Origin of the sequence: Kitasatospora sp. NPDC058406, assembly GCF_042722765.1 — a bacterium.
GTDB lineage: Bacteria > Actinomycetota > Actinomycetes > Streptomycetales > Streptomycetaceae > Kitasatospora.
Genome location: NZ_JBHXKE010000057.1, coordinates 1 through 41,315 on the forward strand (window position 1 = coordinate 1; position 41,315 = coordinate 41,315).

Consider the following 41,315-nt stretch of genomic DNA (forward strand, 5'->3'; position numbering starts at 1 on the left):
GCTCGCGGACGCCCGGGAGCCGGGCCCGGCGGGCGGACCCGCCAGGACCCGGCTCCCGGGCACGTGCCCGGGCCCGGCGCGGGGTCAGGAGCCGTCGAGCTGCCCGATGGTGGCGATCGACGGCGTCCGGCCGGCCGCGCGCAGCCGGGCACCGGCGGCCTCGGCGTCGCGCAGGACGCGGACCGCGTTGTGCCAGGTCAGCTTCCCGAGGTCGGTCTCCGACCAGCCGCGGCGCAGGAGCTCGGCGATCAGGTTCGGGTAGCCGGCGACGTCGTCGAGGCCGGACGGGAGGAAGGCGGTGCCGTCGAAGTCGCCGCCGATGCCGATGTGGTCGATGCCGGCGACCTCGCGCATGTGGTCGAGGTGGTCGGCGACGGTGGACGCGGTGGCGATCGGACGCGGGTAGGTCTCCTCGAACGCACGCTGGCAGGCCATGCCCGCGGGCGTCGTGTCGAGGTGGTCGAAGCCGTGGGCGACCATGTTCTCGTCGGCGGCGAGGGTCCAGTCGATGGCGGCGGGCAGGATGAACTTCGGCACGAAGGTGGCCATCGCCACGCCGCCGTTGCCGGGGAGCAGACCGAGCACGTCGTCCGGGATGTTGCGCGGGTGGTCGCAGACCCCGCGGGCGGAGGAGTGCGAGAAGATCACCGGCGCCTCGGCGACCCGCAGGGCGTCGCGCATGGTGTCGGCGGAGACGTGCGAGAGGTCGACCAGCATGCCGAGCCGGTTCATCTCCCGGACGACCTCCTCGCCGAAGGCGGTGAGGCCGCCGGCGACCGCCTTGTCGGTGGCCGAGTCGGCCCACGGGGTGTTGTCGTTGTGGGTGAGCGTCAGGTACCGGACGCCGAGCGCGTACAGCGCGCGCAGGGTGGCGAGCGAGCAGTCGATGGAGTGGCCGCCCTCGGCGCCCATCAGGGAGGCGATCCGGCCCTCGGCGCGCGCGGCTTCGAGGTCGTCGGCGGTGACGGCGAGCCGCAGCCGGTCGGGGAAGCGGTCGACCAGGGCGTGGACGAAGTCGATCTGCTCCAGGGTCGCGCTGACGGCGTGGTCCCCGGCGAGCCGGGAGGGGACGTAGACGGACCAGAACTGCGCGCCGACCCCGCCCGCGGTGAGGCGGGCGAGGTCGGTGTGCAGACGGGCGCTCTGGTCGGCCGCCAGGTCGAGCGCGTCGAGGTCGTAGCCGACCTGCTCGCGCATCGCCCACGGGAGGTCGTTGTGACCGTCGACCACGGGGGTGTCGCGGAGGACGGCTCCGGCGCGCTCCAGCAGGGCCGGGGAGGCGGTGGAGGCGGAGGGATCCAGCAGCTCAGAGGTCATACGAGCTGTTGTATCCGATTTGCCTACTTCCCAAAGCCGAAGGAGGGGGAACCCGCCACCTTGGCCCGAAGCTTCCGGCCCTTCTCGGTCGCCTGGTTGTTCAGCTCGGCCTGGAAGTCCGTCATCTTCTCGGCCAGCTCCGAGTCGAACGCGGCCAGCATCCGCACCGCCAGCAGGCCCGCGTTGCGCGCGCCCGCCACCGAGACGGTGGCCACCGGCACGCCGGCCGGCATCTGCACGATCGACAGCAGGCTGTCCATGCCGTCCAGGTAGCGCAGCGGCACCGGCACGCCGATCACCGGCAGCGGGGTGACGGAGGCGAGCATGCCCGGCAGGTGGGCGGCGCCGCCGGCCCCGGCGATGATCGCCTTCAGCCCGCGCCCGTGGGCGCTCTCGCCGTACGCCACCATCTCGCGGGGCATCCGGTGCGCCGAGACGACGTCGACCTCGTAGGGGATCTCGAACTCGTCGAGGGCCTGGGCGGCGGCCTCCATCACGGGCCAGTCGGAGTCGGAGCCCATGACGATGCCGATCAGGGGCGCGGTGGGGGAGGTCATTCGGTGATCGTTCCTCGCAGGTAGGCGGCCGCGTGACGGGCGCGCTCACGGACGTCGTCGAGGTCGTCCCCGAAGACGTTGACGTGGCCGACCTTGCGGCCGGGCTTCACGTCCTTGCCGTACATGTGGATCCGCAGGCCGGGATCGCGGGCCATGCAGTGCAGGAAGGCGTGGTACATGTCCGGGTAGTCGCCGCCGAGGACGTTGACCATCACGGTCCACCGGGCGCGCGGGCGGGGGTCGCCGAGCGGCAGGTCGAGGACGGCCCGCAGGTGGTTCTCGAACTGCGACGTGACCGCGCCGTCCTGGGTCCAGTGGCCGGAGTTGTGCGGGCGCATGGCCAGCTCGTTGACCAGGATCCTGCCGTCCCGGGTCTGGAACAGCTCGACCGCCAGGTGGCCGGTGATGTCCAGCTCGCCGGCGATCCGCAGGGCCAGCTGCTGGGCCTCGTCGGACAGGGCCGGGTCGAGGTCGGGCGCGGGGGCGGTGACCTCGGCGCAGACGCCGTTCTCCTGGACGCTCTCCACCACCGGGTAGGCGACCGCCTGGCCGCTGGGCGAGCGGACCACGTTGGCGGCCAGCTCGCGGACGAAGTCGACCTTCTCCTCGGCGAGCACCGGGACGCCGGCCCGGAACGGGGCCGCGGCCTCCGTCTCGTCGTCGACGACCCAGACCCCCTTGCCGTCGTAGCCGCCGCGCACGGTCTTCAGGACGACCGGGTAGCCGGCGCCCTCCGCCGCGAACGCGGTCACGTCGGCCGGGTCGGCGACGAGCCGGTGCCGCGGGCAGGGCACGCCGATGGAGTCGAGCGTCGCCCGCATCACGCCCTTGTCCTGGGCGTTGACCAGCGCCTCCGGGCCCGGCCGGACGGCGATGCCGTCGGCCTGCAGGGCCCGCAGGTGCTCGGTCGGCACGTGCTCGTGGTCGAAGGTGATCACGTCGCAGCCGGCCGCGAAGCGGCGCAGGGTGTCGAGGTCGCGGTAGTCACCGAGGACGGTGTCGGAGACGACCTGCGCGGCCGAGTCCTGGGGGGTGTCGGCGAGGAGCTTGAACCGGATCCCGAGCGGGATACCCGCCTGGTGCGCCATGCGGGCCAGCTGCCCGCCTCCGATCATGCCGACCACTGGAAAATTCGCATTGCCCGGAGAAGTCACCCCGCCAGGATATCCGGGCCGGTCGGAGGGTGTGGAACCGCTCCGGCAGTCGGGGCGTCTACGGTTCGGGGCCCTTCGATACCGTACGGAGGGGCTGAGCCGATCGGCGGAACCGGGTAGCCTGGACGGCCAGGTCCTGGTACGCGTGATCCGATCATGTGCGTGCACGCAGGGCTCAAGGGGCCGACCGCGTTCACGCGCCGGGCCCCTTTCGTCCGCAGGCACATGGAGGCAGCCCGGTATGGCGACGACCACGGCGTCGAACCCCTCACTGGCGCAGAAACTGCGCGGCATGTCGGGCGAGGTGGTGAAGTTCGGCCTCGTCGGCCTCAGCGGCGTGGTGGTCAACTTCGTCGTCTTCTGGGTCTGCCTCAACGGCCTGCACCTCGCCTCGCTGCGCTCCAACATCGCCGCCACGCTGGTCGCGATCGCCACCAACTACCTGGGCTACCGCTACTGGCTGTACCGGGACCGCGACGCCGCCTCGCGCAAGCGCGAGATCACGCTCTTCCTGGTGTTCAGCGGCGCCGGCATGCTGATCGAGACCGGGGTGCTCGGCATCACGGTGTACGTGCTCGGGTTCTCCTCGCACTTCGAGCAGCTGGCCGCCAAGGTGGCCGGCCTCGCGCTGGGCACGGTGTTCCGCTTCGTCTCGTACCGGACCTGGGTGTTCAAGGCCGTCCCCGAGTCGACGACCGCGCCGTCGGCCGCGCCCGGGACCGTGCCCGCGCCCCTGGCCGAGGCGCTGGCCGAGACCGTCGCCGGGACGGCTCCGGCGGCCGGTGTGGTCGCCCAGGCCGAGCTGATGCTGGCCGCCCAGGAGATCCGGTACGCCAAGGCCGAGTAGCGGCCACACCCGGCCCGCCCGGGTCCCGCTCGCCCGCCCGCGTCTCGCCCGCCCGGGTCCCGCTCCTCCGCCCGGGTGCCGCTCCTCCGCTTGCCCCGCCCGCTCCGGCAAGAGGAGAGTGGTGACCGAGGGCGAGCACGGCCGGCGAACGATCGAGTCCGAGGGGGAACCCAGGAGGCTCGTCATGGCGTTCGTCCAGATCATCGACTGCAGGACCGACAGGGTGGACGAGCTCAACGGTCTGCTGGACCGCTGGGCCGAGCAGACCGAGGGCCGGCGGACGGTCGACCACGCGGTGCTGGCCACCGACCGGTCGGACCCCCGGCACGTCGTGGAGATCGTCGAGTTCGCGTCGTACGAGGACGCGATGCGCAACTCCCGGCTGCCGGAGACGGACCGGATCTTCCGCGAGATGGTCGCGCTCTGCGACGAGCCGCCCGCGTTCACCGATCTCGACGTGGTCCGGGAGGCCCGGTTCTGACCCGCCCCGTTCCCCGGGTCGCCGCCGCCGCCCGCCAGGCCCCGTCCGGGCCTAGACGTCGCGCCGGCTGCGGCCGAGGAAGAGTGCGAACACCGCGGGCCGCAGCGAGAGCAGCTCCAGCCGGCCGCCGTCGGCCTCCGCGAGGTCACGGGCGACGGCCAGCCCGATCCCGGTCGAGTTGCGGCCGCTGACCGCGCGTTCGAAGACCCGGTTGCCCAGTTCGGCGGGCACCCCGGGGCCCTCGTCCTGCACCTCGACCACCGCCGACGTCCCGGACGGCCGGACCCGCAGGGTGATCGTCCCGGCGCCGTGCATCAGCGAGTTCTCGATGAGGGTGGCCAGCACCTGGGCGACCGTGCCGGGGGTACCGACCACGGTCACCCCGTGCAGGCCCTCGACCTGGAGCACCCGTCCGGTGCCGCGCAGCGACGCGCCCCACTCCTCCACCTGCTGCTTGACGACGTCGTCGAGGTCGAAGGCCACGGCGGTGGGGCTGCGCGGGTCGCGCTGGGTGGTGAGCAGCCGCTGGACGACGTCGGTGAGCCGCTCGACCTGCTGGAGGGCGATGGTGGCCTCCTCCTTGACGGTGTCCGGGTCCTCGGCGAGCGCGGTGATCTCCTCCAGCCGCATGGAGAGTGCGGTCAGCGGGGTGCGCAGCTGGTGGGAGGCGTCGGCGGCGAGGCGGCGTTCGGCGGTGAGCATCCGGGCGATCCGTTCGGCGCTGACGTCGAGGACCTCCGCGACCCGGTCGAGTTCGGGCACGCCGTAGCGGCGATCGCGCGGGCGCGGGTCGCCGGAGCCGAGCCGTTCGGCGGTCTCGGCGAGGTCGGTGAGGGGGCGGGCGAGCCGTTTGGCCTGCCAGACGGCGAGGGCGACGGCGGCCTGGACGGCGAGCAGCGCGACCACGCCGAGCAGCAGCAGCATGTTGGCGATCTCGTGGTCGACGGCGGCCCGGGACTGCTCGACGGTGACGGTCTCGCCGCTGACGCCCCGCTCGACCGCCTTGAGCAGGTGGTTCCCGTCGGGCCGGTGTCCGCTGGAGACGGTCGACTGGCCGGGGATGTCCACCTCGACGTACTGGCCCTCGGAGACCTGGTTGGCGAACTTGTCGCCGGTGACCGGCTCGTTGGCCGCCAGCCGGTTCTCCACCAGGGAGAGCACCCGGACGGCGGCCGCGTCCACCCGGTCCTGGGCGGAGCTGACGATGGTGCGCTTCTCCACCAGGGCGAGCGGGACGCAGAACACCACGACCACCACGAGGACGACGCCGAGCAGCGAGTTGATCATCCGGCGTTTCACGCTGGCGCTCCCCGTGGTGGTGCGAAGTGGTGGTGCCTGCCCGGGTGCCGGGGCATCGCGCCCCCCGGGCCCTAGTTCTTCTCGAAGCGGAAGCCGACGCCGCGCACGGTGGCGATGTAGCGGGGGTTCGCGGCGTCGTCGCCGAGCTTCTTGCGCAGCCAGGAGATGTGCATGTCGAGGGTCTTGGTGGAGGTCCACCAGGTGGTGTCCCAGACCTGGCGCATGATCTCCTCCCGGGTGACCACCCGGCCGGCGTCGCGCACCAGGACCCGCAGCAGCTCGAACTCCTTGGCGGAGAGGGTGAGCTCCTCCTCGCCGAGCCAGGCGCGGTGCGACTCGATGTCGATCTTGACCCCGTGCGCCCCGGTGGTCAGCTGGTCGACGTTGCCGCGCCGGAGCAGGGCGCGGACCCGCGCGAGCAGTTCGGCGAGGCGGAACGGCTTGGTGACGTAGTCGTCGGCGCCGGCATCCAGGCCGACCACCGTGTCGACCTCGTCGGCGCGGGCGGTGAGCACCAGGACGGGGCAGCTGCGGCCGTCGGCACGCAGCCGGCGGCAGACCTCCAGCCCGTCCATCTCGGGCAGGCCGAGGTCGAGGACGACGAGGTCGACCTCCTCGCCGAGTCCGGCGGCGAGCGCGGAGGGGCCGTCCTCCCGGACGAGCACCTCGTAGCCCTCGCGGCGCAGGGCCCGGGCGAGCGGTTCGGAGATCGCCGGGTCGTCCTCGGCGAGCAGCACACAGGTCATGTGGTGATGGTAGTCCGCCCGGGTACGGCCGTTGCGGCCGTGAGGTAGTTCACAGTGCGTGATCGTTATACGGAGTGCGATCAAGCCTCAACCGACACGCCCGGCCCGGTCGTTCGGCGAAGAATCTGCTCTTGGATCTTGCAACTGAAGGAATTAAGGCTGCTCTACCATGGATAGATCCAGCGAATCTGTCGCCGACTTTGCTATCGGCATACCTAATTGCCGTGTTTTGTCAGCTGATGACGCCAAATATCGCCACGTAGAGTGGTTCCGTCCACGTCCGCCGCCACCCCCCTTGGCGGACGCTGTCAGGCAAGGAACCCACTACACATGGCGTCTACGACCCTGGAGTCCGGCGTACAGCCGGCCTCTCCCAGCGGCAAGACCTTCCTCGGGCACCCCCGGGGCCTCGCCACGCTCTTCATGAGCGAGATGTGGGAGCGCTTCAGCTACTACGGCATGCGTGCCCTGCTGGTGCTCTACATGACCGCCTCCGTCACCGACGGCGGCCTCGGCATGAAGCTCGCCGTCGCGAGCGCCGTCTACAGCGTGTACACGGCCATGGTCTACCTGCTGGCTCTCCCGGGCGGCTGGATCGCCGACCGCTTCCTCGGCGCCCGGAAGACCGTCGCCCTCGGTGGCTCGATCATCATGATCGGCCACTTCATGCTGGCCCTTCCGGCGAGCGTGTCGTTCTTCGCCGGCCTCGCGTTCATCGCGGTCGGCTCCGGCCTGCTCAAGGCCAACATCTCGACGATGGTCGGCCACCTCTACGACGGTCCCAACGACCCGCGTCGTGACGGCGGCTTCACCATCTTCTACATGGGCATCAACCTCGGTGCCTTCGCCGCCCCGCTGATCATCGGCACCATCGGCCAGGAGGTCGACTGGCACCTCGGCTTCGCCCTCGCCGGCGTCGGCATGGCCCTGGGCCTCACCCAGTTCCTGCTCGGCACCCGCCACCTGAGCGCCAAGAGCGACGTGGTGACCTCGCCGATCTCGCCCGCCGAGAAGAGCGCCATCTTCAAGAAGGCCGGCCTCTGGCTGGCGGTGGCCGCCGTCTTCTACGCGGTCGTCGCGCTGACCGGCCACTTCACCATCAACTGGGCGATCTGGCCGCTGTCGATCGCGGGCATCGCGCTCCCGGTCTTCGTCTTCGCCAAGGTGAAGCGGGACAAGGACCTCGACGAGACCGAGCAGTCCCGGATGAGCGGCTACATCTGGTTCTTCGTCGCCGCCGCCGTCTTCTGGATGATCTACGACCAGTCCGGCTCGACGCTGAACATCTTCGCCCAGGACAACACCTCGTCGACCCTGTTCGGCTTCGACTTCCCGTCCAGCTGGTTCCAGTCGCTCAACCCGCTGTACATCATGGCGCTGGCCCCGGTCTTCGCCTGGCTCTGGGTCCTGCTGTCCCGCAAGGCCAAGAACCCCAGCACCACCATGAAGTTCGCCTTCGGCCTGCTCATGATCGGCGCCTCGTTCATGGTCATGATGCTGGCGATGGCCGCCGCCTCCGGCGGGGCCAAGGTCACCCCGCTCTGGCTGGCGATGGTCTACCTGATCCAGACCGTCGGCGAGCTCACCCTCTCCCCGGTGGGCCTCTCCGTCACCACCAAGCTGGCCCCGGCCAAGTACGCCAGCCAGATGATGGGCGTCTGGTTCCTCGCGGTCACCGCGGGCGACTGCGTCGCCGCCATCTTCCAGCTCGTCCTCGGCGACGGGGTGGTCGGATCCACCTGGTACTTCGCGGTCCAGGGCGGCATGGCGATCATCGCCGGCGTGGCCCTCGCGATGTACCGCAGGAAGGTCGTCCGGCTGATGGGCGACGTCCACTGACGACGCCCGGCCGCACCGCCTGACCGTCTGCCTCCGGGGCCGGCGCGGAGTCCCGAGCTCCGTGCCGGCCCCGGTCGCCGTTCCCGACGGCCCCGGGTGACCGGACCGGCACCGGCGTGTCAGTGTGCCGACCATGACCCATGGCCCCGTACACGAACGCCCGCCGACCCTCCCCCGCCAGCTCGCGCGCACCCGGCGCTTCACGCTCGGCGCACCCGCCCGGCCGACGATCTCCGCCGACGGCCGGACCGTCCTCTTCCTGCGCAGCCGCTCCGGCGACGACCCGGTCTCCTGCCTCTGGACGCTCGACACCGGCAGCGGCGAGGAACACCTGCTCGCCGACCCCGCCGCGCTCGGCGTCGACGAGAGCGACCTGCCCGACGCCGAACGCGTCCGCCGCGAACGCGCCCGCGTCCTGACCGGCGGCATCACCGCGTACGCCACCGACACCGCCGGCCGGCTCGCCGCCTTCGCCCTCGGCGGCACCCTCTGGCTCGCCGACACCGGGACCCGCGAGGTCCGGCCCGTCCCCACCGGCGGAGGGGTGTACGACCCGCGCCCCGACCCCACCGGCCGCCGGATCGCCTACGTCCGCGCCGGCGCCCTGCGGGTCGTCGAGGCCGACGGCACCGGCGACCGCGCGCTCGCCGAACCCGAGCACCCCGAGGTCGGGTACGGCGTCGCCGAACACGTCGCCGCCGAGTCCATGCACCGCAGCCGGGCCCACTGGTGGTCCCCGGACGGCACCCGACTGCTGGTCGCGCGGGTCGACGAGCGCCCGCTGCGCCGCCTGCACCTCGCCGACCCGTCCGACCCGGCGAGTCCCCCGCGCACGATCCGCTACCCGCTGGCCGGCACCGCCAACGCGGACGTCTCGCTCCTGCTGCTCGGCATCGACGGCTCCCGCACCGACGTCCCCCGGGACGGCGCCGCCTCCGAGTACCTGACCGCCGCGGGCTGGGACGGCCACGGCCCGTTCGCCGCCGTCCAGAGCCGCGACCAGCGGACGGTGCGCACCCTCGCGATCGACCCGGCCGACGGGTCCACCCAGGTCCTCGCCGAGCGGCACGACGAGCACTGGGTCGAACTCGTCCCCGGCCTGCCCGTGCGCACCGCCTCCGGCCGCCTGATCGACGCCGCCGACATCGGCGACACCCGGCACCTCACCGTGGACGGGCGGCCCGTCACCCCGCCCGGCCGGCAGTTGCACGCGGTCCTCGGCGTCGACGGCGACGAGGTGCTCCTCACCGCCTCCGAGGAGCCGGTGGAGTCCCACCTCTGGGTCTGGAGCCCCGCCACGGGCGCCCTCCCGCTCAGCGACGAAGCCGGCGCGCACACCGGCGTACGGCGGGCCGGCACGCTGGTCCACACCGCGCGCACGCCCGGCACCCCTGGCCCGGTCACCACCGTCCGCCGGGACGGGCACCCCGCCCTCACGATCGCCTCCCGCGCACAGACCCCGGTCCTCACCGCGCGGCCCGAACTGCTCCGGCTCGGCCCGCGCGAACTGCGCGCCGCGCTCTTCCTGCCCGCCGGCCACCGCCCCGCGGACGGGCCGCTGCCCGTCCTGCTCGATCCGTACGGCGGACCGGCCGGCACCAAGGTCTCGGCCGGCGGCGGGTGGCCCGACCTGGTCTCCCAGTGGTTCGCCGACCAGGGCTACGCCGTGCTGGTCGTCGACGGCCGCGGCACCCCCGGACGCGGCCCGCGCTGGGAGAAGAGCGTCTTCGCCGACGTCGCCACCCCCGCCCTCGACGACCAGGTCGAGGCGCTCCACGAGGCCGCCGGCGCCCGCCCCGGTCTGCTCGACCTCGACCGGGTCGGCATCCGCGGCTGGTCCTACGGCGGCTTCCTCGCCGCACTCGCCGTCCTGCGCCGCCCCGACGTCTTCCACGCCGCCGTCGCCGGGGCGGCCCCGACCGACCACCGGCTCTACGACACCCACTGGAAGGAACGATTCCTCGGCCACCCGGACGAGCACCCCGACCGGTACGACGCCTGCTCGCTCCTCCCCGACGCCCCCGGACTGCGCCGCCCCCTGCTGCTGATCCACGGCCTCGCCGACGACAACGTGCTCCCCGCCCACACCCTGCGCCTCTCCGCCGCGCTCCTGGCCGCCGGGCGCCCGCACGAAGTCCTCCCGCTCGGCGGCACGGCCCACTCGCCGAGCGACGAGACGGTGTCGGAGAACCTGCTCCACCACCAGTTGGACTTCCTGAAGCGGTCGTTGAAGCGGGCCTGAGCGGCAGGCCCGGGCAGCGGACCCGAACGGCGGCAGGCCCCGGACACGCCGGAGGGGCCGGCGCGTGAGCACCGGCCCCTCCCCCGCCCGGCCGCCCGTCGGGAGGGCTCTCGGGCGGCCCGTCAGACCTCCCGGACGCCCGCCCGCCAGACCGCCGCCGTCAGCGGCACGCCCGGACGGTACGCCAGGTGCACGGGAGAGGGTGCCTCCAGCAGCTGGAGGTCGGCCCGGGCCCCCACCCGCACCGTGCCCACGTCCGACCGCCTCAGCGCCCGCGCACCGCCCGCCGTCGCGGCCCAGACCGCCTCGTCCGGCGTCATGCCCATCTCCCGCACCGCCACCGCGATGCAGAAGGCCATCGAACTGGTGAAGCTGGAACCGGGGTTGCAGTCGGTGGAGAGCGCCACCACCGCCCCCGCGTCCAGCAGCCGGCGCGCGTCCGGGTAGACGGCCCGGGTGGAGAACTCGGCGCCCGGCAGCAGCGTGGCGACCGTCGCCGAGCCGGCCAGCGCGGCCACGTCCTCGTCGGTGAGGTGGGTGCAGTGGTCGGCGGAGGCCGCCCCCAGCTCGACGGCCAGCTGCACGCCCGGCCCGTAGGTGAGCTGGTTGGCGTGCACCCGGGGGGTGAGCCCCCGCTCGATGCCGGCGGTCAGGATCGCCCGGGCCTGGTCGCCGTCGAAGGCGCCCTTCTCGCAGAACACGTCCACCCAGCGGGCGTACGGCGCGCAGGCGTCCAGCATCGGCCCGGTGACCAGGTCGACGTACCCGGCCGGGTCCTCCGCGTACTCGGGGGCGACCACGTGCGCGCCCAGGTAGGTGGTCTCCGGCGTGTACGAGGAGGCGATCCGCAGCGCCCGGGCCTCGTCGGCGACGGTCAGCCCGTACCCGGACTTGCACTCGACCGTCGTGGTGCCCTGCCGCAGGGCCTCCCGCACCAGCCGGGCCAGGTTGGCGTCGAGTTCGGCGTCGGCGGCGGCCCGGGTGGCGGCGACCGTGGTGCGGATGCCACCGGCGGTGTAGGACTGGCCGGACATCCGGGCGTTGAACTCGGCGGTGCGGTCGCCGGCGAAGACCAGGTGGGCGTGCGAGTCGACGTAGCCGGGCAGCAGGGCGCGCCCCGCCGCGTCGAAGCGCTCGTCGGCGGCGGGCGCCTCTGCGGCCGGACCGACCCAGGCGACGGTCGCGCCGTCGATCACCACGGCCGCGTCGGTGAGCAGGCCGAGCGGCCCGGTCCCGTGCGCGGGGTCGTTGGTGACCAGGCTTCCGATGCCGGTGATCAGCGTGCTCGGGATGCTCGGGGTGCTCACGTCGTGCCTTTCGGGAACGGGGCCGGGGAGCGGGCCGAAGCGGCCCGCTCCACCGGCGTCGACAAGGAGGCGACGACCGGGAGAGGACTCCCGGTCGTCGGCTCGGCGGTCCAACGGCTCAGCGGCTCAGCAGTTCAGCGGCTCAGCAGTTCAGCGCGGTGATCGAGGTGTGCAGCGCACCCGGCACGTCCGGCACCAGCTGGTGCACGCCGTCCTTGACCACGTGCCGCCCGCCGACCACCACGTGCCGCACGTCGGCCGCCGAGGCGGCGAAGACGGCGATCTCGGCACCGAGCCGGAACGCCGGCCCCGCGGTCCGCACCGAGTCCAACGCGATCACCGTGAAGTCGGCGAACGCACCGGCCTCGATCCGCCCGGCCTCCGGCCAGCCGAGCGAGGCGTGCCCGTCCTCCGTCCCCGCCCGCAGCAGCGAGTTCGCCGTCCAGTGGCCCCGGGTACGGGTCCGCAGCCGCTCGTTCAGCTCCAGCGCGCGGGCCTCCTCGAACGGGTCGATGACGGCGTGGCTGTCGCTGCCGAGGGTGACCGGGCAGCCGCCGGAGGCGAGGGTCCGGGCCGGGCCGATGCCGTCCGCGAGGTCCCGCTCGGTGGTGGGGCACATGCAGACGGTGGTGGAGGAGTCGGTGAGCAGCTTGACGTCCTCCTCGGTGAGGTGGGTGGCGTGCACGGCCGAGGTGCGCGGCCCGAGCGCGCCGTGGTCGGCGAGCAGCCGGGTCGGGGTGACACCGTGCGCGGCGAGGCAGGCGTCGTTCTCGGCGGTCTGCTCGGAGAGGTGGACGTGCAGCGGGGCCTCGCGCTCCGCCGCCCAGCGCGCGACGGTGCCGAGCTGCTCCGCGGGGACCGCCCGCACCGAGTGGATCGCGGCCCCGATCCGGGCGTGCTCGCGGGCCTTCAGCCCGTCGGCCCGGGCGGCCCAGGCCCCGGCGTCGCCGTCACCGAACCGGAGCTGCGGCTTGGTCGGTTCGGCGCCGAAGCCGGACGACAGGTAGCAGGTGTCGAGCAGGGTGATCCGGATGCCGGCCCGGGCGGCGGCCTCGATGAGCGCCTCGCCCATCGCGTTGGGGTCGTCGTAGCGGGCGCCGCCGGGCGCGTGGTGGAGGTAGTGGAACTCACCGACGGCGGTGATCCCGGCGAGCGCCATCTCGGCGTAGACGGCGGTGGCGAGCGCCAGGTAGCTGTCCGGATCGAGCGCACCGGCGAACCGGTACATGGTGTCGCGCCAGGTCCAGAAGGTCCCGGAGCCGACCTGGACGTGCCCGCGCAGCGCCCGGTGGAAGGCGTGCGAGTGGGCGTTGGCCTGGCCGGGCAGCAGCAGACCGTCGAGCCGGACGGCGCCGGGCGGGCAGGGGCCGCTGTCCGGCTGCACCCGGGCGATCTTGCCGCCGGCGCCGGTGCTGATCAGCACGTCCTGCTCGACCACCGGCCCGTTGGCGTGCGGCAGCCAGGCGTACCGCGCCCAGTAGGTCACTGACACGCCAGGTCCTCCAGTACGTCGGCGAGGGCGGCCACGCCGGCCAGGCAGTCGGCCGTCTCGGCGTGCTCGGCCGGGGAGTGGGAGACGCCGCTCGGGTTCCGCACGAACAGCATGGCGGTCGGGACGGCCGATGCCAGGATCCCGGCGTCGTGTCCCGCACCGGTGGGCAGCACCGGGACGGCGCCCGGTCCGCGCTTGCCGAGGACCTGCGCGAGGCGGTCGCGCAGCGGGCCGTCGAAGTCCACCACCGGGGTGTAGGACTCGCGGGTCAGCTCGACCCGGACGCCGTCGCGCTCGCCCCGCTCGTACGCCGCCCGTCCGATCTCCTCGACGAGCGCGGCCAGCGTGGCCTCGTCGGCGGCCCGGGAGTCCAGCCAGCCGCGGACCAGGGAGGCGATCGCGTTGGTGCCGTTGGGCTCGACGGCGACCTTGCCGAACGTGGCGAGCGCGTCGGCGAGCTTCGCCTTCTTCCGTGCGGCGAGCACGGTGTTGGCGTAGGTGAGCATCGGGTCGCGGCGGTCCTCGATCCGGGTGGTCCCGGCGTGGTTGGCCTCGCCGTGGAAGTCGAACCGCCAGCGGCCGTGCGGCCAGATCGCCGAGGCCACTCCGACCGGCCGGTCCTCGTCGAGGTAGCGGCCCTGCTCGACGTGGAGTTCGACGAAGGCGCCGATCCGGGCCAGCCGGTCGGAGTCCGCGCCGATCGCGGTCGGGTCGTAGCCGGCGCGCTCCATCGCGTCGGGCAGCCGGACGCCGTCCGCGTCGCGCAGCTCGTGGGCGGCCTCGCGGTCCAGCACCCCGGCGGTGAGCCGGGAGCCGATGCAGGCCACGCCGAACCGGGCGCCCTCCTCGTCGCCGAAGTTGACGATCGCCAGCGGCCGGGTGAACCCGGCGCCCCGCGAGCGCAGTTCGTCCAGCGCGGCGAAGGAGGAGACCACGCCGAGCGGGCCGTCGAAGGCGCCGCCGTCCGGGACGGAGTCCAGGTGCGAGCCGGTGACGACCGCGCCCTCCCCGGCCGGGTCGCCGAGCCAGGCCCACTGGTTGCCGTTGCGGTCCAGCTCGTAGGTCAGGCCGCGGCTGCGGGCCTGCTGCTCGAACCAGGCGCGGCACTCGGCGTCGGCGGAGTTCCAGGCGAACCGGCGGTAGCCGCCGGAGGAGGCGGAGCGGCCCACGGGGAGCAGCTCCGCCCACATCCGCTCGAAGCTGTCGGAGCCGGGCTCGGTCACAGCTCGCCCATCGGGATGCGGACACCGCGCTCGGCGGCAACCTCGTCGGCCCGGTCGTAGCCGGCGTCGACGTGCCGGATGACGCCCATGCCCGGGTCGTTGGTGAGCACCCGGCGGATCTTCTCCCCCGCCAGCGGGGTGCCGTCGGCCACGGTGACCTGGCCGGCGTGGATCGAGCGGCCGATGCCGACGCCGCCGCCGTGGTGGATGGAGACCCAGGACGCGCCGGAGGCGACGTTGACCATGGCGTTGAGGAGCGGCCAGTCGGCGATCGCGTCGGAGCCGTCCAGCATCGCCTCGGTCTCCCGGTACGGGGAGGCGACGGAGCCGCAGTCCAGGTGGTCGCGGCCGATCACGATCGGGGCGGACAGCTCGCCGGAGGCGACCATGTCGTTGAACCGCTCGCCGGCCTTGTCGCGCTCGCCGTAGCCGAGCCAGCAGATCCGCGCGGGCAGGCCCTGGAAGTGCACCTTCTCCTGGGCCATCTTGATCCAGCGGTGCAGCGACTCGTTCTCGGGGAAGAGGTCGAGCACGGCCTTGTCGGTCTTGGCGATGTCCTGCGGGTCACCGGAGAGGGCCGCCCAGCGGAACGGGCCCTTGCCCTCGCAGAACAGCGGCCGGATGTACGCCGGGACGAAGCCGGGGAAGGCGAAGGCGCGGTCGTAGCCGGCCAGCTGGGCCTCGCCGCGGATCGAGTTGCCGTAGTCGAACACCTCGGCACCGCGGTCCTGGAAGCCGACCATCGCCTCGACGTGCCTGGCCATCGACTCGCGCGAGCGCTGGGTGAACTCGGCGGGCTTCTCGGCCGCGTACGTCGCCATGTCGTCGAAGGCGACACCGAGCGGCAGGTAGCTCAGCGGGTCGTGGGCGCTGGTCTGGTCGGTCACGATGTCGATCGGCGCGTCCATCGCGAGCAGCTGCGGGAACAGCTCGGCGGCGTTGCCCAGCAGGCCGATGGAGAGCGGCTGCTTCCTGTCGCGGGCGGCGGTGGCCAGCTCCAGCGCGTGCGAGAGGTTCTTGGCCTCGACGTCCAGGTAGCGGTGCTCGATCCGGCGGGAGATCCGGGACGGGTCGCAGTCGATACAGATCGCCACGCCGCCGTTCATGGTGACGGCCAGCGGCTGGGCGCCGCCCATGCCGCCGAGGCCGGCGGTGAGGGTGATCGTCCCCGCCAGCGTGCCCTCGTAGCGCTTGTTGGCGACGGCGGCGAAGGTCTCGTAGGTGCCCTGGAGGATGCCCTGGGTGCCGATGTAGATCCACGAGCCGGCGGTCATCTGCCCGTACATGGTGAGCCCGAGGGACTCCAGCCGCCGGAACTCCTCCCAGTTGGCCCAGTCGCCGACCAGGTTGGAGTTGGCGATCAGCACGCGCGGCGCCCACTCGTGGGTCTGCATGACGCCGACCGGACGGCCGGACTGGACCAGCATGGTCTCGTCCTGCTTCAGCCCCTCCAGCGTCCGGACCATGGCGTCGAACGAGCGCCAGTCCCGCGCGGCCTTGCCGGTGCCGCCGTAGACGACCAGCTTCGACGGGTGCTCGGCCACCTCCGGGTCGAGGTTGTTCATCAGCATCCGCAGGGCGGCCTCCTGCTGCCACCCCTGCGTCGTCAGCGCGGTTCCCCGTGCCGCCCGCACCTCGCGCGGCCCGCTCGCCTGCTGCACCATGTCCAGCCTCCCTACGGATGAATTCATTCAGTCTCTACTCGGCTGAATATATCCAAACATTCAGCCTCCGGCCAGACCTGCGCACATCCGATCAACACCCGCACGGCCGACCACCGAGCGCTACCCCGAACCCGGCGAACACCAGCCGCTCGGCCCAGCGACGGGGAGCGGAGGAGACGACGACGGCCGCCACCGGGCAGCCCGACGGACTCCGCGACACGGCGGAGGAGGTCGAGCGGAGCACCGGCCTTCGCGCCCGGACCGCCGGAGGCACCCCGGTGACGTCACCGCCTCCCCGCGAGAAGCACGCGGGAAGCACGCGGGGAACGTCGGACGGCCCTCCCGCCGCGCACCCGTGCCGCCCGCCCGGCCGCTCCCGGGCGAGCGAGCGGCACGGCCGGCCTCCCGGTCCGCGCCCCGTGTCGCCGGCCACCGTCAGGCGGCGGCGTCGCCGTCCCAGTCGATGCCGATCTCGGCGAGCCAGCGGCGGTCGTCGGCGTCCGGGTCGGCGGGGCGGGGCTGGCGGGGGATCTCCTGGACGGGGCCGAGACCGTAGCGTTCCGCGGTGGCGGCCGCGCGGGCGTCGGGCTCGATGACACCGACGTGCACGGCGGTGTCGTCGCCCGGATCGAGGACGGTCAGTTCGGGCTCGGGCAGACGGCGCAGGGTGACGCGGCGTCCGCAGGTCGGGCAGGACCACTCGTCGGCGCCCGAGGCGAGGCGCCCGACGAACTTCATCTCGTGGATCACGCGCATGGCGGCACCCCCTGTACAGAGGGATGCCCGGGTTTGTGACGACTACTCCAGAAAGAGCCCGCGCGCCGCGGCCGACTGCTCGATGGATTCCAAACGGGCCTCGGCGCCCGGGAGTTCGTCACACATGGTCTGCAACAGCACGCGCCCGAGCATCATCGGCGCGCAGGCGGTGTCGAAGACCAGGTTGGTCCCGACGGCGGCGGGGAGCATCAGGTCGGAGAGCTTGGCGACGGGGGCGAACGCGCTGTCCGCCACGGTGAGCACGGTCAGCCCGCAGTCCCGGGCGACCGTCAGAGCCTCCATGAGCTCGCGCGGGTAACGCGGCAGGGCGAAGCAGAGCAGTGCGGTGGCACCGGCGGCGGCGGCCTGTTCGAGGCGGTCGGCCAGCATGCTGCCGCCCTCGTCGAGGAGCCGGATGTCGGGGTGCACCTTGGCCGCGAAGTACGCGAAGCCGCGCGCCTGCGCCGAGGCGGCGCGCAGGCCGAGGACGGGCAGCGGGCGGGAGGCCGCGAGGAGCCGGGCGGCGCGGGCGATGGGTTCGGGGTCGGCGAGCAGGTCGGCGAGCAGGCGCAGGTGCTCGATCTCGGCGAGAACGGCCTGCTGGTGCTCGTTGCGGACGGCGTCGGCGGGGGTCTCGGGCGCGGCCGGTTCGCCGGCGCCGAGTTCGCGCAGCTGCTTGCGGAGCGCGGGGTAGCCGTCGTAGCCGAGGGCGACCGCGAAGCGGGTGACGGAGGGCTGGCTGACGCCGGCGAGTTCCGCGACCTCGACGCTGGAGAGGAACGGGGCCTCGGTGGCGTGCCGGACCAGGGAGTGCGCGATCCGGCGCTGGGTGGGGGTGAGCCGGTGTCCTTCGAAGAGCTGGAGCAGCCGGGCGGAGGGGCCGACCGTGCCGGTGTCCTCGGTGGCGGTCATTGCGGTACCTCCGGATGCGAGCTGTTCGGATGACTGTGCAGCAGCGGGCTGCCACTGGCAAAGACGTCTCGTACGCCGGAACACCGGGTGAGACCTCCGGCGGCCGACCGGGCGGCGGTCCGACCGCCGCCCCCGTGTCCGATCCGACGGCCGATCCGACCGCCGTCCCCGTGGTCGGTCCGGCGGCCGCGCGGCGACCGGTCGGACCGGCGACCGGGTCGGCCTCCCGGGGGTGACCCTGATTTCCCCCCTAGTCCTCCCGGATTACGGTGCGAACCGATGGACCGACACGCCCTCGTGGGCGCACCCTGGTTGCCATGGACACTCGCCAGGACGACATGCGGCGCGATCTCGATGCCTCGCTGCAGGCCCGCAAGGAGCTCGGCAAGGAGTACGAGTCGGAACTCGTCGATTCCTTCCTCTCCCGGATCGACGCCCGCCTCGACGCCCGGGTGGAGCGCCGGGTCGCGGAGCGGCTCGGCCCCGCCGGTGGCTACGACCCGGCGGAGGGGCACCGGCCGCACGGTCCCGGACGCCGCCCGCACCGCCCGCACGGTTCGGGCGCCCGGGTGGTGCCGATCGTCTCGATGGCACTGGGCATCCCGCTGTCCGGCATCGCCGGCGGCACCAGCGGGATCTGGGGACTGGTGGTCTGCTGGGCCGGCATCGTCGGCGTCAACGTGTCCGCCGCGCTGGCCGAGCGCCGGCTGGACCGGGCGGAGCGGCGCGCCGCGGAGAGCGTGCGGAGCGACTGGGACTGATCCTCCCCCGGGCCGACCACGCCGGGGGACCGGCCGCCTCGGGCGGCCGGTCCCGTCCGGCGCCGGGCCCGTCGCGGAGCCCGCCACAGGGCCCACGGCGGGGTCCGGAGCAGCGCCCCGTGCGCTCCGCACGACCGGGTCGTCAGGCCAGCGGGCCGGTGACCCGCTCCACCGCGCGCACCAGGTCGCCGGAGGCGACCAGCGCCGCGGCGGCCTCCAGGTCCGGCGAGAGGAAGCGGTCGCGGCCGGCGCCGCCGACCCCCGCCTCGCGGGCGGCGGCCATCGCCGCGGCACTGGCGGGCGCCACCGTGCCGCTGGCGTCGGCCTGCCGGCGGATCTCCAGCGCCCTTGCGGCGGCGGTGAGTTCGACGGCGAGGATCCGGCCGAGGTTGTCGACGGACTGGCGCAGCTTGCGCGCGGCGGACCAGCCCATCGAGACGTGGTCCTCCTGCATGGCCGAGGAGGGGATCGAGTCGACCGAGGCGGGCACGGCGAGCCGCTTGTTCTCGCTGACCAGCGCCGCCTGGGTGTACTGGGCGATCATCAGGCCGGAGTCCACGCCCGGGTCGTCGGCGAGGAAGGCCGGCAGGCCGTGCGAGCGGGACTTGTCGAGGAGCCGGTCGGTGCGGCGCTCCGAGATCGAGCCGAGGTCGGCGGCGGCGATGGCGAGGAAGTCCAGCACGTACGCGACCGGGGCGCCGTGGAAGTTGCCGTTGGACTCCACCCGGCCGTCCGGCAGCACCACCGGGTTGTCGACGGAGGCGGCCAGCTCGCGGGAGGCGACGAGCGCGGCGTGGGCGAGGGTGTCACGGCCTGCGCCGGCGACCTGCGGGGCGCAGCGGATCGAGTAGGCGTCCTGGACGCGCGGGGCGTCGTCCTGGTGGTGGCCGGTGAGGCCGGAGTCCTTGAGCACGGCCAGCATGTTGGCGGCGGAGAGCGCCTGGCCGGGGTGCGGGCGGATCGGGGCGTGCAGCTCGGGGGCGAGCACCTTGTCGGTGCCGAGCAGCGCCTCCAGGGTCATCGCGGCGGTGATGTCGGCGGTGGTGAACAGCCGCTGCAGGTCGGCGATGGCCATGACCAGCATGCCGAGCATGCCGTCGGTGCCGTTGATGAGGGCGAGGCCCTCCTTCTCCAGCAGCTCGACCGGTTCGATGCCGGCGGCGGCGAGCAGCTCGGCGGCCGGCTTCTCGACGCCGTCGGGGCCGGTCGCGACGCCTTCGCCCATCAGGACGAGCGCGCAGTGCGAGAGCGGCGCGAGGTCACCGGAACAGCCGAGCGAGCCGAACTCCCGGACCACGGGGGTGATGCCGGCGTTGAGGATCGCGGCCATGGTCTGGGCCACCAGGGGGCGGACCCCGGTGCGACCGCTGGCGAGCGTCTTCATCCGCAGGAACACCAGCGCGCGGACCACCTCGCGCTCGACCGCCGGGCCCATCCCGGCGGCGTGCGAGCGGACCAGCGAGCGCTGCAGCTGGGCCCGGAGTTCGGGGCTGATGTGCCGGACGGCGAGGGCACCGAAGCCGGTGGAAACGCCGTAGACGGGACGGGGTTCGGCCGCCAGGGCGTCGATCCGGGCGCGCGCGACCGCCATCTCGGCGAGCGCGTCCGGGCCGATCTCGACCCGGGCGTTCCCCCGGGCGACGGCCAGCACGTCCTCGGCGCTGACGTCGGCCTTGCCGACCTGGACGAGCGGCGTGTGGGGGGCCGCAGCACTGTGCATATCCATATACACCATCTCATCAGGTGAATGAAGATATGACAACACCTGAGCCCTTCCGGGACTCCGGCGCCGGACCGGTCGGTCACCTGGATTTTCGGATACCGCAGCCGGTGCCGCACGCTGTGGGGGGTGACGGGCGCCCCACGGCGCACGCCACGACAACGGACCGGCCCCGGCCTGCACGGACGGCGCAGACCGCGCGGACGGCACGGACCGGCAGGCAGACCGACAGGCAGACCGACGGACACAGGAGGCGGCGACACGATGACGCGGGCGACGGCGCGGCGGCGGGTGGTCCGGCTGCGGGGGGACGGGCGGAGCACCCGGCCGGATGCGCTGGCGGCCGAGGAGCCGCTGGAGATCCGGCTCGGCGGCGAGCCGCTCACGGTCACCATGCGCACCCCGGGCCAGGACTTCGACCTGGTGGCGGGCTTCCTGGTCGGCGAGGGGCTGGTGCACGCCTCCGAGGACCTCGCGGCACTGCGCTACTGCGCCGGCACCGACGAGGCCGGCGCCAACACCTACAACGTGGTGGACGCGACGCTGCGCGGCGCCGGGGCGCTGCCGCTCTCCGCCCACCGCAACCTGCTCACCACCAGCGCCTGCGGCCTCTGCGGCCGGGACACCGTGGACGCCGTCCGCACCCACGTCCGCCACCCGGTCGCCAACGACCCGCTGACCGTCCCGCCCGCCCTGCTGTACGGGCTGCCGGACCGGCTGCGGGCCGCCCAGCGGACCTTCGACTCCACCGGCGGCCTGCACGCGGCCGGCCTGTTCGACGGCGTCAGCGGCGAACTGCTCTGCGCCCGCGAGGACGTCGGCCGGCACAACGCCGTCGACAAGGTGGTCGGCTGGGCGCTGCGCGCGGGACGGCTCCCGCTGACCGGGCACGTGCTCCTGGTCAGCGGCCGGGCCTCGTTCGAGCTGACCCAGAAGGCGGCGCTGGCCGGCGCCCCGCTGCTGGCCGCCGTGTCGGCGCCGTCCTCGCTGGCGGTGGACCTGGCGGAGGAGCTGGGCCTGACCCTGGTGGGCTTCCTGCGCGGCGAGGGCGCCAACGTGTACACCCGCCCGGACCGGATCGCCTGAGGCCCCGGGCCCGCCCGCGAGGGCGCGCCCGGGGCCCGGATCCCGCCCCCGCGTCAGCGCAGCTCGGCCTCGACCAGGTCGGCCGCGCGGGCGGTGCCGCCCTCGGCGCGCGCCTCGGCGCGGAGCACGTCCAGGCGCGCGGCCACCTCCGGGTCGCCGGTCAGTTCCAGCAGGGCGGCGCGCAGCGCCTCCCCGGTGGCCTGTTCCGTGTCGAGGCGGCGGGCGACGCCCAGCTCCACCAGCTTGTCCGCGTTGCCGAACTGGTCGACGGCCTGCGGCACCGCGATCATCGGCACCCCGTGGTAGAGGCCCTCGCTGCTGCCGCCCATGCCGGCGTGGGTGACGAAGGCGTCGGCCTTCGCGAGCACGTCGAACTGCGGCACCCACCGGTGCACCTCGACGTTGGCCGGCACCTCGCCCAGCTCGGCCAGGTCGGTGTGCTTGCCGATCTGGAGCACGACGTGCCAGCCGGGCAGGTCGCCGAAGGCCCGGAGGCACTCCCGGTAGAAGGCCGGCTGGTGGGTGAAGGCGGAGCCGAGCGAGACCAGCACCACCTTCTCGGCGCCCTCCGGGCGCTGCCAGCCGCCCTGGTGCGAGCGGTCGCCGAAGCACTGGCCGACGAAGGTGTACCGCGCGGGGTCGACCCGGTCGGCGTTGGGCTGCAGGGCCCGCGGGATCAGGGCGAGCGCGCGGGCCGGGAGGGCCTTGAACTCCTCCGGGTCCCGGACGACGGTGCCGTTCTCGGCCAGCCAGTCGGCGAACCGCCGCATGTACGCGGGCCCGCCGGGGCCGCTGCGGATCGCCTCGAACACCTCGGCCATGTCCTGCTCGAAGCCCTGCCAGGCGACGTAGGTCGGGGAGAGCTGGAGGGCCGGGACGCCGTGCCCCTCGGCCACCGCCCGCCCGGTGAACCCGGCGATGTCGTACAGCACGAGGTCGGGCCGGTCCTCCTCGAAGAGCCGGCGGACCACCGGGGTCATGGCGACGGCGTCGTCGAGGAAGAGGTTCTGGATCGCCACCGGGTCCTGCAGCCACACCTGGGAGTCGTCGGTGAGGGGCAGCGCGGTCGGGTACGGCACGAGCGTCGCCCCGGTCGCCTCGACCGGCCCGGCGAACGAGGCGTCGTTGACGTAGCTGACCCGGTGGCCGCGGGCGACGAGCTCGGCGACGACGGCGAGGCTCGGGTTGACGTGCCCGTGGGCCGGGATGGAGACCATGGCGATGTGCGCGGAGCGGGTCATGGTGGTGCCCTTCGTCGAGATGGTGAGACGAGACGATCCGTCTCGTCGGAACGCCCTCATCATGACCTGACGACCCGCCACTCGTCAAGACGAGACGGTTCGTCTCGCTGTAGCGCTAGGATGGCCCCATGTCCCGACAGACCGCGCCCGACCCCAGCCGCCGCAGCCAGCAGAGCCGCGCCGCGATCCTCGCCGCCGCCGCCGACCTGGTCTCCGAGGTCGGCTTCGCCAAGCTCACCATCGAGAAGATCGCCGCCCGTGCCGGAGTCGGCAAGCAGACCATCTACCGCTGGTGGCCGTCGAAGGGCGCGGTCGTCTTCGACGCCTTCCTCGCCGTCAGCGAGGACGCCAGCGGCAGCCTCGCGCTGCCCGACACCGGCGATCTCGCCGCCGACCTGCGCGCCGTCCTGCGCCCGACCGCCGACGAGCTCACCGACCCCGCCTTCGACAACACCGGCCGGGGTCTGATCTCCGAGTACCTGGTCGACCCGGACCTGCTGCGCGAGTACCGCGAACGGCTGCTGGACCCCCTGCTGGAGGTCACCCGCGACCGCCTGCGCAGCGCCCGCACCGCCGGACAGCTCCCGGCCGACACCGACCTCGACCTCGCCGTCGACCTGCTCTACGGGCCGATGTACTACCGCTGGCTGCACGGTCTCGGGGCGGTCGACCACGCGTACGCGGACCGCCTGGTCGCCGCGGTCCTGCGCGCGCTCGGAGCGACGGACGGAGCGGCCGGAGCGGCCGACGGAGCGCCGGACGGCGGCTGACCTCAGCGGCGGTTGCGGCGGCGGAGCACCAGCACGACCACGATGATCACGGCGATCACCGTCAGCACCAGCACGGCGCCGATCAGCAGGCCCATCATCCGGCCGAGGCCCTTCTTCTTCTTTTTCTTCTTCTTGGACTTGTCCTTCGACGACTCGGCCAGCCGCGACGCCCCGTGCCGCTCCGCCGACACGCCCGCCTGCCCGGCCGCCGCGGGCACCACGGGGGCGGGCGCCTGCCGGGCCGCAGGGGCTTCCGGGGCCGCGGGGGCCGACCGCACCACCGGGGCCGCCGAGGCCGCCGGCGCGGCGGCGAGCGCGCCGCCGCCGAAGGCGAGCACCGCGGAGAGGACGAGGCCCGTCAACCGAGCGCGCATAGGAGTCAACCCCCGAGAATCCGATCCGGCGCGGCCCCGACGGCCCGCCGACCGCGGACACCATCCCACGCCCGCCCCACCGCGCCCAGTCCCGCAACGCCCTCGCCACCGGACCGCGACCGGCTCGGAACAGACCGGTCACCGAACCGCCACACCGCGCCGACGGCCCGGCCCCGCCCGCCCTTCGCCCGCCCGCCGCTCCCCCGCCTCCGGCCCTCAGCTCACCGGGGGCGAGGCCGGGCCGGCGAGGGCGACGGCGACCAGGGAGCGCAGCGCCGCGGCGACCTGGCCCAGCGGGAGGGTGGCGTCGTCCGCGAACAGCTCCAGCAGCCACCCGCCGGCCGCGTTCTGGCCGCCGGCCGCGACCATGCCGCGGTAGCCGGAGACCACCAGCATGGCCTCCTCCGCCGGGTCGTTGCCCGCCGCGCCGGCCCGCAGGGCGAAGGCCCCGCCGCGTACGGCCCGGCGGGTCATCGGGTAGTGGCGCAGGTCGAAGACGGCGTCCGGGGCCTCGATCTGGGCCCGCTGCGTCTCCGCCCGGGTGCTGCTCGGCCCGCTGGTCATCCGGTAGACGGCGTGCTGCGCGGTGCGCATCAGCTGCGAGCCGGGCGGCACGTACGAGATCCACCAACCGACCGCGTCCAGCAGCCGGGCCGAGATCTCGGCGACGACGGCCAGCTTGCCGATGGTGTCCGCGGGGTGCACGGAGCGGGTGTTGCCGTGCTGGTCGAGCGCGGCGAGCACCGCGGTGAGCAACTGCCCCGGGTCGGCACTGTGCGCGGCGCCGCGGAAGCGCCGCCGGTCGCCGGAGCCGGCCCGGCCGCCGGGTCGGCCGCGCCCGTCGGCACGGTGGTGCGGGTCCGCGGCGTCGGCGAGCAGCACCGTCGGGTCGGGCGAGAAGCCCGGGCCGTGGCTGCGTCCGGCGACCACCGGGTGGGCGGCGCGGGCGGCCTTGGCCCGGTACTGGGCGGCGTCGGCGAGCCGGAAGAGCCGGTCGGGGGTGGTGACCGGGCCGATCGAGTCACCGGTGGAGGCGACCCCGCAGGCGACGCCCTCGCCCTCGGCCAGGGCGAGCGCCCGGGCGCACAGCTCCTCGGCGACGGCGACCACCTCGTCCGCCTTCTGGCCCTCGGCGAGCAGGCAGAACTCGTCACCGCCGAGCCGGGCGGCGAGACTGCCGGGGAGCTTGGCGGCGGCCAGCGACAGCTGGTGGGCGAAGCGCTCCAGCAGCCGGTCGCCCACCTCGTGGCCGAGCTGGTCGTTGACCCGCTTCAGGCCGTTGACGTCGCAGACCACCAGCGAGACCACGGTGTTGTCCCGGTTGTGGGCCTCCAGCGCGCTCTCCAGCCGCGCATCCACCGCACGCCGGTTGGCCAGACCGGTGAGCGGGTCGGAGAAGGCGAGCTTGCGCAGGTCGGCGAGGCGTTCGGTCTGGGCGAGGCCGGCCGAGATCTGGGCGGCGAGCAGGGTGGCGTAGTCGGCGTCCGCGTCGGTGAACCCGGCCGACCCGGTGGCCCGGGCGAGGTAGAGCTCGCCCCAGGCCTGCCCGTGCAGGACGATCGGCGCGACCACGCAGCAGGCCCGCCCGCGCCGGCGCAGCGCGGCGGCGCGTTCCTGGCAGTACGCGCCTGCGGTCGGGTGCGCGTGCCCGGGGTGCGGCTGGCTGTTGTCTGCGGTCTGGACCCAGGCGCGCGGCAGCCGGCCGGTGGTCCAGCGCTCCTCCAGGTAGGTGACGATCTCGGGGAAGTCGGCCACCGGGTAGGACTCGTCCTCGGGCAGCTCCTCCTCCCCCGGCGAGAGTTCCCCGTGGTTGACCAGGACCCGCAGCCGGCCGGACTCGCGGTCCCAGACCGAGACGGCGGCCATGGTGGCGCCGAGTGCCTCGGTGGCGCGTGCGGCGGCGGCCCGGACGGCCTCCAGCGGGGTGAGCGCCCCGGCCATGTCCTGGGCGAGTTCGACCACGGAGGTCAGCCGCGTGTCGGGGGCCCCGGGGGCCGGCGGCTGCTGCGTCCGGTCGCAGTCGCAGCCGCGGTCCGTCATGATCGCCTCACTGCTCACCGGCTCGCCTCGCTCCCTGTGCTCGGTCCTGCTCGGTCCCCTGCGGCGGGCCGCCGGGCCCGCGCCCCGGGGACCCCGCCCCCGGGAGCCGCACCCATTCGGCCGCTTGCACCAAGACTATGGCGGTTTCATTCGGTTATGCCCCGTTTGTCGAAGAGGATCCGCAGGGCAGTACGACTTTCAACCGTTCGGCTTGCGGCAAGACCGTGCCCGGCCCGGGCAGGTTCTACTCCGCCGGGCGGCGCCCCGCTCCGTCCGTACGGCGCTCGACGGCGTTCCGCGCCGCCCCCGCACCACCCGGCCACGCCCCACGGGCACCCACGACGGCCGTTCTCCCGAACCGTTCAGGCCGCTCCGAAAGCCTCCGCCCGCTCCGAAAGCGTCGGACAGCTCCGGCAGCTCCGGCCACTGCGCATCGTCACGGCCGCGCCGAACCCGTTCCGGCCTGCCGAACCGGGCCCTACTCCGCCCGCAGCCGCCGGGAGAGCAGCCACGGCTCGACCAGCCCGAGCCCGCGCACCGGACGGCGCCACATCGGCTGGAGGTTGAACCGGTGCCCGGTGTCCGGGGCGCCCGCCGGCCGCGAACCGGCCGCCGCCGCGAGCGCCTCGGCCAGGCCGGGCCCGTCGACGTCGGCGGGCGCGACACTGCCGTTCTGCTCCAGCGCGACGGCGAACTCGCCGTCGATCAGCACCGCGTCCTTCGGGGCGATCGAGGTGAGCCGGCTGGCCAGGTTGACCGTGGTGCCGAAGACGTCGCCCATCCGCGAGGTGACCGTGCCGAACGCCATGCCCACCCGCAGCGCGGGAATGCTGTCGTCCTCGGCCAGCGCCTCGATCAGGCTGAGCGCGATCTCGGCTGCCGTCACCGGGTCCTCGGAGACGTAGAGGATCTCGTCGCCCAGCGTCTTGATCACCCGGCCGCCCTGGCCGGCGATCAGGTCGGAGCAGGTGTTCTCGAACGTCTCGACCAGCTCGCCGAGCTCCTCCTCCTCCAGCCGCCGGGAGAGCCGGGTGAAGCCGACCAGGTCGGCGAAGCCCACGGCGAGCCGGCCGCTGGTGATCTCGTTGTCCTCCGCGGCCTGCACCACGCGGCCGGTGACGGCGGCCAGCTGGCGGCGCCAGACGTACACCAGGAACTGCTCCAGCTCCGGAAGCAGCAGCTCGACCAGCGGGTACGCGACGTCGGCGCGGGTCAGACCGGGTTCGACGGACTGGGTGAGGTTCTCCAGGAAGGTGTCCATCTGCCAGCCGGCCAGCCGGGCCGTGGTCTGACCGGTGGAACGCGCCACCTGGATCGCCATCGCCTCGCTCAGCAGCCCCGACTCGACCAGCCCGGACAGCCGGCGCAGAGCGATCACGTCACCGTCGGTCAGCGCCCGGGACTGCCCGATGTCCGGGAAGCCCATCGCCCGCCAGAACCGGGTGGCCAGGTCCATCGGGACGTCGGCCGCCCGCGCGGCCTGGTACGGGGTGTAGCGTCGCGGCGCGTCCAGGATCAGGCGTTCCAGGTCGAGGGCGACCGTCTGGTCGTGGGGGCCCGTCTGGTCGTGGGAGCCCGCCGCGCCGCCGTTGCTGCCGTCCTCTGCCACCGGTCCGTCCCCGTGCGGTCGCCGCACTCGCCTCGTGTCCTGCCTGTCCGGGCGCGCCCGCCACCCCGGCGGGCAGTGGCGCGCCTCACACTGCTGCCAGGTGGAATATTCGCACGGAATCCCGCGATCCGGGGCATCCGCCCGGGTCAAGGGGTGGTGAAGACTCCCGTCGGCCCGGGCGGTTCCGCGCTCCGGCGCCGCTCCCCGGCGCCGGGCGTCCGGTCGCCGTCAGCGCGGCTCCGGCCGCACGTGGACGACGTCGCCCGCGCCGACCGGCCGCCGCGAACCGTCGGGCGTCCGGACCACCAGCCGGCCGTCCCCGTCGATCGCCACCGCCTCGCCGGCCAGTTCGCGGTCGCCGGGCAGCAGCACCCTGACCTCCCGGCCGAGCGTGGTGCACCGGTCCGCGTACGCGCTCAGCAGTCCGCTGGCGTGCGGGTCGCCGGCGGCGTCCGTCCACTCCCGGTACAGGCCGGCGAACTCGCGCAGCAGCGCACGCAGCAGCGTGGACCGGTCGGTGACGGCGGCACCGGCCAGGACCAGCGACGCGGCGGTGGGGACAGGCAGCTCGGACGCGCGCAGCGAGACGTTGACGCCCAGACCGGCGACCACCGCGCCGCCGCCGAGCTCGGTGAGGATGCCGCCCAGCTTGCGCTCCGCCCCGTCGATCCCGACCTGGAGGTCGTTGGGCCACTTCAGGCCGACCTCCACCTCGGCGACCCGGCTCAGCGTGCTCGCCGCCGCGACGCCGACCAGGATCGGCAGCCAGCCGTACCGCTCGACGGGTACCCCGTCCGGGCGAAGCAGGACGGAGAGGAAGAGCCCCGAACGGGCGGGCGCCGTCCACTGCCGTTCCAGCCGTCCGCGCCCGGTCCGCTGCGCCTCGGCGACCAGCACCGCGCCCTGCGGGGCGCCGTCCCGGGCCCGGGCGGCGAGGTCGGTGTTGGTGGAGCCGGTCTCGTCGACGACGTCCAGCCCGGTCCACAACCCGCCCGGGACCAGCAGGTCCCGGCGGAGCGCCTCGGCGTCCAGCGGCGGGCGGTCCAGGTCGGTCCACGGCGACGGCCCGGCATGGCCGAAGCCGCGCAGTCCACTGCGGCGGGGGGTGTCGGAGGTCATGCGGCACACCCTAGAGGCCCTAGGCCGCCCCATTGTCCCGCAGAACGGCGGCCGACCACACTGTGTCGCTGGCCATAACGGGAAACCGTCAGCGATGACTACGCTACCCAACGGTAGTTCGTAGCGCCGCCCTGCCCTCATCCGCGCGGATCCCCACCCGGCCCGCGCGACCCCGAAACAGGTCGCGGCCAAGGAGCAGGGAGAGCCACCGGATGACCGAGGCGCCGTACGACCCGCACACCACCGCCGGCAAGCTCGCCGACCTCCGGCGCAGGCTCGACGAGGCGGTGCACTCCGGTTCCGCCAAGGCGGTGGAGAAGCAGCACGCCAAGGGCAAGCTGACGGCCCGTGAGCGGGTCGCGGAACTGCTGGACGAGGGGTCCTTCGTCGAGTTCGACGAGTTCGCCCGGCACCGCTCGACCAACTTCGGCCAGGAGCGGACCCGCCCGTACGGCGACGGCGTGGTCACCGGGTACGGCACCGTCGACGGCCGCCAGGTCGCCGTCTTCGCGCAGGACTTCACCGTGTTCGGCGGCTCGCTGGGCGAGGTGTTCGGCGAGAAGATCGTCAAGGTCATGGACTTCGCGCTGAAGACCGGCTGCCCGGTGATCGGCATCAACGACTCCGGCGGCGCCCGGATCCAGGAGGGCGTGGTCTCGCTCGGCCTGTACGGCGAGATCTTCCGCCGCAACGTGCACGCCTCGGGCGTGATCCCGCAGATCTCGCTGATCATGGGCCCCTGCGCGGGCGGCGCGGTCTACTCCCCCGCGATCACCGACTTCGTGGTGATGGCCGACCGGACCTCGCACATGTTCATCACCGGCCCCGACGTGATCAAGACCGTCACCGGTGAGGACGTCGGCATGGAGGAACTGGGCGGCGCGCACACCCACAACACCAAGTCCGGCAACGCGCACCACCTGGCCGCGGACGAGAAGGAGGCGGTCGAGTACGTCAAGAGCCTGCTCTCGTACCTGCCCTCCAACAACCTCTCCGACCCGCCGTCCTTCCCCGAGGAGGCGGACCTCGCGATCACCGACGAGGACCTCGAACTCGACACCCTGGTCCCGGACTCGGCGAACCAGCCGTACGACATGCACCGGGTGATCGAGCACATCCTCGACGACGGCGAGTTCCTGGAGACCCAGCCGCTGTACGCGGGCAACATCATCACCGGCTTCGGCCGGGTCGAGGGCCACGCGGTCGGCATCGTCGGGAACCAGCCGATGGACCTGGCCGGCTGCCTGGACATCGCCGCCAGCGAGAAGGCCGCCCGGTTCATCCGCACCTGCGACGCGTTCAACGTCCCGGTGCTGACCTTCGTCGACGTGCCCGGCTTCCTGCCCGGCACCGAGCAGGAGTGGGACGGCATCATCCGCCGCGGCGCCAAGCTGATCTACGCCTACGCCGAGGCCACCGTCCCGCTGATCACCGTGATCACCCGCAAGGCCTTCGGCGGCGCGTACGACGTCATGGGCTCCAAGCACCTGGGCGCCGACCTCAACCTGGCCTGGCCGACCGCGCAGATCGCGGTGATGGGCGCCCAGGGCGCGGTCAACATCCTGCACCGGCGCGAGCTGGCCGAGGCGGACGACGTCGACACGAAGCGGGCCGAGCTGATCGCCTCCTACGAGGACACCCTGCTCAACCCGTACCTCGCGGCCGAGCGCGGCTACGTGGACGCCGTCATCGCGCCGAGCGAGACCCGCCGGCACATCGTCCGCGGCCTGCGCGCGCTGCGCGGCAAGCGCGAGACGCTGCCGCCGAAGAAGCACGGCAACATCCCGCTGTAGTCGCCCGCTCCGAGAGGATCGCGAGAGGATTGAGCATGGCCCCGATCCACGTGCTGCACGGGCAGCCGACCCCCGAGGAGCTGGCCACCGTCCTGGCGGTGGTCCAGGCCCGGGCCGCCGCCGCGCAGGCCGCCGCCGAGGCGACCCGCCGGGCCGGCGCCGGCCCGGACTCCCCCTGGAACGACCGCGCCCGCCGGCTCCGGACCGCCCCGCGCCCGGGCGCCAACGCCTGGCGCACCTCCGGCTGGGCCGGATAGCAGCTCCGGGCGCTCCCCGCCAGGAGGCACGCCCGGCGAACGTCCGGATTGCCCCGAAACCTGAGTACGGATACTCAGGCGTCCCGGCAGCCCCGCGGAGCACCCTGGAGGAGTGCTCTGGTCAGATCCCCGCGACGAGCCGTCCCCGGAAGCCCAGCGAATGCAGCGCAGGCTGCACCGGGCCGGCCACGTGCTCGCCGCCCTCACCCTGCTGATCGCCGTGCTGCTGATGCTCTGAACGCGACGCTCCGCTCGGCCGACCGGACCGCCCCTCTACGCTGGTGGGCATGACCGACCGCCGCACCCTCGTGCTCGCCTCCGCCTCCCCCGCCCGCCTCGGGCTGCTGCGCCAGGCGGGCCTCGACCCGCGCGTGGTGGTCAGCGGCGTCGACGAGGACGCCCTCACCGCCGCCACCCCCGCCGAGCTGGCCCTCGTCCTCGCCGAGGCCAAGGCCAAGGCCGTCGCCGCCACACTCACCGAGGGCGAACTGGTGATCGGCTGCGACTCGGTGCTGGAGCTGGACGGCCTGGCGCTCGGCAAGCCCGCCGACGCCACCGAGGCGCTGGCCCGCTGGCAGTCGATGCGCGGCCGCGCCGGCGTGCTGCGCACCGGCCACTGCGTCATCGACTCCGTCACCGGGCGACAGGCCTCCGCCACGGCCTCCACCACCGTCCGCTTCGGCACCCCCGACGACGCCGAGGTCGCCGCCTACATCGCCACCGGCGAACCGCTCCACGTGGCCGGCGCGTTCACCCTGGACGGCCGCTCGGCGCCGTTCGTCGAGGGCATCGACGGCGACCCGGGCAACGTCATCGGCCTCTCGCTGCCGCTGCTGCGCGGCCTGCTCGCCGAACTGGACGTCCGGATCACCGACCTCTGGGTCTGACGTCGGCCGCCGGCCGGGGTGAACGCGCCGCCCCGAGCAGCTCGGCGCCGTACTTCGAGCCCGGGCAGGGCTTCGGCTGCCTGACCGGGGAGGTCGCGGCGGCGGGCGCCCGCCCGGTATCCGCGCCGAAGCGGGCCGGGCCGCTGAGCGGGACCACGGCGGCGACCGGCGGCGGGCCCGCCGCTCCGCCCGTGCCCGAACTGCTGCACCCGGCCGTCGTCAGTGCGCCAAAGACGAGTGCTATTAACGCCAACTTCCCCGTTGCTTGCCTCATCTGATGCACGCTAGAAGTGCGCTCCGGCACCGTCGACGGTCCGGACCGGGGCCACCGGCCTGCCCACCGCTAGGCTGACCGGCACCGTTCGAACGGGGAGGTGATGGGCGGATGACCGACAGTCTGCTCAACGTGCTGCTGGGGCTGGTCGCCAGCGCGCTCAGCGCCACGATCGGGTGGCTCGGCCAGAGCCTGCGCCGAAGACGGCGGCTGGAACGGACCAGGGCCTTCCTCGGCCTGCCGGCCGGCGGCGAGTGCCTGATCGTGGTCAACCGCAGCATCGGCACCGGCGCACACCCCCGCACCGTCACCCGGCGCGACGCCTACGCGCTGATGGAGCTGGCCGCCCTGGTGAAGGAGTGCGGCTCGCAGGCCGACCTGGTCGCGCACGACGCCGCGCCGCGCAGCCTCGGCGCCAAGACCGAGCTCTGCTTCGGCGGCCCCGTCTCCAACGACCGGATGGCCGCCCACCTCGCCTGGGGCCTGCCCGGGGTGACGATATCCAGCGGCCCCGAAGCGGCCGACAACGTGATCACCGTCGGCGGCCGCTCCTACACCGCCGACTGGGAAGCCGGGGTCCACGTCCTGCTGGCCCGGCTGGCCACTCCCGGGGGTGGCCGCCCGGTCTTCCTGATCTCCGGCCAGACCGGGGTCGCCAACCAGGCCGGAGTCCGCCACCTCGTGGCGCACCACCGCCGGCTGGCCCGCCGCCACGGCGCGGACGGCACGTTCGCCCTCCTCCTGCGGGTGGTCAACCCCCAGGCGTACGGACCGGACGTGGTCGAGCAGGTCGCCGACGTGACCGCCCAGGCCCTGGAGCGCGCGCCCACCCCGGCCGCGCCCGCCCCGGCCGCCGGCGCCCCCGCTTCCGGCGCCCCCGCTTCCGCCGCCCCCGCTTCCACCGCCCCGGCCGCCGGTGCCCCCGCCTCCACCGCCCCCGCCCCGGCGCCGACTCCCTGAGGAACGCCCGGGCGCGGCTCGCGAACCGCCGGAGTGTGGCCAAGCCCACCGCCCCGCCACGGCCCCGCCGGGACACTGCGTCACCGTCCGCAAGCACCGGACGCCCTCCGACCCACCTGCCGTCACCTGCAGAGACTTCCGCCGGGCCGCCCACCACCCGTCCGGACGCATCACCCTCCGTGTGGGATAGTTCACAACCTGGGGCTACTCGCCGGTACTGCCCAGGAATCCATAAACTCAACGAGGTTCAAGAAGGGAGCCACAGTGCGCAAGGTGCTCATCGCCAACCGCGGGGAAATCGCCGTCCGCGTCGCCCGTGCCTGCTCGGACGCCGGTATCGCCAGCGTCGCCGTCTACGCCGAGCCGGACCGGGATGCGCTGCACGTCCGCGCGGCCGACGAGGCTTACGCGCTGGGCGGCGACACCCCCGGCACCAGCTACCTGGACATCGCGAAGGTCCTCCAGGCCGCCGCCGACTCGGGTGCGGACGCCGTCCACCCCGGCTACGGCTTCCTGTCGGAGAACGCCGACTTCGCCCAGGCCGTCCTCGACGCGGGCCTCACCTGGATCGGCCCGCCGCCGCAGGCCATCCGCGATCTCGGGGACAAGGTCACCGCCCGGCACGTGGCGCAGCGCGCCGGTGCCCCGCTGGTGGCCGGCACGCCCGACCCGGTCGCGGGTGCGGACGAGGTCGTCGAGTTCGCCCGGGAACACGGCCTGCCGGTCGCCATCAAGGCGGCCTTCGGCGGCGGCGGCCGCGGCCTCAAGGTCGCCCGCACCCTGGAGGAGATCCCGGAGCTGTTCGAGTCCGCGGTCCGCGAGGCGGTCGCCGCCTTCGGGCGCGGCGAGTGCTTCGTCGAGCGCTACCTGGACAACCCCCGGCACGTCGAGACCCAGTGCCTGGCGGACAAGCACGGCAACGTCGTGGTCGTCTCCACCCGTGACTGCTCGCTGCAGCGCCGGCACCAGAAGCTCGTCGAGGAGGCGCCCGCGCCGTTCCTGACCCCCGAGCAGAACGCCGAGCTGTACCGGTCCTCGAAGGCCATCCTCAAGGAGGCCGGTTACCAGGGCGCCGGCACCTGCGAGTTCCTGGTCGCGCTGGACGGCACGATCTCCTTCCTGGAGGTCAACACCCGTCTGCAGGTCGAGCACCCGGTGACCGAGGAGGTCACCGGCATCGACCTGGTCCGGGAGATGTTCCGGATCGCCGACGGCGAGGAGCTCGGCTACGACGACCCGGAGGTCCGCGGTCACTCCTTCGAGTTCCGGATCAACGGCGAGGACCCGGGCCGCAACTTCCTCCCGGCGCCGGGCACCGTGACGCTGTTCGCCCCGCCGTCCGGCCCGGGCGTCCGGCTGGACTCGGGTGTCGAGACCGGTTCGGTCATCGGCCCGGCCTGGGACTCCCTGCTGGCCAAGCTGGTCGTCTCCGGCCGCGACCGCAAGCAGGCGCTGGAGCGGGCGCGGCGCGCGCTGGCGGAGTTCAAGGTCGAGGGCATGGCCACCGCCATCCCGTTCCACCAGGCCGTGGTCACCGACCCCGCGTTCGCCCCCGAGGTGCACGGCGGCGAGGGCCCGTTCCAGGTCTTCACCCGGTGGATCGAGACCGAGTTCGACAACACCATCCCCGCGTTCGCCGGTGCCGCCGGTGACGGCGAGGAGGCCGAGGGCCGGGAGACCGTGGTCGTCGAGGTCGGCGGCAAGCGGATCGAGGTCTCGCTGCCGTCCTCGCTGGGCGTCTCCACCGCCCCGGCGGCCGGTGCGGGGGCCGCGAAGGCCAAGCGCCGGGTGGGTACCAAGAAGGCCGGTTCGGCCGTCAGCGGTGACACGCTGGCCTCTCCGATGCAGGGCACCATCGTCAAGGTCGCCGTCGAGGAGGGCCAGGTCGTCGCGGAGGGCGAGCTGATCGTCGTCCTGGAGGCGATGAAGATGGAGCAGCCGCTGAACGCCCACAAGGCGGGCACCGTCGTCGGCCTCAAGGCCGAGGTGGGTGCCAGCGTCTCCAGCGGCGCCGCGCTCTGCGAGATCAAGGACTGACGTCCACCCGTTGCGTCACCGGTCCGTACGCCCCCCAGGGTGTGCGGACCGGTGCCGTTTCCGGCGGCGGGTCACCGCCCGCGCGGCAGGCCCAGCTCGGCGAGTCTGGCCGGCAGCGGGCCGCCCGGACCGCCCGGTCCCCCGGGGCCGTGGGTGCCCGGGCGGCGCTGGCCGGGCAGCGGGGCGCCGCCCGGGGGCGGGGCCGCCCGGCGGGCCATCGGGCCCGGCTGGGTCTGGTGGACGGGACCGCTGCCGGTGCCGTGCACCGGGGCGTCACCGGTCGGCGGGGTGCCGAGCGGCGCGAGGTCGATCTGCACCCCGCAGTCGGCCAGCGCGTCCAGCTCCCGCGCGGTGGCGTCGTCGGCGGTCGCCTGCTCGTCGGTGACCAGCCGGGTGATGGTCTCGGTCGGGACGGTCTGGAACATGGTGTCCGCGCCGAGCTTGGTGTGGTCGGCGAGGACGATCACCTCGGCGGCCGACTGCACCAACGCCCGGTCCACGCTCGCGGAGAGCATGTTCGTGGTCGAAAGGCCTCGCTCGGCGGTCAGTCCGCTGCCCGAGATGAACGCCTTGGACACCCGCAACCCGTGCAGCGACTGTTCGGCGCCGCTGCCGACCAGGGCGTAGTTGGAGCCGCGCAGCGTACCGCCGGTCATCACCACCTCCACCCGGTTGGCGTGCGCCAGCGCCTGGGCGACCAGCAGCGAGTTGGTGACCACCGTCAGCCCGGGCACCCGGGCCAGCCGGCGGGCCAGCTCCTGGGTGGTGGTACCGGCGCCGACGACAACGGCGTCACCTTCCTCCACCAGGCCCGCTGCGAGATCGGCGATGGCGCTCTTCTCTGCGGCGGAGAGGTGGGTCTTCTGCGGGTAACCGGGTTCGCGGCTGAAGCCGCCGGGGAGCACCGCGCCGCCGTGCCGGCGGTCGAGGAGCCCTTCTGCCTCCAGTGCCCGTACGTCGCGGCGCACGGTCACTTCGGAGGTCTGGACGACGCGGGCCAGTTCCCGGAGCGAGACCGCTCCGTTGGCGCGCACCATTTCGAGGATCAACTGGCGACGTTCTGCTGCAAACACAGAACCGACGGTAACGTGCGTGACCGTCTGCTTTCAGGCGTTTGCTGCTAGTAGCGGGAATTGCTCACGCAAGAGCGGCGCGTGACCGTACAATACGCGCCGTCAGCAACCCGGAACTGCGCCCGCCGTCCGGGTGACGCCCCGGCCTGCGCAAAGGGCGGCCGCCGAACGGCGACCGCCCTCAACTGGGCCCCGGATGCTCAGGATTCGCCCGCGTCCCGCTTGCGGATGTGGAGCTGGCGGGCGGCCTCGGCGGTGGAGCCGGAGACCGACGGGTAGACGGTGAAGGCGCTGGCCACCTGTTCGACGGTCAGATTGGCGTCCACCGCGAGCGAGATCGGGTGGATCAGCTCGCTCGCCCGCGGGGCGACGACCACACCGCCGACCACGATCCCGGTGCCCGGGCGGCAGAACAGCTTCACGAAGCCGTCCCGGATGCCCTGCATCTTGGCCCGCGGGTTGCCGCGCAGCGGCAGCTTGACCTCGACCGCGTCCATCTTGCCGCACTCCACGTCGGCGGCGGTGTAGCCGACGGTGGCGATCTCCGGGTCGGTGAAGACGTTGGAGGCCACGGTCTTCAGGTTGAGCGGCTGCACCGCGTCGCCGAGCGCGTGGTACATCGCGATCCGGCCCTGCATGGCCGCCACCGAGGCGAGCATGAAGACGCCGGTGCAGTCCCCGGCCGCGTACACGCCCGGGGCGGAGGTGCGGGACACCCGGTCGACCTGGATCTGGCCCCAGTCGTTGAGCTTGACCCCGGCCTCCTCCAGGCCCATCTCCGCCGTGTTGGGGATCGAGCCGACGGCCATCAGGCAGTGCGTGCCCTCGATCACCGTGCCGTCGGAGAGGGTCACCTCCACCTTGTCGCCGATCCGCTTGGCGCTCTCGGCCCGCGAGCGGCTCATCACGTTCATGCCGCGACGGCGGAAGACCTCCTCCAGCACCTCGGCGGCGTCCGGGTCCTCGCCCGGCAGCACCCGGTCGCGCGAGGAGACCAGGGTGACGTTGGAACCGATCGCCTGGTACGCACCGGCGAACTCGGCGCCGGTGACGCCGGAACCGACCACGATCAGCTCGCGCGGCAGCTCCTCCAGGTCGTACACCTGGGTCCAGGTCAGGATCCGCTCGCCGTCCGGCTGGGCGTCCGGCAGCTCGCGCGGGTGCGCGCCGGTGGCGATCAGCACCGCGTCGGCGCGCAGCGACTGGACGCTGCCGTCGGGCGCGTCCACCAGCACCTCGCGGGAGCCGTCCACGGCCTGGCCCCCGGTACCGAGCCGGCCGCGGCCGCGCAGCACGGAGACGCCGGCCCGCGTGACGGACTGGGTGATGTCGTGGGACTGCGCGATCGCCAGGCGTTTCACCCGGCGGTTGACCTTGCCCAGGTCCACGCCGACCACCCGGGCCGGGCTGTCGATGTGCGGAGTGTCGTCCGCGACGATGATGCCGAGTTCCTCGTACGAGCTGTCGAAGGTGGTCATCACCTCCGCGGTCGCGATCAACGTCTTCGACGGCACGCAGTCCGTGAGCACCGCCGATCCGCCCAGGCCGTCGCGGTCGACGACGGTCACCTCCGCGCCGAGCTGGGCCGCCACCAGGGCCGCCTCGTATCCGCCGGGTCCGCCACCGATGATCACGATCCGAGTCACGTCCACCATTGTCCCGCACGCCGGGAGCGCTGCCACGCCGGGGTCGGGGCTTCTGCCCGATCGCCCGAGGAACGTAGTCTTCCCCCCATGCCCCTTTACGCCGCGTATGCCACCAACCTCGATGCCCGGCAGATGACCCGCCGCGCCCCGCACTCACCGCTGCGCACCACGGGGTGGCTGTCCGGCTGGCGGCTCACCTTCGGCGGCGAGCAGCTCGGCTGGGAAGGTTCGCTGGCCACGGTGGTGGAGGACGAGAAGGACCAGGTCTTCGTCTCGCTCTACGACGTCGCGCCGATGGACGAGGAGGGGCTCGACCGCTGGGAGGGCGTCCAGCTCGGCATCTACCGCAAGATCAAGCTGCGCGCGCAGACCCTGGACGGCGACGTGCCGGTCTGGACGTACGTGCTCAACGACTACGAGGGCGGCCTGCCCGCCGCCCGGTACCTGGGGCTGATCGCGGACGCGGCGGAGAGCGCCGGCGCCCCCGACGACTACGTCCTGGACCTGCGCCGCCGCCCCTGCTGACCGCTTCCGGGGGCGCGGCCCGGGCACCCGCCCGCCGGCCGCCTCCCCCCGGGCCCCCGGGGTGGCGGTCCCCCGCCGCCCGCACTACTCCTCCGGACCGCCCCCCGCCCCCTTCGCGGGGCCCGCCCCCCCCGGCCCGCCGACCGGGCCCGCGGCCCGCTCCGCCCCGCGGCCCGCCCGCCCGTGACGCCCGCCGGGCCCGCGGCTCGCCACCGGGTTTGTGCCTTGCTCCGGGTCGCACCCCCCGCCAGGTGTCCCGGAGCTGTACGTTCACGCCATCCGGGTAACGATCCGGCACGTCGTACCAGGATTTTCTACGCGCGTAGCCGTTTCCCGTCTATCCTCGGTCGTGTGAACGCATCTCCTCAGTCGGTCGTCTCCGCCGACCCCTACGCCGCCGCTCAGGCCGCCGCCGAGCGCCTCCGCGAGCTGACCGGTGCCGAGCGCCACGACGTCGCCCTGGTGATGGGCTCCGGCTGGGTGCCGGCCGCCGAAGCCCTCGGCGAGACGGTCGCGGAGTTCCCGGTCACCGACCTGCCGGGCTTCCCCGCCCCCGCCGTGGCCGGCCACGCCGGCACGATCCGTTCGGTGAAGATCGGCGAGAAGCGCGCGCTGATCTTCCTCGGCCGCAACCACTACTACGAGGGCCACGGCGTCGCGACCGTCGTCCACGGCGTGCGCACCGCCGCCGCGGCCGGCTGCGGGATCATCGTGCTGACCAACGGCTGCGGCGGCCTGCGGCACGGCTGGGTCCCCGGCCAGCCGGTCCTGATCAGCGACCACATCAACCTGACCGCGGACTCCCCGATCGTCGGCGCCAACTTCGTCGACCTCACCGACCTCTACGCCAAGCGGCTGCGCGACCTGTGCCGCGAGGTCGACCCGACGCTCGACGAGGCCGTCTACGTCCAGTTCCGCGGCCCGCACTACGAGACCCCGGCCGAGGTGAACATGGCCCGGGTGATCGGCGGCGAGCTGGTCGGCATGTCGACCACCCTGGAGGCCATCGCCGCCCGCGAGGCCGGCGCCGAGGTGCTCGGCATCTCCCTGGTCACCAACCTGGCGGCCGGCATGACCGGCGAGCCGCTCAACCACGCCGAGGTGCTGGAGGCCGGCAAGGCCTCCGCCGAGCGGATGGGCGCGCTGCTGGCGAAGGTCCTCGACCGGATCTGAGCCGCTCCGGCCCGTACCGGACGCCCGCCCCACACCGGGCGTCCGGCGTACGCCGCCCGGGCGACGGGGTCCGCGAGCGACCGTGATCCGTTGATCGACCGATCCGCTGATCACGTCCGCCCGCGGGCCCCGTCCGCATGCGCCCCTCCCCCCGCACGTCCGGCAGAACCCCAGGCACGTCACGCGGAACCCTCCGGCCACCCGGCCTCGCTCGCCCCTCCGGCCGTACCACCGACGCACTTCCCGATGGAGCTGCAGCCATGACGCAGGCAACCACCACCGACCTCCTCGCCCGGGCCCGGACCTGGCTGGCCGAGGACCCGGACCCGCAGACCCGCGAGGAGCTGTCCGCGCTGCTCGCCGACGCCGAGGACCCGGAGGCCGAGTCCCGGGCGAAGCTCGCCTGGTCCGATCTCGCCGACCGCTTCGCCGGCCGCCTCCAGTTCGGCACCGCCGGGCTGCGCGGCGAACTCGGCGCCGGCCCGATGCGGATGAACCGCGCCGTGGTCATCCGGGCCGCCGCCGGCCTGGTCGCCTACGTCAAGCAGCAGGGCCTCGGCGACCTCGTCGTCATCGGCTACGACGCCCGTCACAAGTCGTACGACTTCGCCCGCGACACCGCCGCCGTGGTGGTCGGAGCCGGCCTTCGCGCCGCGCTCTTCCCGCGCCCGCTGCCCACCCCGGTGCTCGCCTACGCCGTCCGCCACCTCGGCGCCGCCGCCGGCGTGACCGTCACCGCCAGCCACAACCCGCCGCAGGACAACGGCTACAAGGTCTACCTCGGCGACGGCTCGCAGATCGTCCCGCCCGCCGACGCCGGCATCGCCGCCGAGATCGACGCCATCGGCTCGCTCACCGACGTCCCGCTCGCCGGGAGCGGCTGGGAGACCGTCGACGAGTCCGTCGTCGAGGCCTACCTCGACCGGGCCGCCTCCATCGTCGACCCGCACGGCGCGCGCGACCTCGACGTCGTCTACACCCCGATGCACGGTGTCGGCCGCGACACCTTCGTCGCCGCCCTGCGCCGGGCCGGCTTCCCCGCGCCCACCGTGGTCGCCGAGCAGGCCGAGCCCGACCCCGACTTCCCGACCGTCGCGTTCCCCAACCCGGAGGAGCCGGGGGCGATGGACCTCGCCTTCCGCACCGCCTCCTCGGTCGGCCCCGACCTCGTCATCGCCAACGACCCGGACGCCGACCGCTGCGCGGTGGCCGTCCCGGCCAACGGCGGCGCCGGCAGCGGCACCAACGGCTGGCGGATGCTCCGCGGCGACGAGGTCGGCGCGCTGCTCGGTGCCGCACTGGTCGCCAAGCAGGCCGCCGGCACCTTCGCCACCACCATCGTCTCCTCCTCGCTGCTCGGCCGGATCGCCGAGGCCGCCGGGCTCGGTTACGCCGAGACCCTCACCGGCTTCAAGTGGATCTCCCGTGCCGAGGGCCTGCGCTACGGCTACGAGGAGGCGCTCGGCTACTGCGTCGACCCCGAGGGCGTCCGCGACAAGGACGGCATCACCGCCGCCCTGCTGGTCGCCGAACTGGCCGCCACCCTCAAGCGGTCCGGCCGCACCCTCACCGACCTGCTGGACGACCTGGCGCTGGAGCACGGCCTGCACGCCACCGACCAGCTCTCCGTCCGGGTCCAGGACCTCGCGCTGATCGCCGACGCCATGCGCCGCCTGCGCGAGCAGCCGCCCGCCGAGCTGGCCGGGCTGACCGTCACCCGCGCCGACGACCTCACCGAGGGCTCCGCCGACCTGCCGGCCACCGACGGCCTGCGCTACTACCTGGCCGGGGACACCGTCCGCTCCGCCCGCATCGTGGTCCGGCCCTCCGGCACCGAACCCAAGCTCAAGTGCTACCTGGAGGTCGTCCTCCCGGTCGCCACCGCCGCGGACCTCGCCCCGGCCCGGGAGCGGGCCGCCGCCCTCCTCGCCGCCGTCAAGCGCGACCTGGCCGCCGCCGCCGGCATCGACGCCTGACCGACCGCACGCACGACCGAGCGCCTCCCGGCCCGTGCCGGGAGGCGCTCGTCGTCCACACGCCGCGCCGGGCCGGGCGGGCGGCGGCCCCGCGGTACGACGAACGGCCCCCCGGCGCGGGGGGCCCGCAGGGGCGGGGGGGGCGGGCCGACCGCCAG

33 protein-coding genes and 2 pseudogenes are annotated in these 41,315 nt (G+C 73.9%); 16 read left to right on the top strand and 19 right to left on the bottom strand.

The window, feature by feature from the left end; genetic code table 11:
- Positions 1 to 84: 84 nt before the first annotated feature.
- From ACFWOG_RS13785 to ACFWOG_RS13795, 3 genes are read right to left on the bottom strand one after another with little or no spacing between them, the layout of a single operon-like run.
- Positions 85 to 1,317 carry a dipeptidase gene (locus ACFWOG_RS13785; RefSeq protein ID WP_329882738.1) on the bottom strand — a complete coding sequence of 411 codons (1,233 nt, stop codon included), beginning with the start codon at positions 1,315 to 1,317 and terminating at the stop codon, positions 85 to 87.
- A gap of 23 nt (positions 1,318 to 1,340) precedes the next feature.
- A complete protein-coding gene (purE, locus tag ACFWOG_RS13790; protein ID WP_329882737.1) occupies positions 1,341 to 1,874 on the bottom strand; it encodes a 5-(carboxyamino)imidazole ribonucleotide mutase in 534 nt (177 codons plus the stop codon).
- Positions 1,871 to 3,028: a 5-(carboxyamino)imidazole ribonucleotide synthase gene (locus tag ACFWOG_RS13795; protein WP_329882736.1), complete on the bottom strand. Its 1,158-nt coding sequence runs from the start codon at positions 3,026 to 3,028 to the stop codon at positions 1,871 to 1,873. The genes purE and ACFWOG_RS13795 overlap by 4 nt, the downstream gene beginning before the upstream one ends.
- Positions 3,029 to 3,269: 241 nt before the next feature.
- On the opposite strand from ACFWOG_RS13795, the gene ACFWOG_RS13800 reads away from it, so the two are divergent.
- Both ACFWOG_RS13800 and ACFWOG_RS13805 read left to right on the top strand, forming a co-directional pair.
- Entirely contained in the window at positions 3,270 to 3,875 is a 606-nt protein-coding gene (locus ACFWOG_RS13800) for a GtrA family protein (protein WP_380358039.1), read from the top strand.
- Between the two features lie 184 nt (positions 3,876 to 4,059).
- Positions 4,060 to 4,344: pseudogene (locus tag ACFWOG_RS13805) on the top strand (ester cyclase); the annotation flags it as partial.
- Between the two features lie 63 nt (positions 4,345 to 4,407).
- Here ACFWOG_RS13805 and ACFWOG_RS13810 read toward each other — a convergent pair.
- Positions 4,408 to 5,655 carry an ATP-binding protein gene (locus tag ACFWOG_RS13810; RefSeq protein ID WP_329882734.1) on the bottom strand — a complete coding sequence of 416 codons (1,248 nt, stop codon included), beginning with the start codon at positions 5,653 to 5,655 and terminating at the stop codon, positions 4,408 to 4,410.
- Positions 5,656 to 5,726: 71 nt separating this feature from the next.
- Entirely contained in the window at positions 5,727 to 6,401 is a 675-nt protein-coding gene (locus tag ACFWOG_RS13815; RefSeq protein WP_030300686.1) for a response regulator transcription factor, read from the bottom strand.
- A 330-nt stretch (positions 6,402 to 6,731) separates the two neighbouring features.
- Here ACFWOG_RS13815 and ACFWOG_RS13820 point away from each other — a divergent pair, with 330 nt between their 5' ends.
- Both ACFWOG_RS13820 and ACFWOG_RS13825 read left to right on the top strand, forming a co-directional pair.
- Positions 6,732 to 8,240: a peptide MFS transporter gene (locus tag ACFWOG_RS13820; protein WP_380358042.1), complete on the top strand. Its 1,509-nt coding sequence runs from the start codon at positions 6,732 to 6,734 to the stop codon at positions 8,238 to 8,240.
- Between the two features lie 133 nt (positions 8,241 to 8,373).
- Entirely contained in the window at positions 8,374 to 10,482 is a 2,109-nt protein-coding gene (locus ACFWOG_RS13825) for a prolyl oligopeptidase family serine peptidase (protein WP_380358045.1), read from the top strand.
- 122 nt (positions 10,483 to 10,604) lie between these two features.
- Here ACFWOG_RS13825 and hutI read toward each other — a convergent pair whose 3' ends face one another.
- The 6 genes from hutI to ACFWOG_RS13855 form a co-directional block, all read right to left on the bottom strand.
- Complete coding sequence (gene hutI / locus ACFWOG_RS13830) at positions 10,605 to 11,774, bottom strand: imidazolonepropionase (protein ID WP_329950731.1); 1,170 nt, start codon at positions 11,772 to 11,774, stop codon at positions 10,605 to 10,607.
- Between the two features lie 157 nt (positions 11,775 to 11,931).
- Positions 11,932 to 13,281 (bottom strand): formimidoylglutamate deiminase, encoded by a 1,350-nt coding sequence (locus tag ACFWOG_RS13835; RefSeq protein WP_380358048.1) that lies wholly within the window; start codon positions 13,279 to 13,281, stop codon positions 11,932 to 11,934.
- A complete protein-coding gene (locus tag ACFWOG_RS13840) occupies positions 13,272 to 14,471 on the bottom strand; it encodes an allantoate amidohydrolase (protein WP_329882791.1) in 1,200 nt (399 codons plus the stop codon). Before ACFWOG_RS13840 ends, ACFWOG_RS13835 begins: the two co-directional genes overlap by 10 nt.
- Positions 14,472 to 14,500: 29 nt before the next feature.
- Positions 14,501 to 16,168 (bottom strand): urocanate hydratase, encoded by a 1,668-nt coding sequence (gene hutU, locus ACFWOG_RS13845; protein WP_329950729.1) that lies wholly within the window; start codon positions 16,166 to 16,168, stop codon positions 14,501 to 14,503.
- 435 nt (positions 16,169 to 16,603) lie between these two features.
- The gene (locus ACFWOG_RS13850) at positions 16,604 to 16,924 is read right to left on the bottom strand and encodes a hypothetical protein (protein ID WP_329950721.1); all 321 of its coding nucleotides are present in this window, start codon (positions 16,922 to 16,924) and stop codon (positions 16,604 to 16,606) included.
- 42 nt (positions 16,925 to 16,966) lie between these two features.
- Positions 16,967 to 17,836 (bottom strand): MurR/RpiR family transcriptional regulator, encoded by an 870-nt coding sequence (locus tag ACFWOG_RS13855; RefSeq protein WP_329882728.1) that lies wholly within the window; start codon positions 17,834 to 17,836, stop codon positions 16,967 to 16,969.
- Positions 17,837 to 18,153: 317 nt separating this feature from the next.
- On the opposite strand from ACFWOG_RS13855, the gene ACFWOG_RS13860 reads away from it, so the two are divergent.
- Positions 18,154 to 18,597 carry a hypothetical protein gene (locus tag ACFWOG_RS13860; protein WP_329882727.1) on the top strand — a complete coding sequence of 148 codons (444 nt, stop codon included), beginning with the start codon at positions 18,154 to 18,156 and terminating at the stop codon, positions 18,595 to 18,597.
- A gap of 142 nt (positions 18,598 to 18,739) precedes the next feature.
- Here the strand turns inward: ACFWOG_RS13860 and hutH are convergent, their stop codons facing one another.
- A complete protein-coding gene (gene hutH / locus ACFWOG_RS13865) occupies positions 18,740 to 20,323 on the bottom strand; it encodes a histidine ammonia-lyase (protein WP_380358053.1) in 1,584 nt (527 codons plus the stop codon).
- A 258-nt stretch (positions 20,324 to 20,581) separates the two neighbouring features.
- Here hutH and fdhD point away from each other — a divergent pair, with 258 nt between their 5' ends.
- Positions 20,582 to 21,403 carry a formate dehydrogenase accessory sulfurtransferase FdhD gene (gene fdhD / locus ACFWOG_RS13870; protein ID WP_380358056.1) on the top strand — a complete coding sequence of 274 codons (822 nt, stop codon included), beginning with the start codon at positions 20,582 to 20,584 and terminating at the stop codon, positions 21,401 to 21,403.
- A gap of 53 nt (positions 21,404 to 21,456) precedes the next feature.
- Here the strand turns inward: fdhD and ACFWOG_RS13875 are convergent, their stop codons facing one another.
- A complete protein-coding gene (locus ACFWOG_RS13875; protein ID WP_380358088.1) occupies positions 21,457 to 22,704 on the bottom strand; it encodes a macrolide family glycosyltransferase in 1,248 nt (415 codons plus the stop codon).
- 68 nt (positions 22,705 to 22,772) lie between these two features.
- On the opposite strand from ACFWOG_RS13875, the gene ACFWOG_RS13880 reads away from it, so the two are divergent.
- Positions 22,773 to 23,414: a TetR/AcrR family transcriptional regulator gene (locus ACFWOG_RS13880; RefSeq protein ID WP_380358059.1), complete on the top strand. Its 642-nt coding sequence runs from the start codon at positions 22,773 to 22,775 to the stop codon at positions 23,412 to 23,414.
- Between the two features lie 2 nt (positions 23,415 to 23,416).
- Here the strand turns inward: ACFWOG_RS13880 and ACFWOG_RS13885 are convergent, their stop codons facing one another.
- The 4 genes and pseudogenes from ACFWOG_RS13885 to ACFWOG_RS13900 all read right to left on the bottom strand — a co-directional run bounded on the left by ACFWOG_RS13885 (position 23,417) and on the right by ACFWOG_RS13900 (position 28,556).
- Positions 23,417 to 23,776 (bottom strand): hypothetical protein, encoded by a 360-nt coding sequence (locus ACFWOG_RS13885; RefSeq protein ID WP_380358062.1) that lies wholly within the window; start codon positions 23,774 to 23,776, stop codon positions 23,417 to 23,419.
- 816 nt (positions 23,777 to 24,592) lie between these two features.
- A pseudogene (locus ACFWOG_RS13890) lies at positions 24,593 to 25,729 on the bottom strand (diguanylate cyclase domain-containing protein); the annotation flags it as partial.
- Between the two features lie 577 nt (positions 25,730 to 26,306).
- On the bottom strand, positions 26,307 to 27,464 hold the full coding sequence (locus ACFWOG_RS13895) for an adenylate/guanylate cyclase domain-containing protein (RefSeq protein ID WP_380358065.1): 1,158 nt from the start codon (positions 27,462 to 27,464) through the stop codon (positions 26,307 to 26,309).
- Between the two features lie 201 nt (positions 27,465 to 27,665).
- Positions 27,666 to 28,556 carry a biotin--[acetyl-CoA-carboxylase] ligase gene (locus ACFWOG_RS13900; RefSeq protein ID WP_329950715.1) on the bottom strand — a complete coding sequence of 297 codons (891 nt, stop codon included), beginning with the start codon at positions 28,554 to 28,556 and terminating at the stop codon, positions 27,666 to 27,668.
- A gap of 212 nt (positions 28,557 to 28,768) precedes the next feature.
- On the opposite strand from ACFWOG_RS13900, the gene ACFWOG_RS13905 reads away from it, so the two are divergent.
- The 6 genes from ACFWOG_RS13905 (at position 28,769) to ACFWOG_RS13930 (ending at position 34,764) form a co-directional block, all read left to right on the top strand.
- Positions 28,769 to 30,349, top strand: a complete 1,581-nt coding sequence (locus ACFWOG_RS13905) for an acyl-CoA carboxylase subunit beta (RefSeq protein WP_380358069.1) — start codon at positions 28,769 to 28,771, stop codon at positions 30,347 to 30,349.
- 35 nt (positions 30,350 to 30,384) lie between these two features.
- Positions 30,385 to 30,606 carry an acyl-CoA carboxylase subunit epsilon gene (locus tag ACFWOG_RS13910; RefSeq protein WP_329882719.1) on the top strand — a complete coding sequence of 74 codons (222 nt, stop codon included), beginning with the start codon at positions 30,385 to 30,387 and terminating at the stop codon, positions 30,604 to 30,606.
- Positions 30,607 to 30,718: 112 nt separating this feature from the next.
- A complete protein-coding gene (mmpB, locus tag ACFWOG_RS13915) occupies positions 30,719 to 30,844 on the top strand; it encodes a morphogenic membrane protein MmpB (RefSeq protein ID WP_329882717.1) in 126 nt (41 codons plus the stop codon).
- 49 nt (positions 30,845 to 30,893) lie between these two features.
- A complete protein-coding gene (locus ACFWOG_RS13920) occupies positions 30,894 to 31,493 on the top strand; it encodes a nucleoside triphosphate pyrophosphatase (protein WP_380358074.1) in 600 nt (199 codons plus the stop codon).
- Between the two features lie 385 nt (positions 31,494 to 31,878).
- Positions 31,879 to 32,727, top strand: a complete 849-nt coding sequence (locus ACFWOG_RS13925) for a hypothetical protein (RefSeq protein WP_380358077.1) — start codon at positions 31,879 to 31,881, stop codon at positions 32,725 to 32,727.
- Between the two features lie 264 nt (positions 32,728 to 32,991).
- Positions 32,992 to 34,764: an acetyl/propionyl/methylcrotonyl-CoA carboxylase subunit alpha gene (locus tag ACFWOG_RS13930; protein ID WP_380358080.1), complete on the top strand. Its 1,773-nt coding sequence runs from the start codon at positions 32,992 to 32,994 to the stop codon at positions 34,762 to 34,764.
- Between the two features lie 71 nt (positions 34,765 to 34,835).
- On the opposite strand, the gene ACFWOG_RS13935 is transcribed toward ACFWOG_RS13930, so the two are convergent.
- Both ACFWOG_RS13935 and ACFWOG_RS13940 read right to left on the bottom strand, forming a co-directional pair.
- A complete protein-coding gene (locus tag ACFWOG_RS13935; protein ID WP_329882789.1) occupies positions 34,836 to 35,801 on the bottom strand; it encodes a DeoR/GlpR family DNA-binding transcription regulator in 966 nt (321 codons plus the stop codon).
- A 236-nt stretch (positions 35,802 to 36,037) separates the two neighbouring features.
- Positions 36,038 to 37,492, bottom strand: coding sequence for an NAD(P)H-quinone dehydrogenase (locus ACFWOG_RS13940; RefSeq protein ID WP_329882713.1), 1,455 nt, complete (start codon positions 37,490 to 37,492; stop codon positions 36,038 to 36,040).
- Positions 37,493 to 37,570: 78 nt separating this feature from the next.
- On the opposite strand from ACFWOG_RS13940, the gene ACFWOG_RS13945 reads away from it, so the two are divergent.
- The 3 genes from ACFWOG_RS13945 to ACFWOG_RS13955 all read left to right on the top strand — a co-directional run bounded on the left by ACFWOG_RS13945 (position 37,571) and on the right by ACFWOG_RS13955 (position 41,157).
- Complete coding sequence (locus ACFWOG_RS13945) at positions 37,571 to 38,008, top strand: gamma-glutamylcyclotransferase (RefSeq protein ID WP_329882712.1); 438 nt, start codon at positions 37,571 to 37,573, stop codon at positions 38,006 to 38,008.
- Between the two features lie 351 nt (positions 38,009 to 38,359).
- On the top strand, positions 38,360 to 39,181 hold the full coding sequence (locus ACFWOG_RS13950) for a purine-nucleoside phosphorylase (RefSeq protein ID WP_329882711.1): 822 nt from the start codon (positions 38,360 to 38,362) through the stop codon (positions 39,179 to 39,181).
- A 260-nt stretch (positions 39,182 to 39,441) separates the two neighbouring features.
- Positions 39,442 to 41,157, top strand: a complete 1,716-nt coding sequence (locus ACFWOG_RS13955) for a phospho-sugar mutase (RefSeq protein WP_355406010.1) — start codon at positions 39,442 to 39,444, stop codon at positions 41,155 to 41,157.
- Positions 41,158 to 41,315 lie beyond the last annotated feature (158 nt).

What these genes read in the sequence shown, in the direction of transcription:
- ACFWOG_RS13785 (WP_329882738.1), bottom strand. Translation starts at nt 1,317, where the DNA reads ATGACCTCTGAGCTGCTGGATCCCTCCGCCTCCACCGCCTCCCCGGCC.
- purE (WP_329882737.1), bottom strand. Translation starts at nt 1,874, where the DNA reads ATGACCTCCCCCACCGCGCCCCTGATCGGCATCGTCATGGGCTCCGAC.
- ACFWOG_RS13800 (WP_380358039.1), top strand. Translation starts at nt 3,270, where the DNA reads ATGGCGACGACCACGGCGTCGAACCCCTCACTGGCGCAGAAACTGCGC.
- ACFWOG_RS13815 (WP_030300686.1), bottom strand. Translation starts at nt 6,401, where the DNA reads ATGACCTGTGTGCTGCTCGCCGAGGACGACCCGGCGATCTCCGAACCG.
- ACFWOG_RS13820 (WP_380358042.1), top strand. Translation starts at nt 6,732, where the DNA reads ATGGCGTCTACGACCCTGGAGTCCGGCGTACAGCCGGCCTCTCCCAGC.
- ACFWOG_RS13825 (WP_380358045.1), top strand. Translation starts at nt 8,374, where the DNA reads ATGACCCATGGCCCCGTACACGAACGCCCGCCGACCCTCCCCCGCCAG.
- ACFWOG_RS13840 (WP_329882791.1), bottom strand. Translation starts at nt 14,471, where the DNA reads ATGTGGGCGGAGCTGCTCCCCGTGGGCCGCTCCGCCTCCTCCGGCGGC.
- hutU (WP_329950729.1), bottom strand. Translation starts at nt 16,168, where the DNA reads ATGGTGCAGCAGGCGAGCGGGCCGCGCGAGGTGCGGGCGGCACGGGGA.
- ACFWOG_RS13850 (WP_329950721.1), bottom strand. Translation starts at nt 16,924, where the DNA reads ATGCGCGTGATCCACGAGATGAAGTTCGTCGGGCGCCTCGCCTCGGGC.
- ACFWOG_RS13855 (WP_329882728.1), bottom strand. Translation starts at nt 17,836, where the DNA reads ATGACCGCCACCGAGGACACCGGCACGGTCGGCCCCTCCGCCCGGCTG.
- ACFWOG_RS13860 (WP_329882727.1), top strand. Translation starts at nt 18,154, where the DNA reads ATGGACACTCGCCAGGACGACATGCGGCGCGATCTCGATGCCTCGCTG.
- hutH (WP_380358053.1), bottom strand. Translation starts at nt 20,323, where the DNA reads ATGGATATGCACAGTGCTGCGGCCCCCCACACGCCGCTCGTCCAGGTC.
- fdhD (WP_380358056.1), top strand. Translation starts at nt 20,582, where the DNA reads ATGACGCGGGCGACGGCGCGGCGGCGGGTGGTCCGGCTGCGGGGGGAC.
- ACFWOG_RS13875 (WP_380358088.1), bottom strand. Translation starts at nt 22,704, where the DNA reads ATGAGGGCGTTCCGACGAGACGGATCGTCTCGTCTCACCATCTCGACG.
- ACFWOG_RS13880 (WP_380358059.1), top strand. Translation starts at nt 22,773, where the DNA reads ATGTCCCGACAGACCGCGCCCGACCCCAGCCGCCGCAGCCAGCAGAGC.
- ACFWOG_RS13900 (WP_329950715.1), bottom strand. Translation starts at nt 28,556, where the DNA reads ATGACCTCCGACACCCCCCGCCGCAGTGGACTGCGCGGCTTCGGCCAT.
- ACFWOG_RS13905 (WP_380358069.1), top strand. Translation starts at nt 28,769, where the DNA reads ATGACCGAGGCGCCGTACGACCCGCACACCACCGCCGGCAAGCTCGCC.
- ACFWOG_RS13910 (WP_329882719.1), top strand. Translation starts at nt 30,385, where the DNA reads ATGGCCCCGATCCACGTGCTGCACGGGCAGCCGACCCCCGAGGAGCTG.
- ACFWOG_RS13920 (WP_380358074.1), top strand. Translation starts at nt 30,894, where the DNA reads ATGACCGACCGCCGCACCCTCGTGCTCGCCTCCGCCTCCCCCGCCCGC.
- ACFWOG_RS13925 (WP_380358077.1), top strand. Translation starts at nt 31,879, where the DNA reads ATGACCGACAGTCTGCTCAACGTGCTGCTGGGGCTGGTCGCCAGCGCG.
- ACFWOG_RS13935 (WP_329882789.1), bottom strand. Translation starts at nt 35,801, where the DNA reads ATGGTGCGCGCCAACGGAGCGGTCTCGCTCCGGGAACTGGCCCGCGTC.
- ACFWOG_RS13940 (WP_329882713.1), bottom strand. Translation starts at nt 37,492, where the DNA reads ATGGTGGACGTGACTCGGATCGTGATCATCGGTGGCGGACCCGGCGGA.
- ACFWOG_RS13945 (WP_329882712.1), top strand. Translation starts at nt 37,571, where the DNA reads ATGCCCCTTTACGCCGCGTATGCCACCAACCTCGATGCCCGGCAGATG.
- ACFWOG_RS13955 (WP_355406010.1), top strand. Translation starts at nt 39,442, where the DNA reads ATGACGCAGGCAACCACCACCGACCTCCTCGCCCGGGCCCGGACCTGG.